The sequence below is a fragment of the Mitsuaria sp. 7 genome, from assembly GCF_001653795.1.
Classification (GTDB): Bacteria; Pseudomonadota; Gammaproteobacteria; order Burkholderiales; family Burkholderiaceae_C; genus Roseateles.
Window position 1 is genome coordinate 4934954 of the sequence record NZ_CP011514.1, and the last position, 55558, is coordinate 4990511.

The window sequence follows — 55558 nt, forward strand, 5'->3', positions numbered from 1 at the left end:
CGCCGGTGCCGGACGCCGTCTGGTTCCAGAAGCGCCTCGCTCAGGTCGGGTACCAGACGCCGCAGACCGGCCAGCTGGACACGGCCACGCGCGAGGTGATCAGCACCTTCCAGATGAAGTACCGGCCCGCCGACTTCTCCGGGAACATGGACGCCGAGACCGCCGCGCTGCTGGAGGTCGTCACGACGCCCGGCGGCATGCTCATGAAGAAGCCGCTCCCGGCGGACAGCCGGCCGCGTTCAGAGTATTGATCGCGTCGGACCGCCCCCTACACCCGCCACCGCCACGCCCGCCCGCTGTCGCCCGCCTTGCTGAACTTCCTGCTCCGCCGCCTGGCCTCGTTGCTGCCGACCTTGATCGGCGTGACGCTGGTCGCCTTCGGCCTGATCCGGCTGGTGCCGGGCGACCCCATCGCGATCATGATGGGCGAGCGCGCGCTCGACGACGCCACCCACGCGCGGCTGATGCACGAACTCGGACTCGACCAGCCGCTGTGGCGCCAGTACGCGGACTACGTCGGCGGTCTGCTGCACGGGGACCTGGGGCGCTCGCTGGTCTCGCACGAGCCGGTGTCGCACGAGTTCCTCGCGCTCTTCCCGGCGACGGCGGAACTGGCGCTCTTCGCGCTGCTGCTGGCGATCGTGCTCGGCATGGCGCTGGGCACCGGTGCGGCGCTGCGGCGCGGCTCGCTGCTGGACCAGGGCGTGATGGGCGTGGCGACGGTCGGCTACTCGATGCCGGTGTTCTGGTGGGGGCTGATCCTCATCATGTTCTTCTCGGTGGGCCTGGGCTGGACGCCGGTGTCGGGCCGCATCGCGGTCGAGTACGACGTCCAGCGCGTCACCGGCTTCATGCTGATCGACGCGGCGCTGCACGATGAATCAGGCGCGTGGCGCTCGGCACTGCGCCACCTGCTGCTGCCGGCGCTGGTGCTGGGCACCAGCACGACCGCGGTAATCGCGCGGATGACGCGCTCCAGCCTGCTCGAAGTGCTGCGCGAGGACTACATGCGCAGCGCCCGCGCGCGCGGCCTGTCGCCGGCGCGGGTGGTGCTGGTGCACGGCCTGCGCAACGCGCTGATCCCGGTGATCACGGTGATCGGATTGAAGGTCGGCAGCCTGCTGGCCGGCGCGGTGCTGACGGAAACCATCTTCAGCTGGCCCGGCATCGGCAAGTGGCTGATCGACGCGATCGCGCGGCGCGACTATCCGGTGGTGCAGGCGGGGATCCTGATCTCGGCCTGCACCTTCATCGCGGTCAACCTGCTGGTGGACCTGCTGTACGGCGTGGTGAACCCGCGCATCCGCAAGCAGGGATGAAGCGACCATGAGTCAACCCAGCGACATGCGCGCACCGCCCTCCCCGTCGTCCACGACGATGACGACGCCCGCGATCGCGCCGCCCGGTCCGTTCGCCGAGTTCTGGCGCGGCTTCTCCGCCAACCGAGGTGCGCTGGTGGCGCTGATCGTCTTCACGCTGCTGGCGCTGGCGGCGCTGCTCGCTCCCTGGATTGCGCCGCACGATCCCGTCCGGCAATACCGCGAGCACATGCTGACGCCGCCGATCTGGATGGACGGCGGACAGATGCGTTTCTTCCTGGGCACCGACGAGCTCGGCCGCGACCTGCTCTCGCGATTGCTGCACGGCGCACGCGTGTCGCTGGGCATCGGCCTGGCCTCGGTGGTGATGTCGCTGATCCCCGGCGTGCTGCTGGGACTGCTGGCGGCCTTCCATCAACGGCTGCTCGCGCCCGTGGTCATGCGCGTGATGGACGTGATGCTGGCGCTGCCGGGCCTGCTGCTGGCGATCTGCGTCATCACCGTGCTCGGCCCGGGCCTGATGAACACGGTCATCGCGATCGCCGTCGGCAGCCTGCCGGAGTACGTCCGGCTCACGCGCGCCGCGGCGCTGGCGGAGCTCGGCAAGGACTACGTCACCGCCAGCCGCGTGGCCGGCGCGTCGACCTGGCGGCTGATGTTCTCGGCGGTGCTGCCGAACTGCCTCGCGCCGCTGATCGTCAATGCCTCGCTGAGCTTCTCCGCCGCGATCCTCGAGGCGGCAGGTCTCGGCTTCCTCGGCCTGGGCGTGCAGGCGCCCATGGCCGAATGGGGCACGATGCTCTCGTCCGCGCGCGACTACATCGTCCGCGCGCCGTGGGTGGTCACGCTGCCGGGTCTGGCGATCCTGCTGTCGGTGCTCAGCGTCAACCTGATGGGCGACGGGCTGCGCGACGCGCTCGACCCTCGACTGAAGCGGGTGTCGTGATGCTGGAGATGCGCGATCTGCGCGTGCGCTTCGGCGCCTTCCCGGCGGTGGACGGCGTCGACCTCGACGTCGCGCCCGGCGAGGTGCTGGGCATCGTCGGCGAATCGGGCTCCGGCAAGTCCGTGAGCATGATGGCGCTGATGGGCCTGATCGATCCGCCGGGACAGGTGAGCGCCGCGGCGCTGCGCTTCCAGGGTCAGGACTTGCTCGGCATGAGCGCCTCGCAACGGCGCCGGCTGATCGGCAAGGACATCGCGATGGTGTTCCAGGATGCGCTGGCCAGTCTCAACCCGAGCTACACCGTCGGTCACCAGCTCGAGGAAGTGCTGCGCGCCCACCTCGGACTGCGAGGCGCCGCAGCACGCCAGCGTGCGACGGAACTGCTGGAGCAGGTCGAGATCCCCGACGCCGTGAGCCGGCTGAAGGCCTATCCGCACGAGCTCTCCGGCGGCATGAACCAGCGCGTGATGATCGCGCTGGCGATCGCGTGTTCGCCGAAGCTGCTGATCGCCGACGAGCCGACGACCGCGCTCGACGTGACGATCCAGGCGCAGATCATGGACCTGCTGCTGCGACTGCAGCGGGAACAGGGCATGGCGCTGGTGATGATCACGCACGACCTGGCCGTGGTGGCGGAAATGGCGCAGCGCGTCGCCGTCATGTACGCGGGCCAGGTGGTGGAGACAGGGGATCTGCCCGAGGTCTTCGAATCGCCGAAGCATCCGTACACCGCCGCGCTGATGGCGGCGATCCCCGAACACAACCGCGGGGCGCGCCGGCTGCAGGCGCTGCCGGGCATCGTGCCCGGCGCGCTGGACCGGCCGACGGGATGCCTGTTCTCGCCGCGCTGCGCGCGCGTGCAAGCGCACTGTCGCGCCGAGCGCCCGGACGTCGTCGACGGCGTGCGCTGCTTCTACCCGCTGATCGAGGAGTCCGTCGCATGAGCGCCGTGCCAGACAAGTCTGTCGCTGCGGGCGCTGGCGCCGGTGCGGCGCCGCTGCTGGTGGCGCGCGACCTCGCCCGGCATTACCGCGTGAGCCGCGGCTGGTTCGCGCCGAAGGCAACCGTGCGGGCGCTCGACGGCGTCAGCTTCTCGCTGGCTCCGGGCAAGACGCTGGCGGTGGTCGGCGAATCGGGCTGCGGCAAATCGACGCTGGCGCGAGCGCTGACGCTCATCGAAGCACCGACCTCCGGCGACCTGCGCATCCATGGCCGCGACGCCGCCGACGCCGCCGCGCGCAAGGCCTTGCGACGCGACGTGCAGATGGTGTTCCAGAACCCGTATGCGGCGCTGAACCCGCGCAAGACGATCGCATCGACGCTGGCCGAGCCGCTGGTGATCAACACGCCGCTGGACCGCGCCGAGCGCCAGGAGCGCATCGAGGCTCTGGCCGCGAAGGTCGGCCTGCGCCAGGAGCACCTGCAGCGCTACCCGCACATGTTCTCGGGCGGTCAACGCCAGCGCATCGCGATCGCGCGGGCGATGGTGATGCAGCCGGGGATCGTCGTCGCGGACGAGCCGACCTCCGCGCTGGACCTGTCGATCCAGGCGCAGATCCTGAATCTCTTCATGGACCTGCAGGAGGAGTTCGGGACGGGCTACGTGTTCATCTCGCACAACCTCGCGGTGGTGGAGCACGTGGCGGACGAGGTGATGGTGATGTACCTGGGCCGCGTGGTCGAGCACGGCGACAAGCGCCGCCTCTTCGCCAGGCCGCTGCATCCGTACACGCAGGCGCTGATCAGCGCCACGCCGGCGCTGCGCCCGGCCGACCGCCGCGAGCGCATCCGCATCCACGGCGAGCTGCCCAGCCCGCTGAAGCCGCCGACGGGATGCGCGTTCCATCAACGCTGCCCGATGGCCGTCGCGCGCTGCGCGGAAGTGCGGCCGGAGTTGCGGGAGGTCGATGGGCGGCTCGTGGCCTGCGATGTGATTTGAACAACTATTCGAAGCAATTGCGGTCTGCGTGCTTCGCCCCTCCAATGACAGGTCACTAGCGCACCGCGCGCGCCGTTCAAAGGAGGTCCCATGGAAGTCGAGTCTCCGTCTCAAACGATTCCCCTCTTCAAATTTGCTCGAGATCCAGCAGCGGCCATGAAAGCGGCTGACCATGGTCTCCTGCTTGTCCACCGAGTGGGTCAACCGCTCTTCTATGCGCTGAGCCCGGAGCTGCACGACGCTCTGATGGCCGAGATCGAAGAGTTGATCGACGATCGCGCCGTGCTGCTCGCGACGCTCAAGGGCGCCGAAACCATCGAAGTCGATATCGACGATCTCTAATCCGAGGGCGCGCACCTCACCCGCATAACCCAGTGTTATGGTCCAACCCGCCCATTTCAGTTGTGACCTGGGAAGCGGCGTTTCGACAATGCGCGGCTTGCCCTCCTCCCGATGCGCTCAGTCCTCCCCCTCTCGCTGGCTCTGCTCATGTCCGCCTTGCTTCCCGCCGCTCACGCGGCCGGCGCCGCCGCGGTCAAGCCGCTCGTGTACTGCACCGACGCCAGCCCCGAGGGCTTCGACCCGGGGTTATGGGATTCGGCCAGCACGAACAACGTCAACAACCAGATGTTCCAGGGCCTGGTGCGCTTCGAGCGCGGCGGGACCGCGCTGCAACCGGCCCTCGCGACGAGCTGGACCATCAGCCCCGACGCCCGCGAGTTCACCTTCACGCTGCGCGAGAACGTCCGTTTCCACACCCGCCCGTGGTTCACGCCGACGCGCGCGTTGAACGCCGATGACGTGCTCTTCACCTTCGGCCGTTTCCTCGACCGCGAGCACCCGTTCAACAAGGCCTTCCCGGCCAACTTCATCTATCCGCAGAACCTCGGCCTGGCCAAGGCGATCGCGAAGATGGAGAAGCTCGACGACCGCACCGTCCGCTTCACGCTGACGCAGCCCAACGTCACCTTCGTCACCTGGTTCGCGATGGCCTTCGCCGGCATCCAGTCGGCGGAGTACGGACAGCAACTGCTGCGCGAAGGCAAGGCGCCGCAGATCAACCGCCTGCCCATCGGCACCGGCCCGTACCGCTTCCGCAGCTATGCCAAGGACGACGTCGTCCGCATGGAAGGCAACCCCGACTACTGGGGCGAGCCGCAGAAGACGCAGAAGCTGATCTTCACCATCAGCCGCGAGGCGCCGGTGCGCGTGCAGAAGCTGCTCGCGGGCGAGTGCCAGATCACCTCGCCGCTGCGCGACATCGACGTCGCCGCGATCGACCGCCATCCGGAGCGCATCAAGCTGGAGAAGATCCAGGCGCTCAACATCTCCTACCTGTCGTTCAACCTGCGCAAGCCGCCGACCGACAACCGGCTCGTGCGCGAGGCGCTGGACATCTCGGTCGACCGCGACGCGATCTTCCGCGCGCTGTTCCCGCGCGGCGACGCGATGCAGGCGGTGAATCCCTTCCCGCCCGCGATCCCCGGCTACAACAAGTCGCTGAAGAACGAGTACAACCCCGACCGCGCCAAGGCACTGCTCAAGCAGGCCGGCTTTCCGGACGGACTGGACCTCGACCTGTGGGCGCTGCCGGTCACACGTCCCACCAACCCGAACGGCCAGCTGATGGCGCAGCTGATCCAGCAGGACTGGGCCCGCATCGGCGTGCGCGCGCAGATCCGCAGCTACGAATGGGGCGAGTACCTCAAGCGCGCCAACGCCGGCGAGCACACGGTCTACATGAGCGGCTGGTCCGGCGAGAGCGGCGACGCCGACGACTTCCTGACGCCCAATCTCAGCTGCGCGACCAACAAGTCCGGCGTGAAGTTCTGCAACCAGGAGTTCGAACGCCTCATCGATGCCGCGCGGGCCACGGCCGATCAGGGCAAGCGCATCGCCCTCTACGAGAAAGCCCAGGAGATCTTCAAGCGGGAACGCCCGTGGATCACGATGGCACACTCGACGGTGTACATCCCCACCAGCAAGGACTTGCGCGGCTTCAAGATGCAGCCGAACGGGGGTGTCGTCTTCGAGAACGTCTATCGTGAATAAGCCTCCCCTCCTCCTTAGCGCGCCGGCCCGAGCGCCGGGCCGCCCCAAGCCGGGCCGGGCCCCCTCGGGGGGTCGGACGACGTACCCGTCGGACGGGGGGCTGACATGAGGCTCCGCCATATAGAAGTCTTCCACGCGATCATGCAGGCCGGCACGATCAGCGGCGCGGCGCAGCTGCTCCACATCTCGCAACCCGCCGTGACCAAGGTGCTGCAGCACTGCGAGCTGCAGCTCGGCATGCCGCTGTTCGACCGCGTCCGCGGCAAGCTCTATCCCACGCCGGAAGCGCAGCGGCTCTTCGTCGAGATCGACAAGCTCAACCGCGACCTGGTCGCGATCCGGCGCCTGGCCGCCAACCTGCGCAGCGGCGAATCCGAATCGCTGCGCCTGATGGCCACGCCGACGCTGGGCGCCTCGGTGATCCCCGCCGCGATGACGCACTGGGCGCAAGCCTTCCCGCGCAGCCGCTGCCAGCTCAGCACGAATCACACCCGCGAGATCGTCTCGGCGTTGCTGCTCGGCGAGGCCGACCTCGCCCTCAGCCTGCAGGACCCGCGCCACCCCGGCATCAAGGCCGAGGTGCTGGCCAGCGGCACGATGATGGCGCTGTGCCCGATGCACAGCCCCGAGGCCCAAGGCACCGGTCCGCTGCCGCTGGAGGAGATCCAGTCCGAGCTGATCGCGATGGCCGAGGACGACCCGCTCGGCCACATGCTGCACAACGCCAGCGAGGCCGAAGGCCGTCACCTCGACAGCCGCATCACCGTGCAGACCTACCAGCTCGCCCGCGCGCTGGTGGAGGCCGGCGTCGGCATGACCGCGGTCGATCCCTTCACCGCCGCGTCGGCCGACCGCACCCGCGTGAAGGTCCGCCCGCTCGCGCCGGCCATGAGCATCCAGCTGTACCTGCTGACCTCCGCCAGCGCACCGCTGGCGCAGGCCGCGCGCCGGCTGGTCACCTACCTGCGCGACGCCGCCCGCGCCAACCTCGAGAGCCTGGAGTGACGCGCCCCCGCGTCTGATCTTCCGGCTCCACGTCGCCCCACCATGACTCCGGACGCCTCTGCCGCCAACGCCCCTCCGCCGCCCATCCCCTGCGAGGAGATCGCCGCGCACGCGGAGTTCCGCGCGCTGCTGACGATCCCCGGCATCGCGGTGGACCTGCGTTATGCGACCCCCGACAACTTCGTCGGCCGCAACGTCTACGGCGGACTGGACTGCGCCTACCTGCGCCGCGAGTCGGCGGACGCCGTGGCGGAGGCGGCCGCCTTCCTCGGCCGCCACTGCCCCGGCGTGACGCTGGTGGTGCTGGACGCGCTGCGGCCGCAACGCGTGCAGGAGGCGCTGTGGGCCGAGCTCGAAGGCACGCCGCTGACGAAGTACCTCGCGCATCCGGCGCGGCGTTCCATCCATTCCTTCGGCATGGCGGTCGACGTCACGCTGCTCGACGCCGAGGGCCGCGAGCTCGACATGGGCACCGGCTTCGACGAGATGACGCCCGCCTCGCACCCCGAGTTCGAAGCCGAGCAGCTCGCCGCCGGCGGCCTGACCGCCGACCAGCTCCGTCACCGCGGCTGGCTGCGGGCGGCGATGCGCCACGCCGGCTTCCAGACCATCAGCACCGAGTGGTGGCACTTCGACTTCGGCGACCGGGAACGCGTCCGCCGCGAGCTGCCGCTGGTGATCTGACCGCTTTCCGGAGATTCCATGACCGCTTCCCGTCGCCAGATCCTGACCGGCGCCGCCACGGCGGCGGCCACCGCGTTCGGCGCGCTACCGGCAGCACACGCCCAGAAGTCCGGGCCCGAGCCGCTGCGCGCGCGTCGGCTGAAGGTCGGCGACACGATCGGCCTCGTCAGCCCCGCCAACGCCACCTACGAGCGCGAGCCGCTGGAGATCGCCGTCGAGTCGCTCGAAGCGCTCGGCTTCAAGGTCAAGCTCGGCGCCAACGTGCGCGGGCGCTACGGCCAGTTCGGCGGCACCGACGTGCAGCGCGCCGCCGACATCAACGACTTCTTCGCCGACGACGAGGTCGCGGGCCTCCTCGCGCTGACCGGCGGCTCCGGCTGCAACCGCATCGTCGACAAGCTGAACTACGCGCTGATCCGCCGCAAGCCGAAGTTCTTCGGCGGCTTCTCGGACCTGACCAGCCTGGTCAACGCGATCCACCGGCAGACGGGGCTGATCACCTTCCACTGCCCGGTCGCGGGCTCGGAGTGGAACGAGTTCTCCCTTCAGCACTTCCGCGCCGTCGCGATGGATGCGCAGGCGGACCTGCTGCAGAACCCGCAGGGCGAGCGCGGCGCCAGCCTGGTCCAGCGCGAGGACCGCATCAGCACGCTGCGTCCGGGCCTGGCGCGCGGGCCGCTGGTCGGCGGCAACCTGGCGGTGCTGAGCTCGCTGGCGGGGTCGCCGTTCTTCCCGGACACGCGCGGCGCGATCCTCTTCCTCGAAGAGATCAACGAATACATCTACCGCGTCGACCGCATGCTCTCGACGCTGCGCCTGTGCGGCGCGCTCGACCAGCTGGCCGGCGTCGTGCTGGGCAAGTTCACGCAGTGCGGACCGGGCGACGGCAACTTCGGCACGCTGACGCTGGACGAGGTCTTCGACGACTACTTCCTCCCGCTGAACGTGCCCGTCTACCGCGGCGCCATGATCGGCCACATCAAGCGCAAGTTCACCGTACCGGTGGGCCAGCCCGCCGAGATGGACGCACGCGCCGGCACGCTGCGGCTGCTGTCGCCGGCGGTGCGCTGAGGGGTGACGGATGACGGGATCGGGAGCCCGCACTCACCGACCCTCTCCACCCTCCGGAAGGCTCTGCCATGGACCCGGCAGCTCCCGCATTCGTTCCCGTGACGCCGGCAGCCGGCATGGAGGCCGCCGCCATCGCCGCGGCCGCTGCTGTCCGTGACGGGAAGTCCTCCGATGAACTGGCGCAGGGCGCGCTCCATTGGGAATGCACCTGGCGCATCGGGCTGATGTGGACGGCGGAGCAGCTGACGACCGCGTATACGCCGCAGGTGCGCGAGGGGCTTCGGGGCTGGGCGCAGTACCTCGAGGCCATGGCGGACGATCTGAAGACGCAGGCGCGCAAGGGCCACGTGACCGGCATCGAGGAACGCCTGCGGCAGTGCGACCGGATCTGGGCCGCCAATCAGCGCATCCTCCAGCGCGTCGTCAACAAGGAAGGCCGGCCGGTCGAACAGCTCGCCGCGGACCCCGAGCAACAGGCGATGAGCATGTTCCTGTTCAACAGGAATGCCTTCTTCAAGATGTGCAAGATGGGCTGGTTCGCGCAGGTCGGACTGCTTCCGCAGCAGGATCGCGCCCGGTTCATCGACCTCATGGACCGGCTGGAGATCTGCAGCGATCCCGCGGCCGGGCACCATCTCCTGCGCCTGCTGAATCACCACGCGCCGCAGGTCAGCCGGGACCCCTTGCGTCGCTTCTGAGCGCGCTCAGCGCCGCGCCACCCAGTCCACCAGCGCGTCGATCGCCGGACGCGCCTTCGCCGCCTGATCGTCGTTGACGATCGCGACGACGATCCAGGTCTTGCCCGTCGAGTCCGGCACGAAGCCGGCCAGCGCCACCACGTCGCGCAGGGTGCCGGTCTTCATCCTCGCCCGGCCCTCGGCGGCCGTGCCCTTGAAGCGGCGGATCAGCGTGCCGTCGACGCCGGCCACCGGCAGGGTGGCCAGCAGTTCGGGGCCGTGCGCGCCGCGCGCCGAAGCCTGCAGCATCGCCGCCATCTGCGCCGCGGACGCGCGCTCGCTGCGCGACAGGCCGGAGCCGTTCTCCAGCGTCAGGCCGGTCGTGGTGATCTTCTGCGCGTCGAACCACTCGCGCACGACGCGTGCGGCCGCCTCGCGGGTGTCCTCGCCGGGCCGGGCCGCCGACGCGCCCAGGCGCAGGAAGAGCATCCGCGCCAGCGCGTTGTCCGAGGACTTCATGACCGGCCGCAGCAGCTCCGCCAGCGGGCGGTCGCGGTGCTGCGCCAGCACGCGGGCGCCTTCGGGCGTCGCCCCCTCGCGGATCTCCCCCGACAGCGTGCCCCCCAGGGAGCCCCACAGCTGCCGCAGCGCCTGCGTCGTCTCCCACTGGCGATCCAGCACGTTCAGCGACTGCAAGACCTGGCACCCGCGCGGGAACCCGCCCGCGAGCACCAGCCGCCCGCCGCCGTCCGGCAAGGCCTCGAAGCGCGACGGCTGCCAGTCGTCGTCCCAGTCCTTGCAGGGCTTGTCGTTCAGCTGGACGGCGCTCGCGTCGACCGCGAGTCCGCCGAACTGCGGGAACGGCCGCACCGTCAGCCCGCGGTCGTCGGACCAGAAGTCGTACTGCAGCAGGTTGCCGTTGAGGTGCAGCGCGTCCGGGATGACGTTGTACGGAAACTCCGCCTGCTCATCGAATCGCGGCGCGCCGATGTCCGGACGCGCGGGGTTGAACAGCCCGCGATCGACGACGATGCCGTCGGCCAGTTCACGCACGCCATGGCGCTCGCGGACCTCGCGCAGCATCGCCCACAACGCGGGCCAGTCGAGGTCGGCATCGGCGCCGCCCTTGAGCACCAGCGGACCGTCGAGGCGGCCGTCGCGGATCTCGCCGGCGGCCAGCAGCTGGGTCTGTCCCCGGCTGTTGGGACCGAGCCGGTCCAGCGCCACCACCGCGGTGATCGTCTTCATCGTCGAGGCCGGCGCCATCGGCCGGTCCGCGTTCAGACGCAGCCCCGTGCCCGGCGCGTCCAGCGGATAGGCCACCACCGCCAGCGACGAGGCCGGCACGCCGGCCTGGCGCAACGCGGACTCGACCGGCGGGGGCGGGGTGTCGACGAAGGTGGCGCAGCCGCTCGTCACGAGCGCGGCGGCGAGAAGCACGAGAGCGGGGATCGATCGCATGAGCAGCGACTGTATATTCCCGGCCCCGCTGCATTCCCGCAGGTTATACGCGCGAGACAAGCATTCATCGGGACGGAAACAACAAATGGGTGACGTTCCTATGACGGTCAAAACCGCTCGTGCTTGAAGATCGTTCACAGCTCGCAACACAGCAACACCCCAGGGTCGCCCCGCATCGGACGGCCCCCGTCGTTGGAGGCGTTCCCAGGACGCCGGACCGGTTAACAAGGAGAAGGTCGTGAAACTGAATCAACTCGCCCGCTGCCTCGTCGTGGTGGGACTGGGCGCCCACGCGGCGGCCTGGTCGCAGGAAGTCCAGAAGATCGAGCGGGTGGAGATCACCGGCTCGAGCATCAAGCGCATCCAGGACGAGGGCGCGCTGCCGGTGCAGACCATCTCGCGCCGCGACCTGGACCGCCAGGGCATCGTGTCGGCCGAGCAGCTGATCGCCACGCTCTCCTCCAACGGCAACGGCCTGGACAACCTGGCCTCCAACGCGGACGTGGTCTCGGGCCAGTCCCGCGGCAACAACGGCGCGACCTCCGCCAACCTGCGCCTGCAAGGCGCCAACGCGACGCTGATCCTGCTGAACGGCCGCCGCATCGCCGCGCACGGCCTGAACGGCGGCGTCGTCGACCTGAACCAGATCCCGATGGCCGCGATCGAGCGCGTCGAGGTGCTGAAGGACGGCGCCTCGTCGACCTACGGCACCGACGCCGTCGGCGGCGTCATCAACTTCATCCTGCGCAAGGACTACACCGGCCTGACCGTCAGCGGCTTCACCGACGTGACGCAGCACGGCGGCGGCAACATCTACCGCGGCTCGGTGACCGGCGGCGTCGGCAACATCGACAAGGACGGCTTCAACGTCATGGCCGTGCTGTCCATGACGGACAACAAGCGCCTGGACGGCTCGCAGCGCGGCTTCGTCAACAGCTTCCAGCCCGAACGCGGCCTGTCCCCGGACACGCGCGGCACGCCGTTCGCGACGGTCTTCTTCTCGCCCACGATCACGCCGCCGGTCTACAACGGCGCGACCCTCACCAGCGCCAACATCCTGGACCTGCCGGGCGGCGCGGGTTGCGCCTCGCAGCCGGGCATGGCCCCGTACGCGGAGAAGCTCTGGAACTCCGCCGCCGCGTCGCCGGCCAACCAGTTTGGTTGCGCGTGGGATTCGGGCAAGGCCGCGGTGATCCAGCAGCCGGTGAAGAACACCAACCTGGTGACGCGCGGCATGCTCAAGCTGGGCGAGCACACGCTGACCGGCGAAGTGCTGCTGGGCAAGTCGGAATCGCAGAAGATCTTCTCCGCCAACCAGATCAGCAGCGGCAGCGCGACCGCGACGATCGGGCTGCCCAACGGCACCAGCGTGCCGAGCCCGTTCCGCAGCCTGGCCTATCCGTCGAGCGGCGCGAGCTACCAGACCGTGTGGAACGCGCTGGTGGGCGCCTTCCCGTCGCTGGCCTCGCAGACCGGCAAGCCGCTGGCCTTCCGCTGGCGCTGCATGGAGTGCGGCCAGCGCGAGTTCGAGACCACCACCGACACCGGCCGCTACCTGCTGAGCATGGACGGCCCGCTGCCCTTCCTCAAGGACTGGGACTACAAGGTCGGCGCGTCGCAGGCCTTCAGCAAGAGCAATTCGGTGCTGGGCTCCGGCTACCAGAACTGGGTGGGCCTGGCCAACCTGATCAACACCGGCGTGCTCAATCCCTTCCTGCTGGCCGGCCAGTCGCAGACGCCGGCGGCGCTGGCGGCGCTGGACGCGATCTCGGCGGAGGGCACCAAGCTCTACGGCGGCAAGTACACGACCGACGAGTACGACGCGACCGCGTCCGGCCCGCTATTCAAGCTGCCCGCCGGTGACGTGATGGGCGCGGTGGGCGTGGACTACCGGATCGAGAAGTACCGCTTCGACGGCAACCAGACGGTCAACACCAACGACATCAACACCTGGATCTTCAACGCCCCGTTCGACAACGTGAACGCGCTGAGCGGCGTGAAGCGCAAGGTGGGCGCGATCTTCGGCGAGACCATCATCCCGATCGTCAAGAACCTGGACCTGAACCTCTCGGTGCGCTACGACAAGTACACCGGCTTCGGCAGCACGACCAACCCCAAGGCCTCGATCCGCTACCAGCCGATCGACAGCCTGGTGTTCCGCGCGTCGTACAGCACCGGCTTCCGCGTGCCGACCTTCAACCAGCTGTTCAACGGCGTCACCGAGTCGCCCTACACCGGCGCGGGCGTGCCGGATCCGTCGACCTGCCCGACCAACGTGGTCAGCAACACGCCGGGCTGCCAGGCGGTCACCTTCAACACGCTGTTCGGCGGCCGCAACGACCTGAAGCCGGAAGAGTCGAAGATGTCCAACATCGGCTTCGTGTGGCAGCCGATGAAGGATTTCAGCGCGTCGGTGGACCTGTGGGACATCCGTCGTGACGGCCAGATCCAGAGCCTGACGCTGACGCAGATCCTGAACAACTACCAGCTGTTCCCGCAGGCCTTCCAGCGCGACGCCAACGGCGTGCTGCAGACGGTGGACACCCGGTGGGTCAACACCGGCGAGACGCAGACGCGCGGCCTGGAACTGTCGATGCGCGGCAGCACGGCGATGAACGGCGGCCGCCTGAGCGCGGGGCTGGACGGCACCTACCTGCTGCGCAAGCGCTCCAAGCTGCTGGACAACGTGGCCTTCGGCCCGAGCGAGATCGGCCAGTTCACGCGGTCGAGCGAGCTGGGCATCCGCTGGAAGCACAGCGCGTACATCACCTACACGTACGGCGACTGGGCCTGGTCGCTGCGCCAGCAATACAGCACGGGCTACTACGGCTACGTCCCGCCGGGCGTGGCCAACGGCAACGCGTCGGCGCCGGCCTTCGAGCCGTGGGTCAAGGCGTACTACCTGCACCATGCGAGCGTGGCCTACAGCGGCGTCAAGAACCTGACGGTCACCGTGGGGGTGAAGAACCTCTTCGACCAGGCGCCGCCGTTCGCCAACAGCTACGACACCAACACCGGTTCGGGCAGCTCGTGGGAACCGCGTGTGGCCGACCCGCGCGGACGCTCGTTCACGCTGGGGCTGGACTACAAGTTCTTCTGATCAGGGTGCGCCTGCCGCCTTGCGCGGCAGACCCACAGACACCAAGCCCGCCGGGAGACCGGCGGGCTTTTTTACGTCTTGGTGTCCGGACCGTGCGGAGTCAATGGAAACACGCGCCCCATGCCCTGTTCCCGGATCGCGTGCAACAGGCGCAGGACCGGCCCGGTGGGGCGAGTGATTCCCTGTTCATACCGGCGCAGCAGGCGTGCCGTCGTGTTGAGCATGTTGGCGAAGGTGTAAATGCTCAGGTCCTCCGCCTCCCGGATGGCTCGAACCTCCTCCGGCGTCAGCGGCGCCGGAGGAGGCATGCCGCACCATGCCAGACGTGTCATTCGTTCGTCGCTCACCCACCCGCGAGCGTGCATGGCACGTCCAGTTTTTACCATTCGGTCAATCGAGTCGCACTTGCGCTTACGCATCACAGATCACCTCCTTCAAGAGTCCTGATTCGACGGCGTTCGCCAATTGGTCGGCACGCATCTCCTTCAGGAGCGCGTTCGTTTGCTTGCAGCTGTCTAGCCTCCATGCTTCGATGTTGGCGACAACGTTCTTCGCATAACCCTCGATGAAGAACCACGGAGCGCCTTGTCGATGGGCGACGATCACGCGATACCCATCGCGTTTGCCGCCCCCGGATCGTCCGATCCGTTTCTTGAAGAGTCCACTACCGAGATTTGCATCGATCAGCCCTCGTTCCATTTCCGCCACTGCGCGGCACAGGTCGCCGTCTCTGCATCGCCTGCTTGCGCATCCAACGTTGAAAGCCCTCGACCAGATAGACAGCATTCGCCACATCGACCTCTTCGCACTGTTGCGAGAGGACTGAGTGACAGGTCATGCCCAGGACTGATTCGTCCTGAAGTCGGCCCCCTGATGGGGGAGGCGCAGCGCTCAGGCCCTGAGCGTTCTCTCGCCCGGATCCAAGGTCACCGCGACGCCGATCGGCAGCGGCAGGTGGGGCGTCGTGTGGCCGCTCGGCCAGCCGGCGAGGACCGGGATGCCGAGGTCGCCGAAGTAGTCGGCGAGCACCTCGTCGGGCGGGTCGGCGTCGGTGAAGCTGCCGAGCAGCAGGCCGGCGATCTCGTCGAGCGCGCCGGCCAGGCGGAGCTGGCACAGCAGGCGGTCGATCTTGTAGGGGTCCTCGCCGATGTCCTCGAGGAACAGGACCGCGCCGCGCAGGTCCGGCATGAACGGCGTGCCGAGCAGCGCGACGAGCACCGCCAGGTTGCCGCCGCTCAGCATGCCGCGCACCGGCGCCGAGCCGCGGTTGAGAGGATGCGGCGCGAGCGCCGGTCCGAGTGAGTCGCCGACGCGCAGGCCGCGGCGCAGTCGATCGGCCAGCGCGACGGCATCGGCCCAGCCGGCATCGCCCTTGTGCCAGTCCGAGGCCGGCATCGGCGCATGCCAGCCGGCAATGCCCAGCTGCTGCCGCAGCGCGTGCAGCGCCGTGAGATCGCTGTAGCCGATCAGCGGCTTCCGCGAGCGACGCAGCAACGCGCGATCGATGCGGTCGAGCAGCCGCAGGCAGCCGTAGCCGCCGCGCAGGCCGATCACCGCATCGACGTGGGGATCGTCCAGCGCCTCGTGCAGGTCGGCGAGACGTCGTCCATCGTCCGCCGCGAGGTGGCCGAGGAAGGCCGGTCCGTGGCAGCCGGGGAAGAGCTTCGCGCGAAAGCCCAGCCGCTCGATCAGCGGCACGACACGGTCGAGCGTGCCGTCCCTCGGCGGACCGGCGGGTGCGATCACGCCGAGGCACGCGCGCTCGGGCAGCGGGGGCAGCAGGAAGGTGTCGTCAGCCATGAGGAGCGGGGCGGGACTCCAGCCACGCCGCCATCCGCGCGTCGATCGCGGCGCCGAGCGCCGGGATGCGCCAGGTCGTGGCGCAGCTGGGGTGCGGAGCGTAACGCGAGCCGAGGTTGCTCAGCAGCGCGATCAGGTAATGCCGGCGTCGGGGCAGGATGCCGCGCACGATGCCGGCGTCGGACGTGTAGTTCTCGGTGTTGCCGGTCTTGTGCGCGAACCAGACCTCGCCGCCCATGGCGAAGCGGCGCAGATCGCCGGGCAAGGACACCTCGCCGGCATGCAGCGCACCGTCCGGCATGAGCCAGCGACCCGGCAGGCGCGCCGGGAGACCCGGCACCCAGCCGGGCACGCCACCGAGCGCGCCGCTCGACAGCACCTGATGCAGCGCCTGGTCCTGCAAGGCATGCATCGCCTGGTTGCGGCTCTCGGGCGAGAGCCGCGGTGCGTCGGCGCGCAGCCACGGCGCGCGCGGCGCCACCGGGTCCAGCCACCACAGCAGACGCACGGTGTCCCACGCGGTCATCTGGATCTGGCCCACGCCCGATCCCGAGCCGTTGCCCCATCCGCCTTCCGCCGTCGTGTTGGCGAAGCGCAGCGTCGTCAGCCCGAGCGAGGCGAACAGCGTGTGCAGTTCGTTGCGCACCTCACGTCCACCATCGCGACGGATCGCGCCGGCGGCGTGCATCAGCGTGACCAGCGCCGAGGTCGCCTCGTTGCTGCTCCACGTGACCATGTCATAGGCCCAGTCGGACACGGCGCGCTCACGGCCGCCGTAGCTCAGCGGCTGCCACCATCCGGCGCGCCCCTGGTCGACCAGACGGCCCACACCCGCCAGCAGCATCAGCTTCAGCAAGGACGCGGGGTAAGGCGCCACCATCCGGCCTCCGCCCTCGCCCACCTCACCGGCCAGCGGCGCCCAGGCCATCGCCGACCAGTCGGACCCCGGACGCCATGCGATCGAGTTGCCTTCGGCGTCGCGTTGATCGGCCAGGTACCGGATATTGCGCACGGGCCCCGCACCGGCCGCGATGTCGGCGATGAGCCCCTGTGGATGCTCGCGCGAGAACAGCACGTTCGCCGCGATCGGCGCGCCGCGTTCCGGGAACGCGACCACGGCGAGGTCGATGCTCGGGAAGTGCCGGATCGGCCGGCCATCATCCTGCGGATCACGCGTGGCGCCGAAGTCCTGCGCGAGCACCTCAGCGCGCAGCGCCTCGGCGAGCGAGGCCGCGTCCAGCGCGACGGGCTTGGCGGCCGTCGTCATCGCGGACCCTCAGGCGGCGCGGAGTTGCAGCCCGTCCAGCGCGATGGGGCTGGGCTTGCCGGAAACGAGGTCGGCCACGATGCGGGCCGAGCCGAACGAGAAGGTGAATCCCAGGGCGCCATGGCCGACATTCAGCCACAGCCCGCGCAACGGCGTCTCGCCGAGCATGGGCGCGCCGCTCGGCGTCGCCGGCCGCAGGCCGGCCCAGGGCACGGCGTGCTCGTAGTCGGCCGCTTTCGGGAAGGTCTCGCGCACGTTGCGCTGCAGCGCCGCCAGACGCTTGGGATCGATGCTCGTGTCGTCGCCGACGAGATCCACCATCGCCGCGACGCGGAGCTGGTCGCCGATGCGCGCATAGAGCGTCTTGCGTTCGAAGTCCGTGACGCTGACCGTCGGCGGGCGGTGCACGCCGTTGATCGGCGCGGACAGGCTGTAGCCCTTCAGCGGATACAGCGGGAGCCGCACGCCGACGAGGTCCGCCAGCGCCGCGCTCTGCAGCCCGGCGGCGAGCACGATGCCGTCCGCGACCAGATCGCCCTGGTCCGTCCTCAGCGCGACGACACGATCGCCCTCGACGGCGAAACCGGTGGCATTGGCCTTCACCCGCCCCCGGAAATTCGGATGCCGCGCGAGCCGCTCGCCCAGCTGCACGCTCAGCGCGTGGCAATCGGCCACGGCCTCGCCGGAGGTGAAGATCCCGCCGGCCAGCCACTGCGCGCCGCCGTCACCGAGCGAGGGCTCGATCGCGAGGCATTCATCGCGGGTCAGCGCCCGTTCCGGCCCACCGGCGGGGGTGCGCGCGGCGACGCGGGCGAATTCTTCCGGCTTGCGATACACGACCAGCTTGCCGGGCGTGCGCAGCGCGATGGCATCGAGCGCCGCGTGCCGCTGCAATTCGCCGAAGCACTGCTGGCTGAAGGCGCCCAGTTCGAGCAGGCGTTCGGTCGTGCGCCGGTTGACCGGTCCGCGGCAATGCGCGAGGAAGGACGCCAGCCAACGCCATTGCGCCGTCGTGCCGTCCGGCTTGAAACGCAGCGGGCCGTCCGGATCGAGCAGCCAGCGCAGCGCCTTCAGCGGCACGCCGGCGTCCGCCAGCGGCGACACGTAGCGATAGCTGAGCTGCCCCCCGTTCGCACGGCTCGCGCCCGTGCCGAGCGTGGCCTCGCGCTCCACGAGCGTCACCCGATGCCCCGCCTCCGCCAGGGCCCAGGCGGTGGTGACGCCCACGACGCCCCCACCGATCACGACTAGCTGCTTCATCCCGGACGAATTCATTCTTGAATGGTCCGGGAGGTTACGGACTCGTGACGGCGTCAGCCAATGAAAGCGGTGCCGCTACCCATAACCTCGCCGAATGCGCGCAAGGGCAATGCCCGTGGCGTCGACGGCGGAACATGTCGGCGATCGTTCCCTGCCTCGGTCATCCGATGCCTCAAGAGGGCATGGTCCACCACCCAGCAGCCTTCATTCGGCCGTCCGCCATGGCGCGGGTGGCAAGCCGGCCATCCGACGGCGTCCATGGATTCCCGGATCGCGTCCATGATCTTGTTCTCGCCGTGACTGCCCACGATGAACAGGGTCCCGGGATTGATCGTTCCCGCATCAAACTGTTGACGGAAGATGACCCGCGCCACGTCGGCACAGATCCCGTTCGTTGCAAGCTTCGCGCCGGTCTCCACGAATTGACGGTGCAGGTTCAGTTCGTTTCGAGTGCCGTGACGCCCCAAGGAGGGCAGGAAGACCTCGCGCTCGACGGCATGGTTCAGATACCTGGTCGCCAGATCATGCTGGCCTGCCCGCTCGTGCGCCGAGATCAGCGCGTTGTAGACGCTCACGTCTGGACGCACGCGCTCGCCGGTCTTCGAATTGACGGCGCGATCCAGTTCATCGAAGCAAGCCCGCGCATCGGCCAACCTGCTGCCGCAATGGGCGATGCCGCTGACGGTCACCCGCAGCACGTCCGACGCCGTGCACCTCCCTTCCACGAAGGCCTGGACCGTCGCCGCATTGCGTGCCAGCGCCTGGCCCGGGCCCTGCTGCCGCCGCAATGCAGAGGCACCGGGGGAGGACGTGGCATGGAACGCCAGATGCCATCGGGGCTTTCTCGTGTCGCGCCGCGGTGCGGCGTCCGCCTCATGCGTCGGGGCTGCGGCGGCCGGCTCGGCGCCCACATCGGGCAAGGGAGCACCCAGGGCGGGGAAATCGCGGGTGAAATCCAAGGTCGTCAACATGGCACTTCCTGTTCGAGGGCTCGACGGAGTGCACATGCAAACCCACCGGGTTCGCTTGACAACGTTCTGGAAACAAGAAGGGCAGCCTCGCGGCTGCCCTCGATCACCACGGAAGACCGGGTCAGGTCATGCCAGGACGGCCGCCATCGCGTTCGCCGTCGCCTCGACGTTGCGCGTGTTCAGGCCCGCGATGCACATGCGGCCGGAGCGCAGGATGTAGACGCCGAATTCCTCGCGCAGGCGGTCCACCTGCTCCGGGGTCAGGCCGGTGTAGCTGAACATGCCGCGCTGCTTCAGGAAGTAGTCGAAGTTGCGACCCGGCACCTTGGCCGAGACCACCTCGAACAGCGCGTTGCGCATCGCCAGGATGCGCTCGCGCATCTCCTCGACCTCGCCTTCCCACAGCGCGCGCAGCGCCGGGTCGCCCAGCACCTTGGCCACGACCTGGCCGCCGTGCATCGGCGGGTTCGAGTAGTTGCGGCGGATCGTGAACTTCAGCTGCCCCAGCACGTTGGCCGCCTGCGCCGCGTCCGGGCACACCACCGACAGGGCGCCGCAGCGCTCACCGTACAGGCTCATGTTCTTGGAGAAGCTGTTCGCGACGAAGAAGCTCAGCCCCGCCGCGGCCAGCGCGCGGATCGCGAAGGTATCTTGCTCCAGCCCGTCGCCGTAGCCCTGGTAGGCCAGGTCCAGGAAGGGGATCAGCTCGCGCTCCTGCAGCACCGGGATCAGCGCGTCCCACTGCGACTGCGACAGGTCCACGCCCGTCGGGTTGTGGCAGCACGCGTGCAGCAGCACGACGCTGCGCGCCGGCATCTCCGACAGCGCCTGCAGCATCGCGTCGAAACGCAGGCCGCCGGTCTTGGGGTCGTAGTACGGGTAGCTGCGGCACTCGATGTACGAGCCCTCGAAGACGGCGCGGTGGTTGTCCCAGGTCGGGTCGCTCAGGTAGATCGCGCTGTCGGGGAAGTAGCGCTTGATGAAGTCCGCGCCGACCTTCAGGCCGCCGGACGAGCCCACGCCCTGGATGGTCGCGACACGCTTGCCCTGCAGCGCTTCGCTGTCGGCGCCGAAGAGCAGCTTCTGCACCTCGGTGCGGAAGTTGGCCGCGCCCTCCATCGGCAGGTAGGGCCGCGCACCGGCCTGTTCCACCACCGCCAGCTCGGCGCGGCGCACGGAGTCCAGCATCGGGATGCGGCCGTCGTCATCGAAGTAGATGCCGATGGACAGGTTGATCTTCTGCGTGCGCGGATCCTTCTGGAACGCCTCGTTCAGGCTCAGGATGGGATCGCCCGCGTAGGCGTCGACGTGCTGGAACATGCTGGAAACTCCACGTTGGACTATCGGCTCGCGTCATTATCCCCAGCCGCGTGCGCCCGCACCGGAACACACCCCCTGCCGATGCGCCGATACAGGGCGACGACAATGCCGGCTTCGCATGACCTGATCCATCCGCTTCACAGAATCACATGATCAACGACTTCAACGCGCGCGGCGCCGCCTGCCTGCCCGGCCACATGGGCATCGAGATCGTCGAGGTCGAAAAAGGCCGCGTCTTCGCGCGGCTGCCGGTCACCCAGCAGGTCATGGCGCCCAACGGCTACCTGCACGCCGGCAGCGTCGTCACGCTGGCCGACACCTGCTGCGGCTACGGCTGCATCTCGTCGCTGCCCGACGGCGCGCAGAACTTCACCACGGTCGAGCTCAAGTCCAACCACCTCGGCACCGCCCGCGACGGCGTCATCGAATGCCTCGCCACCGCAGTCCACATGGGCCGCACGACCCAAGTCTGGGACGCGACCGTCACGCACAACGGCAAGACCATCGCGCTGTTCCGCTGCACGCAGATGGTCCTGTATCCGAAGGCTTGACGCGCTGCGTCCTGCCACCTGCTGCGCGCTTGGCCGCCATGGCATGGGGCCTTGCCGGCAAGCGGCAAAACCCCAAGCCATGCCGTCCCTGAACGACCGGGGACTGCCTTAGAGCGCTTTGCCGCTGCCAATGGCCATCACGAGGCGCGTGACGAGGACCAGTTTCGGCGCGATGGCGTCGACGACGACGTATTCGCTGTCGCTGCTGTGCGCGCCGTAGCCGCGCACGCCCAGACCCTCGATCACCGGCGCCTTGGTCGCCAGCGACGCATAGGCGGCATCGGTGCCGCCGCCGGTCGGACGATCGCGCACGACCAGCTCCAGCTTCTGCTCGTCGGCCAGGGCCTTGACCTTCGCGGCCAGCGCGCGCGACGCGTCGGTCGCCGACAGCGGCGGACGGCCGCGGTTGAAGCTCAAGGTCACTTCCGCATCCGGAACCAGCTTGTTCTGGATGCGCTTGCGCAGCTCGGCTTCCAGGGCGTCGAAGTCGGCGAAGCGGTCCGCCCGTGCATCCGCCTGGGCCTCGGCGCGCTCCGGAATCGCGTTGCGGACCGAGCCCGCCTTGGACATCGTCCAGTTCAGGTGCAGGCCGCGCTTGGGATCTGACAGGTCGCGCGTCTGCAGGATCTGGTGGGACAGCTCGGTCAGGGCGTTGATGCCCTTCTCCGGCGCCGCGCCCGCATGCGACGAGCGCCCCTTGACCTTCAGGTCCACCGAGGCGATGCCGCTGGTGGCCAGGCGCACCGTGTCCGGCGTGGTCGGACCGCCGCCGCCTTCGAAGGACAGCACGGCGTCATGCTCGCCGCCGAGCGCGGTGATCAGCGGGTTCGAGCCGGGGGAACCGATCTCTTCGTCGCCGTTGATCAGCACGGTGATCTCGGCGTAGTCCTTGAAGCCCACCGACTTCAGCAGGGCCAGCGCATGGAGGATGGTGGCGACACCCTGCTTGTCGTCGGCGATGCCCAGCCCGTAGGCGTGGTTGCCGTCGATGCGGAAGGGCTGCTGCTTCAGGCCGCCGCGCTGGTAGACGGTGTCCATGTGCGCGATCAGCATCAGGCGCTTGCCGTTGGCGTTGCCGCCCTTGAACGAGGCCCGCACGACCTGGCCGACCTTCGCCGGACCGTCGCCCGCGTCCGAGGTCGGCGAGGCGATGGTCGTGTCCGGATCGATCAGCTGGACCTGGCCGCCCAGGTCGCGCAGCCGCTGCGCGATGACGCCGGCGATGCGGTCCAGGCCCTGGCGGTCGGAGCTGCCGGACTCGATCTCGACCAGCTGCTGCAGCGTCTTCATCAGCGCGGGCTGCTCCTTGGCGGCGAGGGCGGTGAGCTCGGGCACCGTCTGCGCCTGGGCGCCGAGGGCGCTCATCGCGGCCAGGGCCAGCGCCGCGCGGCGCAGTCGGGGGAAGGAGGAGGAGGCAGACATCGGGGCGGTCATCTTCGGAGTCTCCAGGCGTTCTTGTGGGGGAGCGACGGGCCATCCTAGCCATCAAGGCGGTCCGCTTGAAGGCTCGAAAGCGATGGGGCAAGCTCCCGGCCATGCGACGACCGCCGCCAATCGCCCATCGCCTGTGCGTCTGCGCACGGATCGCGCTGATCCTGCACGCGGTGCTGCCCGCGACCGCCGTCGCGGAGGAAGCGCGCCGCAACGTCTTCGACGATCCCTTCGTGCAGCTGAGCTCGGCGATCCCGACGTCCGAGTGTCCGGGCCCGTCCGGGCCGCTGATGAGCGAGGCCGAAGCCAGGGCACAGGCGCATGGCCGCATCGAGCGCGGCACCAGCTGCTTCCAGAGCGGCCGCTGCCGGCTGCCCAACGCCTATCTCTACGACAAGGAGATCATGCCGCGCGTGCAGAAGGCCGTCGCCGCCGACGGCCGGTTCGATGCGACGACCAGCGTCTGGGCGCTCGGCCAGCGGCGCTGGATCTGGCTGCAGGGCTGCGTGCGCAGCGCCGATGAGGCGTCCGCACTCGAAGCGTTGGTGAAGCAGATCGACGACGTGGAGTTTGTCGTCAACGAGTTGAAGCTCGTCCCTGGCACGTCGGCAAGGCCGGCGTCGGGGGCCTCACGCTAAGCGGGCGTGGCCGGCGTCCAGCCACTCGATCCACCGTCCGTGCGGATGCGACCAGGCCAGCGCGTCGGTGCGGACCTCTCCGCCGTCGCGCCATTGCAGCGTCCACAGCGTGCCGCTGCCGGGCGATTCTCCGGCCGGGCAGTCCGGCGGCGAGGCCATGGGCGCCAGCTTGCCGACCTCGCCGCTGATCCACGCGAGGCCGCGCTCGCGCACCAGGCGCCCGATGCGATCCACGTGGGTCTTGAACGCTTCCGTCTCGAAGTAGGCCAGCACCCAGACGTTGAAGATCACCGGCGTGACACCGGCAGGCAGCTCGTCCATCCAACGCTCGAGCTCCGTCAGTCCGTCTTCCGTCCGCAGCAGCGGCACCGGGTGCCGCCGGGCGTCGTCCAATGCCCGGTCCAGCCGCTGCCGGCGCGCGGCGTCGCCTGGCCAGAGGCAGGCGCGCAACCAGCGGGCGGCCACGTCGTCGGCAGGCGCGATGGGCTGCAGATCGACGCCCATGCGCCGGCCTGCCCGCCAGCGCGGCGCACCGAGCAGCGCGGCCGGACGCTCGCCACGCCAGGTGGTGGAGATCAATGGCGCATCCGGGCGCTCACCGGGCGTTGTCTCGACGCCATCGTCATACGCGTAGCGGTCGACGCCCAGGATCAGACCCGCGCTGCAACCGAACTCGAACAGCGCCAACTCGACCGGCTCGGCCCCGGTGCCGCCCAGGTGCGTGGCAAGCGCCTGCAGCGCGGGTCGGAGCACGGCACAGCGGCCGGTCTCGTTGGTCTGCGTCGTGCGAGTGCGGATCAACGCGCGCAGCGCGGCGTCCTCGCGGCGGATGAAGTCCCGCAGTTGCGGCGCCAACTCGTCGTCCGGCGCCCGTGTGCCGCCGACGCTCGCGTAGTACGCGGCGAGCGGATGCGCGTCGCCGGCCAGGATCCGGTCGTGCAGCGCGGCCAGCAGCAGCACCGGCTTGCGTTGCGTGGGTGGCGCTTCCAACAACAGGGCCATGAGGTCCCGATCGCCGGCGAAGATGCCCGCGAGCGCCACATAGAGCGGGTCGTCCGCGCCGTCGGTCTCGGCGAATCGGGCGAAGTGGTGGGCGATGCGCCCCAGTGCGTCTTCCATGGGCAGCGACTCTAGGCCCGCATCAGCCGCCAGAATGTCGGGTATCCGACAAACTCCCGCCGTCCATCGTGCCGCCAGCGCTGCCGCCCCCCTCCTCCACGTCAAGCGCCGTCCAGGCCCTTTGCGCCAACTTCCCCGACCTGACCCCGCCTTCAGCGCCGGGATTGCGCCTGGAGGCACTGATGCCCATGCGTCGACTCCCGGCGGGTCGGGTGCTCTTCGTCCAAGGGCAGACGCCAACGGCGTTCTACATGGTGGAGGACGGTGAGATCGAAGCCCGCTTCGCCGCGCTCGACGGCCGGATGTCGGTGCTGGAGCACGTGCGCGCGCCGCGCCTGTTCGGGCTTGCGGCCTTCATCAGCGGGAAGCCTTCGCGCTATGAGGCGGCGGCCGTGACGGACAGTCGCGTGCGGGTGATCGGCGAGCCCGCGTACCGCGTGCTGATGGACGACTGGCCCGGTTTCGCCCGGGCCTTGATGCGGGAGTTCGCCGAACGCTTCGAAGGCAATCTGCGCTTGCTGGAGGCAGCCCGGCACCTGAGCGCTGCCGAGCGCTTCGGCGTCGCGTTACGCCAGTTGGCCGATGAGCGAGCCGGCCCCTCGGATGACGAGGGCTGGCGGGCCTTGAAGGCGACCCAGGCGGAACTGGCGCAGCTCGCGCACCTGTCGCGGCAGACGGTCAATCAACTGCTGCGCGCCGCGCAGGCCGAGGGCCGGCTGCGGTTGCGCTATGGCGGGATCGACGTCCGCCAGTGACGTTCACTCCGCCAGCGCGGCCTCGATCTCGCCGCGGATGGCCGCCGGCGCGTCGTTCGGCGCAAAGCGCTTCAGCACCTGGCCGTCGCGGCCGACCAGGAACTTGGTGAAGTTCCACTTGATCGCCTGCGTGCCCAGGATGCCGGGCTTCTCGCCCTTGAGCCATTGCCACAGCGGATGTGCCTCCCCGCCGTTGACCTTGACCTTGGCCATCATCGGGAAACTCACGCCGTAGTTCAGCTGGCAGAACGACGAGATCTCCTCGTTGCTGCCGGGATCCTGGCCGCCGAATTCATTGCTCGGGAATCCGACCACCACCAGCCCGCGCGCCTGGAAGTCGCGCCACAGGTCCTCGAGGCCCTTGAACTGCGGCGTGAAGCCGCACTCGCTGGCGGTATTGACGACCAGCAGCACGCGGCCGCGGTACTCCGACAAGGCGACCGGCTCGCCAGCGATGCTGACGGCGTCGAAGTCGAAGGCAGTCTTGCCATTGGCGCTCATGGGGGGACCCTCCTCGTAACAGCCCGGGTGGACCGGGTGGACCGGGATGCATCCTAGCGCGACGCCGCGGATCAGGCGCGACGCCGCTGCAGCGCCGCCAGCATGGCCGCGGCCAGGATCGCCGCGCCGCCCGCCGCGGTCTTGCCGTCCAGCGAGCCCCCGCCCAGCAGGAGCGCCGAGACCGCCGCCACCGGGACCTCCGTCAGCATGACCACCGCCGTGACGTTGGCCGGCAGCCGCGCCGCCCCGTATTGCAGCGACAGGTTGGAGACGAAGAACAACAGCGCCATCCCCGCCAGCGGCAGCAGCCAGGCCGCGCCCGGCAGCGACGGCCACGGCGCGAGGCCCTGGGCGGCCATGACCGTGGCGGACAGCCCCGCCACCGCCACGCCGCCGACGAACATCGCCAGCGCCCGCGCCCCGGGGCTGCGGGCGGCCTCGCGCCGCAGCATCACGTTGTTGAACGCGAAGGTCAGGCCGCCCAGCAGCCCCAGCACGTCCGGCAGGCTGGACGGCAACGGCCAGCCGCCGTCCGCCGGCGCCAGCACCGCCAGCGCGCCGCCCAGCGCCAGGGCGATGCGCAGACCGGCCGACGCCGTCAGCGGTTCGCCCAGCACCAGGCGCGCCAGCAGCACGGCCCACAGCGGCATCAGGTAGAAGAGCAGCACCACCCGGACCACGTCGCCGGTCGACACGCCCCAGTTGAACGCGGTGTTGGTCATCCCGGCCGCCAGCGTCACGATCCACAGGCCGGGGGATCGCAGCCATTCCGCCATCGCGCCGCGCTGGCTGGCCAGCACCACGACGAGGGACAGGACGTACAGGATCACCGTCGTCCACAAGGGGTGCATGCCGGCCCCCTCGAACTGCCGGAAAGGCCACCAGGACAGCCCCCAGATGGTGGCGTTGAGCATCAGGGCGAGGATCGGCATTCGGGAACGGGGGACAGACGGCGTGACAGAGGAAGGGACAGCGGCGCGACAGACGCGCACAAGGGGTGGGGCTTGTGCAACAGTCCCCCCGACAGGGCTTGGATCCGGCCTGCGGACCGGCCAACAATGCCCAGGGTTTGTAGCATGGCGCAAGGACTGACCCTGACCTCCAATCGGGGCGCCGTGCGCCTGTCATGCACGCGGCCTACCCTGTCGCGTGTGACCCGTCCACCAAAGTAGGGAGAGCTTCTTGGATCACCTGGCCTGTTTCGCCCCCGAGGATTTGCAGTCCAAGCCCGGGCCCGACCTGCAGAGCTATCACTGGCGGCTGCTGGCTCAGGGGGACTCCTGGTTCTCCACCGCCCAGGCCAAGCTCAGCGCGCACGCCAACCTGCTCCAGGAACTGGTGCTGACCAAGGCCACCGTCGCGATCAATTGCGCCGGGCAGCGCGAAAGCCTGTCCAAGGTGGTCGAACTGGCGTCTTCGCCCGACTTCGTCCGCCTGCTCACCGCGCCGGACGCGCCCGTCTGGGACGGCGTCCTGCTGTCGGTGGGCGGCAACGACCTGATCCAGGCGGCGCAGACACCGACCCAGCTCGACGGCGTGGAAGTGCCGCTGCACCAGCGCCTGCTGCGCAACCAGACCGAATGGGGCCCGCCGTCCGCGGGCGTGGGCCGCTACTTCTCGGAACCCGGCTGGGCGACCTATGCCGAATACCTGAAGGCCAACCTGCGCCATCTGCTGACGCTGCGCGACCAGGGGCCGTCGGCGGGCAAGCCGGTGTTCATCCACTGCTACGCGGTGCCGATGCCGCGCCCGGCCGGCGCGGAGGACGCGGGTCACGGCCCGTGGCTGTATCCGGCGCTCAAGGCCTACGCGATCCCGTCCGCCGACTGGGCCGCCGTCAGCCGCCTGATGGTGATGCACCTGGCGCTGCTGCTGAAGACGCTGATGGCGGACAAGGAACAGTTCCCCGGGCTGTTCGTGTTCGACTCGACCGCCGTCCCGCTGGCCGCGGCCACGCCGGGCGCCAGCGGCATCAGCGGCGACTGGCACAACGAGATCCACCTCAACCACAGCGGCTGCCTGAAGATCGGGCGGGCGTGGTCGGAGCACATCGATCAGGTGCTGACCACCGGGGGCGTCGTCGTGGCGGCGCCACCGACCGGCCGCGGGCGCGCGAGGCGCTGAGGAAGTAGGAGCGCCCCAAACGACGACGGCCCCGCGAGGGGCCGTCGTCGTTTCAGCGGAAGCCTCCGTTCAGCGCCGCGCTCAGTGCTTGTCGCTGCGCGCGATGGCCAGCAGGCGGTTGAGCTCTTCGGCGTGCTCGACCTTGTTGTGCGCGTGCCAGCGGCCGACCACCCACATGATCCCCGCCACCAGCAGGCCGAAGATCGTGATCGATCCGAAGGCCGAGGTGCCGAAGCGCGTCAGCATCGTGTACAGCGCGCCCAGGCCCAGGATGCAGGCCTGCTCGTTGAAGTTCTGCACGGCGATGGAGCGGCCGGCGCCCATCAGGTTGTGGCCGCGATGCTGGAGCAGCGCGTTCATCGGCACGACCAGGTAGCCGCCGATGCCGCCCAGGAGGATGAGGAAGGGGATCGCCACCCACAGGTTGTTGATGAAGTTCAGCACCAGCATCAGCAGTCCCATGCCGATGCCCAGCGGGATGACGCTCGTGGCCTTGTCCAGGCGCACGACCGCGGAGGCCACGATCGCACCGACCGCGGTGCCGATCGCCACCACGCCGGCCAGCGCCGACGCCTGCGTCGTGCCGTAGCCCAGCGCCGCGGCGGCCCAGGCGAAGACGATGTAGCGCATGTTCCCGGACACGCCCCAGAACAGCGTCGTCATGCCCAGCGAGATCTGGCCCAGCTTGTCCTGCCACAGCCGCGAATTGCAGGCGGCGAACTCGCGCACCAGGTCGGTCGCGTTGTGCGAGATCGGCTGCAGCGGCGATTCCGTGCGCGGGATGCGCAGGTTGAAGAGCGCGGCGATGAAGTACAGCACCACCATGAAGGCGATGGCCGCCTCGGGCGGCGTGTCGATGCCGGTGTCGATGTACGGGATGTCGATGGCCAGCAGCCAGGCCGAGGCCTTGTCGCCGATCAGCTGTCCGCCGAAGACGGCGCCCAGGATGATGGAGGCGATGGTGAGGCCCTCGATCCAGCCGTTGGCCTTCACCAGCTGCGACGGCGGCAGGAGCTCGGTCAGGATGCCGTACTTGGCCGGCGAGTAGGCGGCGGCGCCCAGGCCGACGATCGCATAGGCGATCAGCGGATGCACGCCCACCAGCATGCTCAGGCATCCCAGCACCTTGATGGTGTTGGAGATGAACATGACCTTGCCTTTGGGTACCGCGTCCGCGAACGCCCCCACGAAGGGCGCGAGCACCACGTAGAAGAGCGCGAACATGGGCACCAGCGCGGCGCGCTGCCACTCGGCGGCACCGCTGGTGCGGAGCAGTTCAACGGCGGCCACGAACAGCGCGTTATCAGCCAGCGAGCTGAAGAACTGCGCTGACATGATGGTGTAGAAGCCTTTTTTCATCGACCCGGCATACCTGGAACTGCGGTGATCACGCTGGGTCCACGGGGTGGGGAAAGGGCAGCGCTGCGGCGGGTTTATAGCATGCGCTCGTTTTCGTAACAGCGCTTCACGGGACAGTGTCTCTGTGCTATCCGGCACCGGTTTTCCGCCGTTCCGCGCGCCTTCCCCTCACGGCACGCGCAGGCAGGGACCGGTCCCCGGCGCGGCACAATGGGCGACCATGCCGCGTCCGATCGAAGCCCTCATCCACCAGCCCGCGCTGGCCCACAACATCGCCCGCGCCCGCGCCTGCGCGCCCGACGCGCAGGTGTTCGCGGTGGTCAAGGCCAACGCCTACGGCCACGGCATCGAGCGGGCCTTCGACGCGCTGCGCAGCGCCGACGGCTTCGCGATGCTGGACCTGGACGAGGCCCAGCGCGTGCGCGACCTGGGCTGGCGCGGCCCGATCCTGCTGCTGGAAGGCTGCTTCGAGTCGCGCGACCTGGAACTCTGCTCGCGGCTCAAGCTCTGGCACGCGGTGCACCACGAGCAGCAGGTCGACTGGCTGGCCATGCACAAGACCCACGAGCCGCACCGCGTGTTCCTCAAGCTCAACAGCGGCATGAACCGCCTGGGCTTCACGCCGAGCGCCTTCCGCGGCGCCTGGACGCGGCTGAACGCGCTGCCGCAGGTGGACGAGATCTCGCTGATGACGCACTTCTCGGACGCCGACGGCCCGCGCGGCATCGCGCACCAGACCGCCGTCTTCGCGGAGGCGACGGCCGATCTGCCGGGCGCGCGCACGCTGAGCAACAGCGCCGCGATCCTGCGCCACAGCCAGGATCCGACGGTGCGCGCCGACTGGGTGCGCTCGGGGATCATGACCTACGGCAGCGCGCCGGACTTCCCGGAGCACGACATCACCCACTGGGACCTGAAGCCCACGATGACGCTGCGGGCCAAGGTGCTGGCGGTACAGCAGCTGAAGGAAGGCGACAGCGTCGGCTACGGCAGCAGCTTCGTGGCGCAGCGCGCGATGCGCATCGGCACGGTGGCCTGCGGGTACGCGGACGGTTATCCGCGCCACGCCGCGCACGGCACGCCGGTGCTGGTCGGCGGCAAGCGCAGCGCGACGATCGGCCGCGTGTCGATGGACATGCTGGCGGTCGACCTGACCGATCTGCCCAACGAGGGCATCGGCAGCGAAGTCACGCTCTGGGGCCAGGGCCCGCACGGCGCGGTGCTGCCGATCGACGAGGTGGCGCGCTCGGCCGGCACGATCGGCTACGAGCTGATGTGCGCGGTGACCCGGCGCGTGCCGGTGCACGTGGAGACGCTGGGCTGAGGCCCGGCGATCGTCCGGCGGCATCGGCAGCATCGGCGACATCGGCCTCATGCACCTGGACTGGACGCCGGCCGACTGGGAGCTGGAGATCTCCGCGATCCGCGCCAGCGGCCCCGGGGGCCAGAACGTCAACAAGGTGAGCAGCGCGGTGCACCTGCGCTTCGACATCCGGCGCTCGACGCTGCCGGCGCTGATCAAGGAGCGCCTGCTGGCGCTCAGCGACCAGCGGATCACGGCCGAGGGCGTGGTGGTGATCAAGGCCCAGGAATCGCGCAGCCAGGAGCAGAACCGTGCCGATGCGATCGCGCGGCTGATCGCGCTGGCGCAGAGCGTGGCGCACACGCCGAAGGCGCGCCGGGCGACCAGGCCGACCTACGGATCGCAGAAGCGCCGGCTGGAGGCCAAGAGCCAGCGCGGCGACATCAAGGCCGGACGCGGCAAGGTCCGCGGCGACTGAGCCGTCGCGGGTCCGACGAACGACGAGGGAGAGGACATGTTCAAGGCATTGCGGATCCTGATCCTGCTCGGGATCCTGTTGGCGGTGGCGATGACCACGCTGGTGGGCCGCTGGCAGGCGCAATCCTGGAAGCGCCCGCAGGTCGTGACGCTGTATCCGATCAACGCGTCGGGCGACGCGGCGACGGACTTCTATCTGGAGCGACTGGACGCCGCCGCCTTCGCGGGACTGGCGCCCTACTTCCAGCACGAGGCGGCGCGGTACGGCGTGTCCTTGTCCGAGCCGATGCGGATCGTGCTGGGCAGCCGGGTCCGCGTGGCTCCGCCGGCGGTGCCGCGCGATGCGGGACCGCTGTCGGCGATCTCGTGGAGCCTGCGGATGCGCTGGTGGGCGTGGCGTCAGACGCCGCCGAGCTCGCCGGTGCCCGACGTGAAGCTCTTCCTCATGTATCACCCGCCGGACTTCGCCGGCGCGCTGCCGCATTCGATCGGGCTGGAGAAGGGCCGGCTCGGACTGGTGCACCTGTTCGCGTCCAAGGCGCAGCAGGCGCAGAACGAGGTGGTCATCGCGCACGAGGCGCTGCACACCTTCGGCGCGACCGACAAGTACGACCCGTCGACGCTGGCGCCGCTGTTCCCCGAAGGCTTCGCGGAGCCGCGACAGGAACCTCGTTACCCGCAGACGGCGGCCGAGCTGATGGCCGGCCGCATCCCGGTTCGGGAGGGCGAGCTGCGGATCCCGTCGGCGCTCGGAGAGACGGTCGTCGGTCCGGCGACGGCGGTGGAGATCGGCTGGGTGAAGTAACCGGGCGTTGCGCCCCCTTCATTCGAGGGGGAGCGCCACCGCTTTGCAAAGCTGACATGGAGAGAATCCGGCCCGAGAGGGAAGGAACTCCATGAACAAGAAGATCGGCGGGCTGACGCTCGCCCTGGCGGCCATCGCGAGCATGGCCGCATCGCCGGCGCGCGCGGAACGCATCGAAGTGACCTTCACAGGCACGCTCACGACCGCCACGCGCGACTTCTACTGCGGTGCCTGCACGACCGGCGACACGTCCGTGACGCCGCTGGGCCCGCTGACGCTGTCCTCCTCCTGGATCTTCGACATCGGCGAGGCCAGCGGGCTCGGACCCACGAGCGTCTCAAGCCTTGAATCAACGGATGCCGACGGACGCCCGACCCATGTCGACCTGGCGTTCCAACTGATCGGCAACGGGTCGCTCCCGGTGTCCTCGACAGGCGGAAACGTCCCGGCGAGCCAGCTGGCGTGGGCGAACGTGGTTGCTCCCGCGGGCCCGGCCAGCGAGTTGATGGACGTGGCCCGCTACCGGATGCTCACGACGGATCTCGGCGGCGCCGGCGCCCCGGCCGGCAACGAGATCTGGGGCTTGAGCCGTCAACAGGTCTGGACGTCGACCGAGGGCTTGTCGATCTACACGCTTGCGCAGGTGTCCCAATGGGCCCCCTTCGCTGTGACGGCCGCCAATCTCGGCGAATCGTTCACCGCCGATCAGTTCATCGACCGCCTCCGCCACGATTTCTGGTGCCAGGGCTGCAGCAACGTGCTGTCCTACGGCGTGTCGGCGGCCAACAGCGCCGGGGTCACCACCTACACCTATTCGGGACCGGTGACGTCCTTCAGCGTGCGCGTGTTGGCGGCCTCGGCCGTGCCGGAGCCGGCGACCTATGCGCTGATGCTGGCCGGCGTGGCGGTGATCGGTCTGGCCGCTCGACGTCGCAAGACCGTCTGAGCGCCGGGTCGCAACGATTCACGACAGTTCGAGGGAGAGGGAAACAATGACGAAGCGCTGGATGGCCGCCCTCGTGGGCGCGATGTTGAGCCCGGTCGCGATGGCGACGGTGACGGTGACGGTGGAGGGGAGCTACACCCACCAGGCCCAGGTGGTCGACTGCCCGTTGGAGGCGGCCGATTGCTCGGCGTACACGACCTACTCGGACTTCAGTTCGCCGATCACGCTCACCCACACCTTCACGTTCGAATACGGCCTCTCGCCGAAGGCCGTGGAGTTCACCTCGAGCAGGTCGACGACCCTGGACCCATTGACGGGCCGCGAACGGGAGCGACTCAGTTTCCGACAGCTGTACACGAGCACGAGCATCCCGGGCCTGTCGACCTCGTTCGTGCCGGCGGCGCCGACGTCGGTGGTCAATCCCATCGAGGCCGATCCTGACGCGACGGCCCATGTGAACAACATCGCCTGGCGTTCGCGATCCGTCACCCGCTGGAGCGACACCGGCGAGATCGCCAACGCCACTGAAGGATTCGGCCTCTACAGCGGAGCGATCTGGTCCAACCCCGACGGCAGCGGCTTCGTCAACGAGATGAACCTGGGGCTGAACCTGCGCTTCCCCGCGCTGGCGGCGTCGGACTACAACCGGCCCGAATCCACGAGCTACTTCTTCGAACAGCTGTCCAGCCTGGGGACTTGCGCGGACTGCCTCAGCCTGACTTTCCGGAACGCCTACTGGCGGGCGGACGGCACGTATGGCGAAGCCCAGGTGCTGGGTCGTGCCCGCATCATTTCCATGGTGGAGAGCGCCTCGGCCGTGCCGGAGCCGTCGACCTATGCGCTGATGCTGGCGGGGGTGGCGGTGATCGGCTTCGCAGCTCGACGTCGCAAGACCGTCTGAACGCCCGGTCGCAACGATTCACGACAGTTCGAGGGAGAGGGAAACAATGACGAAGCGCTGGATGGCCGCCCTTGTGGGCGCAATGTTGAGCCCGGTCGCGATGGCGACGGTCACCGTGACCTTCGAGGGGTTCTACACCTCGCAGAGCCAGGCGATCGATTGCGCGCCGATGGACTGGTCCTGCGTCGGCACGACGACGACGCTGGGCACCCCGATCGCGTTCTCGCAGTCGTTCTCGTTCGAATACGGCGTGTCGCCGGGCCGGCTGCCTTTCGTCACCAGCTCGTCGCAAGGGAAGGACGGCACCGGACGTACCTACGACTGGATGACGGCATCGCAGCGTTATGCCAACTTCCTGACCCACGATCCGGCGGACGCTCAAGTCCCGGCGCTTCCCGTCGCCACATCCGATCCGGTGGATCGGACGGGCGCGCAGCTCGACGTCAACACCGTCGCGCGCCGCCTCCGCTCCGTGCACGCATGGACGGACACCGGCGAGACCCTCCGGAGCGACGAAAGCTTTTCGTTGAACCACGCGGTGATCTGGACCAACGCCGACGGGTCCTACTCCCAGGACAGCTTCAGCATCAGCCCGGCCAAGTCCCCGTCCTTCGCGGGCACCGTGGCCAACGCCTATGACGTCACGTCGGACGCCTACTTCCTGGCCTTGATGGATCGGCTCGGTGGCTGCGCAAGCTGTCTTACCGTGAACCTGTCGAACAGATACGCCCGTGCCGACGGCGTGACCGGCAGCACATCGCTGACGGGCTTCGGCCGCATCGTCTCGATCACCGAGACCGCCTCGGCCGTGCCAGAGCCGTCGACCTACGCGCTGATGCTGGCGGGCGTGGCCGCGATCGGCGTTGCCGCCCGTCGGCGTCGCGCCGCTGCGGCGAACGGGTGACTTCGCTCACCGCTGCGGCCGCGTCGCCACGTAGATGCTGCTCAAGCACAGCACCATGCCGGCGAGCGCGAGGGCCGTCGGCCGCCAGCCTTCGAAGATCGCCGAGATCACCAGCGCGATCACCGGGATCACCACGCCGGTCAGCGCAGCGCGCGCCGTGCCCTGGCGCTGCGCGAGCTTGAAGTACAGGACGAACGCAAACACCGAGCCGAAGACCGCCAGGTACAGCAGGCTGAAGACGTATTCCGGCGTCCATGCGAAGTTCAGGCCCTGCCCTGTCGTCACCGACGCCAGCAGCAGGAACACCGCGCCGTAGCCCATGCTCCACGCCAGCACCGGCACCAGCGCCAGGCCGCGGCGGGTCAAGGTCAGCGTCAGGACGTTGCCGATGACGGCGGCCAGCACCGCCACCAGGCCGATCGCCAGGCCGTAGGCCGCCGTCGGGCGGGCGCCGGTCGAAGCGATCTCCGGCCAGAAGATCATCACCACCCCCGCCACGGCGCCCGCCGACGCCGCCAGGAAGCGACCCGTCACGCGCTGCGCGAAGAAGATCCGCCCCGTCAGCGCGTTGCCGAACACCATCAGGCAGAACAGCACCGCCACCAGCCCGCTGGGGATGTGGCGCTCGGCCTCGTAGACGGAGAAGTAGTTGCCGCTGTACTGCACGATCCCCGTCGCCAGCATCAGCCCGTGCGCCGACAGCGGCAGCTTCAGCGACTGCTTCTGCCAGCGCGCGAAGCCCGCCAGCATCAGCGCCGCCAGACCGAAGCGCCAGCCCACCGAATTGAGGATCGGCACGCCCGAGGCGAGCTGATACAGGATCACGTGCCACGTGCTGGCCCAGATCAGCGTCGGGCCCCAGAACAACCAGCGATCGGAAACGGTGGACATGATGTGCGGCAGCGATCTGTACCGGCCGCCCGTGCGCGTAGGCATTCAGCGGGCCGGTGGAAACGACGAGGCCGCCCTGTGGGGGCGGCCTTCGGTGGGAGGCGACACCCTTGTGGGGGTCACCTGATGATTGGGATGTCGCGCCTCAGTCGGCGGCCTTCTTGAAGGTCGCCAGCAACGCGCCGGCACCGACGAACAGCGATCCGAAGATCCGGTTCATCGCCTTCAGATGCGATTCCGACTTCAGCGCCCGCAGCACGCGCGCGGCCAGCAGCGTGTAGCCGGCCATCACCACGGCGTCGGTGAAGGCCAGCGTCGCGCCGATCACCGCGTACTGCTGTGTCAGGCTGTGATGCAGGTTCAGGAACTGCGGCACCACGGCCAGCAGGAAGACCGTGCCCTTGGGGTTCACCGCGTTGATGCCCCAGCCGCGCAGGATCAGGTCGCGACGCGAGACCTGCCGGCCCTCGGCCTGTTCGGCGACCAGCGGCTTGGCCGGCGAGCGCCATTGCTGGATGCCCAGGTACACGAGGTAGGCCACGCCGGCCCACTTGACCACCGCGAAGGCCTGTTCGGACGCCGCGATCAGCGCGCCCAGTCCGGCGCCGACCACCACGATCTGGGTCAGGATGCCCAGGATCAGGCCCATGGTCATGAAGTAGCCGCGCTGGAAGCCGTGATTCAGCCCGGCGCTCATCGCCGCGATGGCACCGGCGCCCGGGGACAGGCTGATGGCCCAGGAGGCCGCGAAGAACCCCAGCCAGACTGACAACTCCATGATCGACTCCTTCAAACGAGCCGACGTTGTAGCACGCCCCCTTCCGGCCGACGAAGGTCAGGGAATAGGCGGAGTTATGCCTGCTGCCACATTCGGAATGCCGCCCCCGCGGCGGTGCTCCAATAATCCCGCGCCATGTCCGCCACCGTCCTGCTCGTCGTCGTCGTCGCCTACTTCTCGCTGCTGCTGGCGGTGGCCTGGTGGACGTCCCGCCGCGCGGACAACGACAGCTTCTTCATCGGCAACCGCAACAGCCACTGGGGGCTGGTCGCCTTCGGGATGATCGGCACCTCGCTCTCCGGGGTGACCTTCATCAGCGTGCCGGGCTCCGTCGGCGCCGGCGCGTTCAGCTACTTCCAGATCATGCTGGGCCAGTTCGCCGGCTACGCGGTCGTCGCCTTCGTGCTGCTGCCGCTCTATTACCGGCTCCACCTGAGCTCCATCTACCGCTACCTCGGCACGCGCCTGGGCGTCGCCGCGCACCGCACCGGCGCCGGCTTCTTCATCCTGTCCCGCACGCTCGGTGCGACCGCCCGGCTCTACCTGGTCGTGCGTATCCTGCAGGACCTGGTGCTCGCCCAGTTCGGCATGCCGTTCTGGCTCAGCGCGCTGCTGGTGCTCGTGATGATCCTGCTCTACACGCTCGAGGGCGGCGTCAAGACCATCGTCTGGACCGACACGCTGCAGACTACCGGCATGCTCGGCGGCCTCGTCATCTGCGTCGTCTTCCTGCTCCATGCGCTGGGCCTGGACCTGGCGTCGGGCTGGCAGGCGATGCGCGCGGCCGGCCTCGCCGAGGTGTTCGTCACCGATCCGATGAGCGCCTCGCACTGGGCCAAGCAGCTGCTCGCCGGCGCGGCAATCGCCGTCGCGATGACGGGACTCGACCAGGAGATGATGCAGAAGAACATCTCGGTCAAGCGCCTGGCCGACGCGCAGAAGAACATGATGGTGATGGCGGCCATCATGACCGTCGTGGTGCTGCTGTTCCTGTTCCTCGGCGGCCTGCTGACGATGTATGCGCAGCAGCAGGACATCGCCGCCCACGGCGACCGGTTGTTCCCCGCCGTCGTCATGGGCCACCTGCCGGCCTGGGTGCAGTTGATCTTCGTGGTCGCGCTGATCTCGGCGCTGTTCCCGAGCGCCGACGGCGCCATCACCGCGCTCACGTCCAGCACCTGCATCGACCTCATCGGCCTGCAGGAGCGCCGCGACTGGGACGAGGCCCGCCAGCGCCGCGTCCGCAAGGCGGTGCACCTCGGCTACGCGCTGCTGTTCCTGCTGCTGACGCTGGGCTTCCGCTGGCTGGACGATCCCAGCATGGTCTCCGTCATCCTCAAGCTGGCGGGCTACACCTACGGGCCGCTGCTGGGGCTGTTCGCCTTCGGCATCCTGACCACGCGGACCTTGCGCGGCGGCGTTCTCCCATGGGTCGCGCTGGCCGCGCCGGCCCTGTGCTGGGTCGTCGACGCCCACCAGTCCACCCTCTTCGGGGACTACCGGATGGGGTTGGAGTTGCTGCTGGTGAATGCCGGGCTGACCTTCGGGGGACTCTGGGTGGGCTCCCGGCCCGCCGCTTATCCCCAGCCGAAGGCCGCTTGAGCACAGCCTGACCCCAGGCTGTCCACAGGCCATCCCCAGCGAAAGGCGGGGTTTCCCACCGGGCGCCCCCAACTCATCCCCCGTCGCCCCACAGCGGACGCACTGCAAATCCACAGGCTTCTCAACAGGGTTGTCCACAGCGCGGGCGGCGACAATCCCGTCCCATGGCTGCTCAGAAATCCCATTACGTCTGCTCCGAATGTGGCGCCACCAGCGCCAAATGGCTGGGCCGCTGCCCGTCCTGCAGTGCCTGGAACACCCTGGTCGAAACCGCCGCCGAGCCCGCCGCCGGCAAGAACCGCTTCCAGGCGCTGGCCCGCAGCCAGCCCGTCGCGACGCTGTCCGAGATCGAGGCCCGCGACTTCGAACGCACGCCCACTTCGCTGGAGGAACTGGACCGCGTGCTGGGCGGCGGCATCGTCACCGGCGGCGTGGTGCTGATCGGCGGCGACCCGGGCATCGGCAAGTCGACGCTGCTGCTGCAGGCCGTCGACGCGCTGTCCCGCCAGATGAAGGTGCTCTACGTCACCGGCGAGGAATCCGGCGCGCAGGTCGCGATGCGTTCCCGTCGCCTGGGCCTGGACGGCTCCCAGGTGCGCGTGCTGGCCGAGATCGGCCTGGAGAAGATCCTGGCCACCATCGAGGTGGAGCAGCCCGATTTCTGCGTCATCGACTCCATCCAGACGATGTACTCCGAGCAGCTGTCCTCGGCGCCCGGGTCGGTCGCGCAGGTTCGCGAATGCGCCGCGCAGCTGACCCGCACCGCCAAGTCCGGCGGCTGCGCGATGGTGCTGGTCGGCCACGTGACCAAGGAAGGCGCGCTGGCCGGCCCGCGCGTGCTGGAACACATCGTCGACACCGTCCTCTACTTCGAGGGCGACACCCACAGCAGTTACCGGCTGGTGCGCGCGATCAAGAACCGCTTCGGCGCGGTCAACGAGATCGGCGTCTTCGCCATGACCGAGAAGGGCCTGAAGGGCGTCTCCAATCCGAGCGCCATCTTCCTGTCCACGCACGGCGAGCCGGTGCCCGGCTCCTGCGTGCTGGTCACGCTGGAGGGCACGCGGCCGCTGCTGGTGGAACTGCAGGCGCTGGTGGACGGCGGCGGACCCAGCCCGCGCCGGCTGTCCGTGGGCCTGGACCGGGACCGGCTCGCGATGCTGCTGGCGGTGCTGCACCGCCACGCGGGCGTGGCGACGATGGACCAGGACGTCTTCGTCAACGCCGTCGGCGGCGTGCGCATCAGCGAGCCGGCGGCCGACCTGGCCGTGCTGCTCGCCATCCAGAGCTCGCTGCGCGGCAAGCCGCTGCCCAAGGGCTTCTTCGCCTTCGGCGAGGTCGGCCTGGCCGGCGAGGTCCGTCCCGCGCCGCGCGGCCAGGAGCGGCTGAAGGAAGCGGCCAAGCTGGGCTTCTCGATCGCGGTCGTGCCGCAGGCCAACGCGCCGAAGAAACCGATCGACGGGCTGACGGTCCACCCGGTCGCCCGCATCGAGGACGCCATCGAGATCCTGCGCGCGATGTGAGGTCGACGACGGGGAAGCCGGCGGCGGCATCCGCAATCGCCACACCCGTCGCCGCAGCGGCGCGACGACAATCCCGGGTTCCGCCCTTCCCCGCCCCCTTCGGAGTTCCCCCGCATGAACCGCCTCGTCGGCATCCTCCTCGTCATTGCCGCCATCGTCGCCGGCACCTATTTCTTCGGCTGGAAGGGCGCCGTCCTGGGGACGTCCTGCGTCATCTTCTATCTGCTCATCCAGTTCTCGCAGCTGATGCGCGTCATGCGCACGGCGCAGAACTCGCCGCTGGGGCATGTCTCCAGCGCGATCATGCTGAACTCGAAGCTGCACGCCGGGATGAAGCTGATCGACCTGATCCGGATGTGCAAGTCGCTGGGCATCAAGGTCGAGGAGAACACCTACCGCTGGACCGACACCGGCGGCGACGCGGTGGACGTGGTCATGGAACGCGGCGCGGTCGCGCGATGGACGCTGATCCGCGCCCAGGAGCCGGAATCGGCGTCCCCCGACGACACACCGGCCGCATAAAATCCCCGACTTCGCAGCACCCGGCCCATTCGCGGCCGACAAAGGAAGACTCATGTCTCTGGACGATCGCGACGGCAAGATCTGGATGGACGGCGAGCTGGTGGACTGGCGCGACGCCAAGATCCATGTGCTGACCCACACGCTGCATTACGGCTGCGGCGCCTTCGAAGGCGTGCGCGCGTACCAGACGCCCAAGGGCACCGCCATCTTCCGGCTGCGCGAGCACACCGAGCGCCTGTTCAACAGCGCCAAGATCCTGCGCATGAAGATCCCGTTCTCGATCGAACAGGTCGAGGAAGCGCAGAAGGCCGTCGTGCGCGAGAACAACCTGGCCAGCTGCTACCTGCGTCCGCTGACCTGGATCGGCAGCGAGAAGCTGGGCGTGAGCCCCAAGGGCAACAAGATCCACCTGATGGTCGCCGCCTGGGCCTGGGGCGCCTACCTGGGCGAGGAAGGCCTCAAGCGTGGCATCCGCGTCAAGACCAGCAGCTACACCCGCCACCACGTCAACATCACGATGACGCAGGCCAAGACGGTGTCGAACTACACCAACTCGATCCTGGCCAACATGGAAGCGACCGAGGACGGCTACGACGAGGCGCTGCTGCTGGACGCCTCGGGCTTCGTCTCCGAAGGCGCGGGCGAGAACCTCTTCATCATCAAGAACGGCGTCGTCTACACGCCGGACCTGTCGGCGGGCGCGCTCAACGGCATCACCCGCAACACCATCTTCGCGATCTGCGAGGACCTGGGCCTGAAGCTGGTCGAGAAGCGCATCACCCGCGACGAGGTCTACATTTCCGACGAGGCCTTCTTCACCGGCACCGCCGCCGAAGTCACGCCCATCCGCGAGCTGGACCGCATCGAGCTGGGCAGCGGCAGCCGCGGCCCGATCACCGAGAAGATCCAGTCGGCCTTCTTCGACATCGTCAACGGCCGCAATCCCAAGTACGCCCACTGGCTGAGCGTGGTCTGAGCGGGGCCCGCCCTGCCCCGTCCACCACCGGATCGCCAGCCCCAGCAAGCCTTCAAGAACAAGATCATGAGCGCCAACACCACCACGCCCAAGGCCACCGTCGAAGTCACCGCGCAGGACCTGCAAGGTCCGGGCGTCGTCTTCTGCCCGAATCCCAAGATGCCGCTGTGGAGCAACCACCCGCGCGTCTTCATCGACCTGAGCCACACCGGCGAAGGCGCCTGCCCGTACTGCGGCACGCTGTACAAGCTGAAGGCCGGCGAGCACCTGCCCTCCGGTCACTGAGCCACGACGGCCGACGCCTGGACGCCGGCCCTCGCCCGCTCCCTTGAACAAGGAACGAGACCCATGGTGCGCAAGCCTCAGACCGCCCTGCTGCTGGCCTCTCCGGAGGACACCGAAGCGCAGTTCTACGAGGCCCTGCAGGCCGGCGACCTGGAACGCCTGATGGCCGTCTGGGGCGACGAGGACGAGGTCTGCTGCGTGCATCCCGGCGGGCCGCGCGTCGTCGGCGCGGCGGCGATCCGGGCCAGCTTCGAGCAGATCTTCGCCAGAGGTTCCATCCCGGTTCATCCGGAGTGCCAGCGCAAGCTGGTCAACGGCGAGACGGCGATCCACCAGGTGCTGGAGCGCGTCGAGATCACTGACGAGGACGGCGTGCAGAGCGCCTGGGTCGTCGCCACGAATGTCTACCTGAAGACGGCGCTGGGCTGGCGCATGGTCGCACACCATGCGAGCCCGGGGACGTCGCAGGACGTGAAGCAGGAGCTGGCCATCGTGTCCGCCGGCGCGCCCACGACGCTGCATTGAGAGGGTTGTCCATGCAGTACCAGGCACCTCCCTGGTTGCCCGGAGGTCACGCGCAGACGATCTGGCCCGCGCTCTTCGCGCGGCGCTACGAAGGTTCCCCGCCGCAGTTCCGTCGAGAACGCTGGCAGACGCCGGACGGCGATTTCGTCGACGTCGAGCACCTGATCGATCCCGCGACGACTCCCGCAACGACTCCCACCGCGGCGCCCTCGACGGGTCCTGCGGCGACGCCGGCCGAACGTCCCCTGCTCGTGCTCTTCCACGGGCTGGAAGGCTCGGTCGAGAGCCAGTACGTGCAGGCCTTCGCCGCGGTCGCGCAGCAGCGCGGCTGGGCCTTTGCGATGCCGTACTTCCGGGGCTGCTCGGGCGAACTCAACCTCGCGCCGCGGGCGTACCACTCGGGCGACTACACCGAGATCGGCTGGATGCTGGAGCAGCTGCGCGCCTCGCATCGCGGCCCGATCATCGCCGTCGGCATCTCGCTGGGCGGCAACGCGCTGCTGCGCTGGGCGCAGGAAGCCGGTGACAGCGCCGCCCAGACGGTGAAGGCCGTGTGCTCGGTCTGCTCGCCGGTGGACCTCACGGCCGCCGGCCATGCGATCGGCAAGGGCTTCAACGGGCTGGTCTACACGCGCATGTTCCTGCGGACGATGATGCCCAAGGCCATGAGCAAGCTGAAGCAGCACCCGGGCCTGTTCGACGCCGAGCGGATGCGGCGCGTGCGCAACCTCTACGAGTTCGACAACATCTTCACCGGGCCGGTGCACGGCTTCCGCGACGTCGACGACTACTGGCTGCGCGCCTCGGCCAAGCCGCACCTGGCGCGTATCCGCATCCCGGCGCTGGTGCTGAACGCGCGCAACGATCCGTTCGTGCCGGCACACAGCCTGCCGGAGCAGAGCCATGTCGGCGCGCACGTGACGCTGTGGCAGCCGCGCGAAGGCGGGCATGTCGGCTTCCCGTCGGGCCGGCCGCCCGGGCACGTGCGCACGATGCCGCAGCGCGTGACCGACTGGCTCGCGACGCGGCTCTGAGCCGCCAACGCCAACCACGACGGCCCGCCTCGCGGGCCGCGACCGGAAAGGAACGCTCATGGACGCGATCGTCGAAGCCGCGCTGAAGAAGTGGCCCAACGTCCCGCACTGCTACGGCTGGCTGGCGCTGGACGCGCGCGGCGACTGGTACATGCGCGACGAGCGCATCCAGGCCGCGGGTCCGTTCCCCACGGTGAAGGGCAGCCGCATCGTGCACGACAAGCTGATCGGCTTCATCGACCGCAACTACGCCTCGGATGACCAGGGCGCCTGGTTCTTCCAGAACGGGCCGCAGCGGGTCTACCTTCAGCTGGAGGTCGCGCCCTGGATCTGGCGCCTGCAGCCGGACGGCCGCGTGCTGACCCACACCGGACGCGAGGCGCAGGTCGCCGGCGCGGTGCTGGACGAACAGGACCGGCTGTTCCTCGAGACCGATCTGGGCCTGGGGCTGGTCCACACGCAGGACATGGGCCTGGCGGCGGACGCGATCGAGGCGGGGCGCTGGTCGATGTCGAACGCCACGCATGCCGAGCTGATCGCCCGCCATGGGGTGTTGCTGGCGCCGGTCGACCCCAAGGGGGAGTCGGGCAAAGCCTGACCCTTCCAAGGAGCGGGTCGACCCGACGATCGCCCATGAAAAAGCCGACCCTCGGGTCGGCTTTCGCGCTTCCGGTGAGCGAGGTTTACTGCGACGCGGCGGAGGCCGGAGCGGCAGGTGCCGAGGCACCGGCATCGGCACCGGAGGCGGCTGCGGCGGGCAGCTTGGGCTCGTCGAACTTGGCGCCGCCCTGGTTGGCCATGTAGACGACGGCGCGGGAGATCTCGAAGTCGCTGAAGTCGCCGCCGCCCTGCGGGCCCATGTTGCCCTTGCCCTTGAGGGCGGAGTGCACCAGGGTGTCGAAGCCGGTCTTCACGCGGGGGCCCCAGGCGTCGTGGTCGCCGAGCTTGGGCGCGCCGGCCGCGCCGGTGGCGTGGCAGGCGGCGCACTGGCCCTGGAAGACCTGTTCGCCGGTCTTCATCGCGGCGGCGTTGGTCAGGTCCTTGAGCTCGATCGAGCCCACGGGCTGGATGCGGGCGGCGACGGCCTCACCCTCGAGGCCGGTGCCGCCGGCGCCGGGCTTGATCTCGCTGGACACGTAGTTCGCGAGCATCACGATGATCACGATGGGAATGACGAAGGCGAAGAAGACGGCGACGATCAATTGCTTGGGGGTCTTGATCGGGCCCTCATGGGCGTCGTGTCCTTCGGCGTGCGTGTCCTGGGCGTTGGCGTGGTCCTGGGTTCCGCTCATGAATTCCTCGTGGATCGAATCGAATCGAATACGGCAGACGCGAGTCCGGGTTTGCGAGGGGGTGTCGGATGACGGATCGCCCTGGGGAAACCGGACCGTGGAACAGCAAATCGGCGCAGTATAGCCAGCCCCCTGTCGCCCCACCCTGGGGCTTTCGTCAAGGTCGGCACGTTGGTGGGGCAGGTGTTGCGCGAGGGTCGCGCAGGTGTGCGCCCAAGTGTTCGCGATGGTGCCGTTTTGACGGGACTGGCGTAGTCGGGTCGAGGAGGCTCAGAAGAAGGCTAGAATGCGCGCTTCCCGCGGCGACCGTGGTGAAGTGGATATCATTGGGCCCTCCGAAGGCTTAGTCGCAAGTTCGATTCTTGCCGGTCGCACCAGAATTCCCAGAAGCCGGTTGTCACGAGAGTGGCAACCGGCTTTCTGCTTTCTGTCGCTGCTTCTGTCGTTGCATGGCGCCGATCCCCCATCGGCGGGCCAACCAACACGCAAATTCGCTCATACGGGTGCCGCCATTTGTGCGATTGCTCCGCGAACGGATTTGCCTAGAGTTCCTCACCTCTGCTTCAGCGCGACCGACCAGTCAGTGCCCCGCTGGAGCTGGCTTCACGCCCGCGAAGAGGTCTTCGGATGGAACTGCTCAAAGAGAACTGGATCAGGCTCGCTTACGGCGCGGCCAGCGTCGGCATCGTGTGGGCCGCGTATCACTTCCGCGTCGAGGTCCTGTCGGACAAGGACACCTTCGACCGCTTCAGCTACATCGGCGGTGTCGCGACCTTCATCGGTTTGCTGATCACGGTGTCTGAAGTGCTGCAGGCGATCAGCATCTCCAAAGGCATCCGCGCCGAGGCGCGGGCGCTGCTGGCCGAGGCACAAAAGGTGGATCGGGCGGCCCTGTTCAGCGAGTGCCTGCTGATGATCGATCGCATCAACGACGACGTCATCGACAAGCGATTCGCAACCGCTCTGCAAGGCCTCCAACAGGTCCGACGCTCTTTCCTTCGCGCGGCTACGCCCAGCACCAGCCCGGAGGCGCTGTCTGGAAAGCTGGCTGAGGTTGAAGAACTCTTGCAAGAGTCGGTTCGAGCGGCTGCCACGGCGTCCCGCTACAAGCGCGGCTCAGTCGAGATCCAACAAGCGCTTCTGGCGGCCAAAGAGATTCTTGAACAACTCATTTCTGGAAGGACTGCGAACCATGTTCCCTGACAAGATCCGACGCTTCATCTCCAAGCTCGTTCAACGGACCGAGGCCGGCGAGATCCCGTGGGAATACGACCTGTTCGAAGCGGTCGCCTGGAAGGAAAAGGACTTCGCGGTCTCCCTCGATTACTCGTTCAATGGCAGGGAGGATTGCGGCGTCTTCCGTTTCGTCTATCGAGATGCGCAAGGGAGCGAATTCGAGTTCTACACGAACAGCGACAGTGCCGACTATCCGCTGACGAAGCACCTCTTCGACAGTGCGCAGGCGACCAAGATGGAACTTCCGTTTTGAGGATCGGCGAGGCGGATACTGGGCTTTCCACAGGTCCACCGAAGCCCCGTCATGCGCCTCCTCATCCTCGGCGGCACCGTCTTCCTCGGTCGCCACGTCATCGCCGCCGCGCTGGCGCGCGGTCACACGGTCTCGATGCTGAATCGCGGCCGGCACGGCCCGGGTTTGTTCCCCGAGGTCGAGCGCCTCATCGGCGATCGCGACAGCGACATGAGCGCGCTGCGCGGTCGCGAGTTCGATGCGGTCATCGACTGCACCGCGTTCAACCCCGTGCAGGTCGAGCGCACCGTGGCCGCGCTCGACACAGGCGCGCCGCATGTGGTGCTTGTGTCCTCGATCTCGGCATACGGCGTGTTCCCGCCGCATCGCGTCTTCGACGAATCGACGCCGCTCGCTGAAGGCAATGAAGGCTACGGACCGTTGAAGGCCCGGGCCGAAGAGGCGCTCGCGAGCGCCCTGCCCGACCGGCACGCGATCGTGCGGCCGGGACTGATCGTAGGCCCGCATGACCCGACCGGTCGATTCACGTATTGGCCGGCGCGCGTGGCTCGCGGCGGCGAGGTGCTCGCGCCTGGGCGGCCCGATCGGCCCGTGCAAGTCATCGATGTCCGCGACCTCGCCGCGTTCTGCGTGGCACTCGCGGAGTCACGGACCACCGGCGCGTTCAACGCGGTCGGGCCGCAACTGTCGATGAAGGCGTTGCTCGACGCCTGCCTCCAAGCCGTGCCAGGCAGCGATGCCCGCTTCACCTGGAAGCCGGACGCCATGCTGTTGGTACTCGGCGTGGCGCCGTGGACGGGGCTGCCGCTCTGGCTGCCCGAGGAGGATCCGACTCACGGCGGCATGCTGCTCGGCGACGCATCGCGCGCCGTTGCCGCAGGTCTCACGACCCGCTCGATCCAGGAGACGGCAGCGGACACCCTCGCCTGGGCGAGAGCGCCGCTCGAGCCAGGCTGGGATGCCAGCAAGCTCGTCACGACGCTGGCCCCGGAGCGCGAGGCGGAGATCCTCGCCGGCCACTCCGCCACGGACCGCCCGAGCGGCCCGGGCGGCGCAGGCCATCTCAGGTCAACCTGAACACCGCAATCGCCGTCGACAGGCGCGTCGATTGGTCCTTGAGGCTTTCCGCCGCCGAAGCGGCCTCCTCGACCAGCGCCGCGTTCTGCTGCGTCATCTGATCGAGCTGACCCACCGCGGCGTTCACCTGGTTGATGCCGTCGCTCTGTTCCTGCGACGCCGCGCGGATCTCGGCAATGATGTCCGTCACCCGCTGCACGCTGGTCACGATGTCGGTCATGGTGGTGCCGGCATCGCTGACCAGGCGCGAACCCGATTCCACGCGCTCCACGCTCGTGGCGATCAGCGTCTTGATCTCCTTGGCCGCCTGCGCGCTGCGCTGCGCCAGCGAGCGCACCTCGCTCGCCACCACCGCGAAGCCGCGGCCCTGCTCGCCCGCGCGTGCCGCTTCCACCGCCGCGTTCAGCGCCAGGATGTTGGTCTGGAACGCGATGCCGTCGATCGTGCCGATGATGTCGGCGATGCGCCGCGAGCTGTCGCTGATCTCGCCCATCGTCGCCACGACCTGGCCCATCACCGCGCCGCCACGCTGCGCGGTCTCCGCCGCGGAGCCCGCCAGCTGGTTGGCCGTCGTCGCCGCATCCGCGGTCTGCCGCACCGTGCCCGTCAGCTGCGTCAGCGACGCCGCCGCCTGCTGCAGGTTGGACGCCGTCTGCTCCGTGCGCGCCGACAGGTCCATGTTGCCCGTCGCGATCTCCGCACTCGCCGTGCTGATGCTGTCCGTCGAACCGCGCACCTCGCCGATCAGGCGCACCAGCGCGCCTTGCATCTCGCTGAGCGAGCGCAGCAACTGGCCCGTCTCGTCGCCACCCGCCGTCTCGATGCGTCCGGTCAGGTCGAAGCGCGCGATCGCGTCGGCCACCAGGGCCGCCTGGGCGAGCGGCCGCGTGATCGACCGCGTCAGCCACACCGCCAAGGCCCCGCCCGCCGCGAGCGCGACCAGCCCGAACAGCACCAAGGCGGTCCGCGCCCGCGCGTTGGTCTCCGCCAGCACCTTCAGCGCCGTGTCGAGCTGATCCCGCTGCTGCTGCGCGATCACGCGGATGCTCTCCAGATACGAGGCCGCGGCCGGCTTGAACTGTTCGTCGAAGAGCTGCTTCGCCTTGGCCGGATCGCCCTGCTTCTTCGCCTCGGTGATCGTGTCGCGCACCTTGATGTAGGCCTTGCGCAGCTCGATCACGCGGTCGAACGCGGCGCGTTCCTCCGGCGAGTTCAGCAGCTTGTCCATCCGGTTCTGCAGCTCCGTCGACGACTTCGTCGACTCCGCCGCCTGCTCGGCGAAGAAGGTCGCCAGCGCCGGGTCCGCGCTCACGGCGATGGCCGTCGTGCGCGTGCCGCCGTTGAAGACGTTGCGGTACCAGTCGGAGGCCACCCGCTCGGTGACGATGGTCTCCTGGTACATGGCTTCCGTCTGCGCCGCCACGCGGCTCAGCCCCAGATAACCCATCGCCGATCCGATCAGCGCAATCACCAGTACCAGGGCCTGGACCAGCCCCAACCGCCGACCGATGGATCCCCGGACGTTCGTGTTGGACATCATGTTCGTTCTCCTCGACACCGGCCCGAAGGGAGATCGGACCGCCATGCGGCGCGATGTTGGCACCGGTACCGTACACCGATATCAAGTCGCCGTTAAGACGTCTCTGACCTGTGGAAAGCTTGGCAGAGGCGTGGGCGATCCTCAGATGCGCGGCGTCAGGCGCACTTGAGGGATGGGCTTGAGCGAGCCTACATCCAGCGTGCGCGGCTGTCCCGAGAACTTGCGCGGCGTGGCGGCGCCGAGGCCGTCCAGGCCGGTGAGGAAACGCGCCGCCTCGGCCCGCAACGCCGACGAGCGCTTGTATCGCGCATCCGTGTCCAGGAGCACCAGCCAGTCCGCTGCCGTGCCGTCGCGCTCCTCGGCTGCCGTGCCGACGCCGGTGCCAGGTCTTGCGCCCATCGCCGACGTCAGCCCGACGGTCGCCGGCTGCATCACCCCGAGGAAGGTCGTCAGCCGCGCGCGCCGGTGGCTGTCCCAGCCCGCGCCGCCTTCGACCCCCAACGGATGGAAGCGCGCGACCAGGCGTTGCGCCGCCATGCCGCCCGCCTCTGCCAACGCGACGATCGTTCCGGCGGGCATGGCGAGGTTGAGTCCACCCTCGTCGGCCCTTTGACTGATCTGGACGATGCGGTCGCGGAAGCCCGGCGTCGGGAACAGGATCTCGTCGCGCCAGTTCTGCATCGTGCCGACGATGCTCCACAGGAAGCCGGCCAGTCCCGCCAGCGGCGCCTTCTCTCTCGCCTCCGCCGGGCGATGCTCCCAACCGTCGACCAGGTCCGGTTCCGGCCAGTAGCGCAGGCGGCCGCCGCGATCGTCTTCCGGCAGGTAGATCCGCCCACCGTCATTGCCCGGGTCCTCGGGCCGGATCACGTGGTCCGGATGCGGCGCCTTCAGGTTGACCGCGAAGGTCGGGTGCCGCGGCAGCATCGCGTCGAACAGGTGCAGCGGCATGTTGCTGCCGATGCCGCCGTCGGAGAACCAGATGCGCGTCGCCCGCAGTCTCAGGCGGCGGCGCTCCGCGGCCGTCGCCGCGGCGCGCGCCTCGGCCTGCGTGCGCTGGTTGGCCGTGCGCGACCAGTCCACCGCGTACAGCGGCACCGCCGACAGCAGCAACGGGAAGCTCAGGCTCATCCGGATCGCCACCACCACGGGCAGGTCGCCATGCCGCGGCAGCGAGCGCAGCGCGCGGCCCTGGGCGCTCTCGATCACCGGGCCGTCGTAGCTGCCGTCGAACGGCGCCGCCAGCGCCGCCATCACCGCCGGCGGAAACAGCAGTGACCACTCCGTCGGGTCGTAATAGAACATCGGCGTCCCGGGCCGGAACGGGATGCTGTAGACCATCTGCTGGCTGACCGCGCTGGTGATCACCTCGAGGTTGATGCGGCGCGTCGCCGGGTCCGGTCCCCACAGGTCGCCGAAGCTCAGCGGCGGTCCGTCGAAGCTCTTGCCGGCCAGCTCATTGAAGTAGACATGGAGCCAGTCGGTGAGCGCGGTCTGGCCGCCCACCTCACCCGACCCGCCGCGCTCACCACGCGCGCCCTGGTCCGGTTGCGTCAGACCGCTGCACAGCCCGTAGCCGTTGTCCTTCAGCCCGCGGAGCAGGCTCCTGGCGAAGAGCGCCAGCACCGTGCCGAGCATCGCAGCGCTCACGAGCGCGACGATCATCGCCAGCCCCACGACCGCGAGCAGCTTCTGCCAGGGGCCGGCGCTCCCGTCGGATGCGAGGAATTGGAGATACGGCACCAGCAGCGCCGCACCGACGGCGGCCATCGCCAGAACGGCGACGCCGTGCATCGCCACCATTCCGACGAGGACGGAGATCGCCGCCGCGCCCGCAGGCTTGCCGAGCGCCCGCGTCAGCACGTCGAAGTGGCGGCGCAGCGCGGGCACCGGTTGGAAGAGCGTGAACAGCCGGCTGCGACCGGGGCCAGGTCTTGCGCCAGGGAGCACGGCGCCGAGTTCTTCCGGCAGTCGGGCCAGGCGCTCGAAGGCGCCGGCATGACCGCGCTGGCGGCCGAGCTCCGCCGCGGCGCTCGCCCCCGCCGCGATCGCGCCGGCCGACGTGCCGCCGATGTTCTTGAACCGGTACCGATCGGAAAGACCGGCCACCAGCCGCGGATAGATCACGCCGCTGGTGACGCCGCCCTTCATGACGAGATCGCAATGACTGACCCCGTCCGCCTCTGACTGCCGCATGTCGTCGCTTCCCAAATCACCCCATGACACCTGATTCTCCGGGTCCGGGCGACAGGCGCTGTCAGGATCGTCCGGACTCGACGGTCTGCACCCGGCCGTCGCGCAGCATCACGCGGTGATCGCCGAAGCGCGCGAGATCCTCGGGATCGTGCGTGATCATCAGCATCGGCACGCCGACGCGCTCGAGCAGCGTGTCGAGCTCCGCCCGCATGCGGCCTCGCAACTCCGGATCGAGCGCGGAGAACGGCTCGTCCAGCAGCAGCGCGCGCGGCTCGTTCACCAGCGCGCGGGCCAGCGCGGTGCGCTGGCGCTGTCCGCCGGACAGCTGGTGCGGTCGCTGCTGCGCGACGCGTTCCAGCTCGAAGGACTGGATCCAGCGGTCGACCGCCTCGCCGCCGTCGTGACGCGAGGGGTTGCGCCAACCGCGCTTCAGCGCGAAGGCGATGTTCTGCCGCACCGTGAGTTGCGGGAACAGCGCGTAGTCCTGGAAGAGATAACCCAGCCGCCGCTCGCGGGCCGGCACGTCGATGCGCGACGCGCTGTCGAAGACCGGACGGCCGTCGATGTAGAGGGTGCCCTCGTCCGGCTTCAGCAGACCGGCGATGGCCTGCAGTGTCAGGCTCTTCCCCGCTCCCGACGGTCCGTAGATGACCGTCCGCCGTGCGTCGGTGCTGAAGGCGACGTCCAGCTCGAAGCGGCGACCGCCGCCCTCGACGTGCTTGCGGATGCGGACCTCGAAGCTCATGCCGCGCTCCTCGGCCCGGCCAGCTTGCCGGCGGCCAGCAGCACCACGATGCAGGTCAGCGACACGATCAGCACCAGCAGGTTGGCGGTGTCGTCCTGCCCGGCCTGCACCGCTTCATAGACGGCGACGGACAAAGTCTGCGTCTTGCCCGGAATGCTGCCCGCGACCATCAGCGTCGCGCCGAACTCGCCCAGCGCACGCGCGAAGGCCAGCAGCACGCCGGCGAGCACGCCGCGCCACGCCATCGGCAGCGTCACGCGGAAGAACAGCGACCATTCGTTGAGCCCGAGCACGCGGCCCGCGCGCTCCAGCTGCGGATCGACGCCTTCAAACGCGGCCCGCGCGGACTTCATGACCAGCGGGAAAGCGACGATGGTCGCCGCGATCACCGCGCCCTGCCAGGTGAAGATCAGGTTGATGCCGAAGGTGTCCCACAGCCAGGCGCCGAGCCAGCCGCGCTTGCCGATGACGACCAGCAGGTAGTAGCCGAGCACGGTCGGCGGCAGCACCATCGGCAGGGTCAGCACGGCGTCCAGCAGCTCACGGCCCGGGAAGCGCAGCCGCGCGAGCGCGAAGCCCGCGGCCACGCCGAGGACCAGATTGAGCGCGGTCGCCCAGCCGGCGACCTTCAGCGACAGCGCGAGCGCGATCCAGGCGGATTCCACGGGGGACGGCGCTCCTCAGCCGGACGTCGACAGCCGGTCAGCCGGTCCGCGGCTCAGGGCTTCTGGAAGCCGTACTTGGCCAGCACCGCCTGGCCCGGGGCCGAGGCGACGAAGTCCAGGAACTGCTTGCCGCCGTCGGCGTTCGAGCCGCCGTTGGTGACGGCGATCGGATAGGAGATCGGCGTCTCGGTCGGCACGCTGAACAGGATGCGGACCTTGTCCTTCAGCACGAAGGCGTCGGTCGCGTAGACGAAACCGGCCTCGGTCTCGCCGCGCGAGACGTAGTCCAGCGCCTGGCGCACGTTCTGCGCGTAGACGGCCTTGGGCTCGAGGGCCGCCCACAGGTTGGCCTTCTCCAGCGCGGCCTTCGTGTAGCGGCCGGCGGGCACGCCCTCGGGCTTGCCGATGGCGATGCGCTTGACGGTGGGCTGCTGCAGCTCGGCCAGCGACTTCAGCGTCACGCCGTTCTCCACCGGCGTGATCACGACCAGCGAGTTGCTGACGAAGTTGCGACGCGAGCCGTCGACCAGCAGCTTCTGCTGCTGGGCCTTGTCCATCGTCTCCTGGTCGGCCGACGCGAAGACGTCGACCGGTGCGCCCTTGGCGATCTGTGCGAGCAGCGCGTCCGACGCGGCGAAGTTGAACTGGACCTTGGTGCCCGGATGCGCGGCCTCGAAGGCGGGCGCCAATTCCTTGAACGCGTTGGTCAGGCTGGCGGCGGCGGACACGGTGACGTCGGCGGCATGCGCGAGGCCGGCGGCCATCAGCGCGAGGGTCAGCACCGCGGCGCGGCGAGCGATCTGGACGGGGCGAATCGAGCGCATGGCGAGTCCCTCGAAGGGTGGACACAAAGGAGGCTCGCAATATATCCCAGGATATTGCGCAGCACGGCGCTCGAACAAGGGCCACCTCGCAGCGCGCACGGCCAAGGCGAAAGCCATGGCCCGAGGCGCTCGGTGACTCGACGCCGGCGGCGTCGGAGCCCCTTGGAGCGAATTCCGAGCGGCGAGGAGGAGATTGAGCGGAAAGGGGCTCCGACGCTGCCGGCGTGCGCGCCGATCTCAGGACGCGAGCAGCTTCAGCAGCCGCTTGATGTCCGTCTTGCAGGCCGCGAGTGCGCTGTCCTCGATCTGCCGATAGAGCGCGACCAGCGCGCGCCCGGAGTCGGTGAGCGCGCTCCCGCCGCCCTTGGCGCCGCCGGCTGCGGTGGCGACGGCGGGCTCCTTGAGCGCTTTGTTGGTTTCGTCGATCAGGAGCCAGGCGCGGCGGTAGGACATGTCGAGCGACTTGGCGGCCGCGGTGATCGATCCGGTGGCGTCGAGGGCTTCCAGCAGGGCGATCTTGCCGGGACCGATGGCGATGACATCGCCGACGGTCACGCGCATGCGCAGCTTGAGTTGGGGAGCCTGGGGATCGATCGGGCGGGACATGCCGCGATTAGAGCCGATCCGACGCGTCCCGCATCGTCGCCGCGGATCGATCAGCAGCGGCCGTGGGACGTCGACAGGGAGGTGCCCCAGACCTTGAAGCAGGCGTCGCCGCCGACCTCCTGCCGGAAGATGTCGTGCCACGGCGCCCAGACCAGGCCGGTCATGACTTCGGCTGAGGCGGTGGCCTTCGATGCGTGGATCCCGCGGAAGCGGACGGTCCAGGTCTGTCCCAGCGACAGCGAGCCCGAGGCGTGCCTCTGTTCCCGCCCGCTGCTGTCGACGTAGGTGACATGGAAGCGCGCCACATAGCCGCCGTTGTTGACGAACCGGATCTCCTGCATGCCCTCCCTCAGATCCCGCGCGATGTCGGCGACAGGCGTCGGCAGCGTGATGGACGCCTCCGAGGGATCGCTTTTGACCTCGTCATTCCACTGCACCCGCTCGACCTTCATCGAGGTGCCTGATCCAGGCCGGGTGGTGAACGCGACGTACAGGTGCGTTTGCGGGCTGTCGGCGCTGGAGAAGAAGGTCCGGATCTTCCCCGGCGGCGGCGGGCTGCCGCCTTCAGGCGCATGGCCGCCCATGAAGAGCGCTCCGACCTCGTATTGTTCGAGCAGGCTCATGAACGTCAGGAACGACGGGTCCGAGGCGTTGTCCATTCCCCCCGGGTAGAGCACCACGATCGGCAGGCCGGCGGCCCGGGCCTTGCGGAGGTCCTGAGCCAACCACGGCAATGGCGATATCAGTTCGACGATCTCCGTGCGCGCCTTCTGCCAGATGTAGCGGCTGCTTCGCGCCGCATGCCTCGGCGCGAGGTTCACCGTCACGAAGTGCACGCCGTTGCGCCGGACGGACCACCCCAGGCTGCCTCGCTGCTCCCGGACGTTCGTGCCGTTGAGGTACTCCCGCACATCGAGGTCCAGGTTCGCATCGGCCGGCAGATGGCGTTGCAGCACGTCCACGTTGCGATGCAGGCATTCATAGGGACCACAGCCATCGACCTGGTTCTGGTAGTCGCGATCGCCCAGCGCCAGCAGCGCCGGCATCTCCAGCCGCTTCAGCTCGCCCTCGATGAACGTCCACTGGTCGTCCCGGCCGGATGCCGTGAGGTTGCCGTTCAAGAACGTCGCGAGCAAGGGTTGATCGCGAGAGCGGCGGTTGATGGCGCCGACCCGCTGACTGATGAAGTGCTCCGCGTCGGCCTTCGGATCGCCCGTCCGGGACCAGGGACCCCGCGCGGGCTCCGGATAGGCCAGGTTCGACAGGATCGCCACGCTGAAGCGGGTGTCGACGGCCTGCGCCCAGGCGCCGGACGCCGTGCAGGCCAAGGTGGCGACGATCGCCTGCGCGACGCGGCGCAAACGCCCACGCGCACGCCCGAGGCGGCCGGCGCGTGGGGTCGGGTCTTGTCTGTAGGAATTCATCGGTTCATCTCCGGAAGTCAACGAGGAGATGTCCATGCTCCCGCGCCCGGCGCAGGGGGTCGATGACACAGACCACCCTCCCTGCACAGCCGACAACCTGTCGTCTTGCGTCCGACCGACTGATATCGGTCAGGTCCTGCCGAGGATCGGATCAGGACTACGCCATCCGCCAGCAGCCGCGCCCGGCCGCCTTGGCCGCGTAGAGCGCGTCGTCCGCGCGGCCCAGCAGCGCCACGTCGTCCTCCGCCCCGCCGTCGTGGCAGGCGATGCCGATGCTGGTCGACAGCTGCAACACCTGACCCTGCAAGGTCAGCGGCGCCTTCACCACCTCCAGCAGCTTGTCCGCCACAAGCGTCGCCTCCTGCGGCGCGTGCAGGTTCTCGAGGATCAGCACGAACTCGTCGCCGGCCAGCCGGCAGAACTGGTCCGTCTCGCGGATCGCACCGCGCACCCGGTCGGCGAAAGCCCTCAGCACCACGTCACCGGCTGCGTGCCCCAGCGAATCGTTGATCTGCTTGAAGTGGTCCATGTCCATGAACATCAGCGCCATCGTCCGTTCGTTGCGGCGTGTGCGGGCGATCGATTCCGACAGGCGGGACTCGAACTGCCGCCGGTTCGGCAAGCCCGTGAGCGGGTCCACGCGGCTGAGCTGGTCCAGCTCCCGCTCGACCTGCTTGAACGGCGTGATGTCGGTCGCCAGCGTGTAGACGCCCGCGACGCTGCCGTCCGGGCGCAGGTCGGGCACGTACTCGGCGAGCATGTCCCGCACCACGCCGTTGCTTTCCGAGCGCGTCTCGAAGCGTTGCCGGACGCCCGCCAGCGCGGCCTTCAGGAAGGGCTGCCGCTGCGCGTGCAGCACCGGTCCGATGACCTCCAGC

Annotated in this window: 57 protein-coding genes and 1 tRNA gene (2 of these 58 cut by a window edge); 34 read left to right on the forward strand and 24 right to left on the reverse strand. The window is 69.0% G+C overall.

What is annotated here, in order from left to right; all coding sequences use genetic code 11:
• From ABE85_RS21690 to ABE85_RS21735, 11 genes are all read left to right on the forward strand, one after another.
• Positions 1-251, forward strand: partial view of an N-acetylmuramoyl-L-alanine amidase gene (locus tag ABE85_RS21690; protein WP_067279555.1) — the end only. Its footprint begins 592 nt before the window's first position; 251 of the gene's 843 nt are visible here — the last part of the coding sequence; its start codon lies off the left edge, out of view; it ends in the stop codon at positions 249-251.
• 57 nt (positions 252-308) lie between these two features.
• Entirely contained in the window at positions 309-1319 is a 1011-nt protein-coding gene (locus tag ABE85_RS21695) for an ABC transporter permease (protein ID WP_067279558.1), read from the forward strand.
• Between the two features lie 58 nt (positions 1320-1377).
• Positions 1378-2265 (forward strand): ABC transporter permease subunit, encoded by an 888-nt coding sequence (locus ABE85_RS21700; RefSeq protein ID WP_157523137.1) that lies wholly within the window; start codon positions 1378-1380, stop codon positions 2263-2265.
• Positions 2265-3209, forward strand: coding sequence for an ABC transporter ATP-binding protein (locus ABE85_RS21705; protein WP_067279563.1), 945 nt, complete (start codon positions 2265-2267; stop codon positions 3207-3209). The genes ABE85_RS21700 and ABE85_RS21705 overlap by 1 nt, the downstream gene beginning before the upstream one ends.
• The gene (locus ABE85_RS21710; RefSeq protein ID WP_067279566.1) at positions 3206-4204 is read left to right on the forward strand and encodes a dipeptide ABC transporter ATP-binding protein; all 999 of its coding nucleotides are present in this window, start codon (positions 3206-3208) and stop codon (positions 4202-4204) included. The genes ABE85_RS21705 and ABE85_RS21710 overlap by 4 nt, the downstream gene beginning before the upstream one ends.
• Before the next feature lie 90 nt (positions 4205-4294).
• The gene (locus ABE85_RS27760; protein WP_157522750.1) at positions 4295-4546 is read left to right on the forward strand and encodes a hypothetical protein; all 252 of its coding nucleotides are present in this window, start codon (positions 4295-4297) and stop codon (positions 4544-4546) included.
• A gap of 147 nt (positions 4547-4693) precedes the next feature.
• Positions 4694-6256, forward strand: coding sequence for an ABC transporter substrate-binding protein (locus tag ABE85_RS21715; protein WP_231993156.1), 1563 nt, complete (start codon positions 4694-4696; stop codon positions 6254-6256).
• 105 nt (positions 6257-6361) lie between these two features.
• On the forward strand, positions 6362-7261 hold the full coding sequence (locus tag ABE85_RS21720) for a LysR family transcriptional regulator (protein WP_067279572.1): 900 nt from the start codon (positions 6362-6364) through the stop codon (positions 7259-7261).
• Positions 7262-7303: 42 nt separating this feature from the next.
• A complete protein-coding gene (locus ABE85_RS21725) occupies positions 7304-7945 on the forward strand; it encodes a M15 family metallopeptidase (protein ID WP_067279574.1) in 642 nt (213 codons plus the stop codon).
• Positions 7946-7963: 18 nt separating this feature from the next.
• Entirely contained in the window at positions 7964-9016 is a 1053-nt protein-coding gene (locus tag ABE85_RS21730; RefSeq protein ID WP_067279577.1) for an LD-carboxypeptidase, read from the forward strand.
• 68 nt (positions 9017-9084) lie between these two features.
• The gene (locus tag ABE85_RS21735; protein ID WP_157522753.1) at positions 9085-9714 is read left to right on the forward strand and encodes a hypothetical protein; all 630 of its coding nucleotides are present in this window, start codon (positions 9085-9087) and stop codon (positions 9712-9714) included.
• A 6-nt stretch (positions 9715-9720) separates the two neighbouring features.
• Here ABE85_RS21735 and dacB read toward each other — a convergent pair whose 3' ends face one another.
• The gene (gene dacB / locus ABE85_RS21740) at positions 9721-11133 is read right to left on the reverse strand and encodes a D-alanyl-D-alanine carboxypeptidase/D-alanyl-D-alanine-endopeptidase (protein ID WP_197507110.1); all 1413 of its coding nucleotides are present in this window, start codon (positions 11131-11133) and stop codon (positions 9721-9723) included.
• A gap of 259 nt (positions 11134-11392) precedes the next feature.
• Here dacB and ABE85_RS21745 point away from each other — a divergent pair, with 259 nt between their 5' ends.
• Entirely contained in the window at positions 11393-14254 is a 2862-nt protein-coding gene (locus tag ABE85_RS21745) for a TonB-dependent receptor domain-containing protein (protein WP_067279585.1), read from the forward strand.
• Between the two features lie 71 nt (positions 14255-14325).
• Here ABE85_RS21745 and ABE85_RS21750 read toward each other — a convergent pair whose 3' ends face one another.
• The 7 genes from ABE85_RS21750 to ABE85_RS21780 form a co-directional block, all read right to left on the reverse strand.
• Complete coding sequence (locus ABE85_RS21750; RefSeq protein WP_197507111.1) at positions 14326-14601, reverse strand: DNA-binding transcriptional regulator; 276 nt, start codon at positions 14599-14601, stop codon at positions 14326-14328.
• A 64-nt stretch (positions 14602-14665) separates the two neighbouring features.
• Complete coding sequence (locus tag ABE85_RS27140) at positions 14666-14953, reverse strand: type II toxin-antitoxin system RelE/ParE family toxin (RefSeq protein WP_409072557.1); 288 nt, start codon at positions 14951-14953, stop codon at positions 14666-14668.
• A gap of 192 nt (positions 14954-15145) precedes the next feature.
• Positions 15146-16054, reverse strand: coding sequence for an LD-carboxypeptidase (locus tag ABE85_RS21760; RefSeq protein ID WP_067279596.1), 909 nt, complete (start codon positions 16052-16054; stop codon positions 15146-15148).
• The gene (locus ABE85_RS21765) at positions 16047-17321 is read right to left on the reverse strand and encodes a serine hydrolase (RefSeq protein ID WP_067279599.1); all 1275 of its coding nucleotides are present in this window, start codon (positions 17319-17321) and stop codon (positions 16047-16049) included. Before ABE85_RS21765 ends, ABE85_RS21760 begins: the two co-directional genes overlap by 8 nt.
• A 9-nt stretch (positions 17322-17330) precedes the next feature.
• Entirely contained in the window at positions 17331-18638 is a 1308-nt protein-coding gene (locus ABE85_RS21770) for a D-amino acid dehydrogenase (RefSeq protein ID WP_255362654.1), read from the reverse strand.
• Positions 18635-19552 carry a hypothetical protein gene (locus tag ABE85_RS21775; RefSeq protein WP_067279606.1) on the reverse strand — a complete coding sequence of 306 codons (918 nt, stop codon included), beginning with the start codon at positions 19550-19552 and terminating at the stop codon, positions 18635-18637. Before ABE85_RS21775 ends, ABE85_RS21770 begins: the two co-directional genes overlap by 4 nt.
• A gap of 126 nt (positions 19553-19678) precedes the next feature.
• On the reverse strand, positions 19679-20872 hold the full coding sequence (locus tag ABE85_RS21780; RefSeq protein WP_067279610.1) for an amino acid aminotransferase: 1194 nt from the start codon (positions 20870-20872) through the stop codon (positions 19679-19681).
• A gap of 149 nt (positions 20873-21021) precedes the next feature.
• On the opposite strand from ABE85_RS21780, the gene ABE85_RS21785 reads away from it, so the two are divergent.
• Positions 21022-21423, forward strand: coding sequence for a PaaI family thioesterase (locus tag ABE85_RS21785; protein WP_067279614.1), 402 nt, complete (start codon positions 21022-21024; stop codon positions 21421-21423).
• A gap of 108 nt (positions 21424-21531) precedes the next feature.
• Here ABE85_RS21785 and ABE85_RS21790 read toward each other — a convergent pair whose 3' ends face one another.
• Positions 21532-22845 (reverse strand): glutamate carboxypeptidase, encoded by a 1314-nt coding sequence (locus ABE85_RS21790; protein WP_067283313.1) that lies wholly within the window; start codon positions 22843-22845, stop codon positions 21532-21534.
• A 113-nt stretch (positions 22846-22958) separates the two neighbouring features.
• Between ABE85_RS21790 and ABE85_RS21795 the strand changes: the two genes are divergently transcribed.
• Complete coding sequence (locus ABE85_RS21795; RefSeq protein WP_067279618.1) at positions 22959-23492, forward strand: BON domain-containing protein; 534 nt, start codon at positions 22959-22961, stop codon at positions 23490-23492.
• Here ABE85_RS21795 and ABE85_RS21800 read toward each other — a convergent pair.
• Positions 23484-24611 (reverse strand): DUF2332 domain-containing protein, encoded by a 1128-nt coding sequence (locus tag ABE85_RS21800; protein WP_067279621.1) that lies wholly within the window; start codon positions 24609-24611, stop codon positions 23484-23486. The two genes, ABE85_RS21795 and ABE85_RS21800, sit on opposite strands and share 9 nt — an antisense overlap.
• 188 nt (positions 24612-24799) lie before the next feature.
• Here ABE85_RS21800 and ABE85_RS21805 point away from each other — a divergent pair, with 188 nt between their 5' ends.
• A complete protein-coding gene (locus tag ABE85_RS21805) occupies positions 24800-25366 on the forward strand; it encodes a Crp/Fnr family transcriptional regulator (RefSeq protein WP_255362655.1) in 567 nt (188 codons plus the stop codon).
• A gap of 3 nt (positions 25367-25369) precedes the next feature.
• On the opposite strand, the gene ABE85_RS21810 is transcribed toward ABE85_RS21805, so the two are convergent.
• Positions 25370-25867: a glutathione peroxidase gene (locus ABE85_RS21810; RefSeq protein WP_067279626.1), complete on the reverse strand. Its 498-nt coding sequence runs from the start codon at positions 25865-25867 to the stop codon at positions 25370-25372.
• 71 nt (positions 25868-25938) lie between these two features.
• Complete coding sequence (locus tag ABE85_RS21815; RefSeq protein ID WP_067279630.1) at positions 25939-26799, reverse strand: EamA family transporter; 861 nt, start codon at positions 26797-26799, stop codon at positions 25939-25941.
• Positions 26800-27049: 250 nt separating this feature from the next.
• On the opposite strand from ABE85_RS21815, the gene ABE85_RS21820 reads away from it, so the two are divergent.
• On the forward strand, positions 27050-27991 hold the full coding sequence (locus tag ABE85_RS21820) for a hypothetical protein (RefSeq protein WP_157522763.1): 942 nt from the start codon (positions 27050-27052) through the stop codon (positions 27989-27991).
• Positions 27992-28072: 81 nt separating this feature from the next.
• Here ABE85_RS21820 and lplT read toward each other — a convergent pair whose 3' ends face one another.
• Complete coding sequence (gene lplT, locus ABE85_RS21825) at positions 28073-29350, reverse strand: lysophospholipid transporter LplT (protein WP_067279636.1); 1278 nt, start codon at positions 29348-29350, stop codon at positions 28073-28075.
• Between the two features lie 220 nt (positions 29351-29570).
• Here lplT and alr point away from each other — a divergent pair, with 220 nt between their 5' ends.
• The 6 genes from alr to ABE85_RS21855 all read left to right on the forward strand — a co-directional run bounded on the left by alr (position 29571) and on the right by ABE85_RS21855 (position 34686).
• Positions 29571-30674, forward strand: a complete 1104-nt coding sequence (gene alr / locus ABE85_RS21830) for an alanine racemase (protein ID WP_067279639.1) — start codon at positions 29571-29573, stop codon at positions 30672-30674.
• Positions 30675-30723: 49 nt separating this feature from the next.
• On the forward strand, positions 30724-31131 hold the full coding sequence (gene arfB, locus ABE85_RS21835) for an alternative ribosome rescue aminoacyl-tRNA hydrolase ArfB (RefSeq protein WP_067279643.1): 408 nt from the start codon (positions 30724-30726) through the stop codon (positions 31129-31131).
• 36 nt (positions 31132-31167) lie between these two features.
• Positions 31168-31935, forward strand: a complete 768-nt coding sequence (locus ABE85_RS21840; RefSeq protein WP_067279647.1) for a hypothetical protein — start codon at positions 31168-31170, stop codon at positions 31933-31935.
• A gap of 91 nt (positions 31936-32026) precedes the next feature.
• Complete coding sequence (locus ABE85_RS28560) at positions 32027-32881, forward strand: PEPxxWA-CTERM sorting domain-containing protein (RefSeq protein ID WP_067279650.1); 855 nt, start codon at positions 32027-32029, stop codon at positions 32879-32881.
• A gap of 46 nt (positions 32882-32927) precedes the next feature.
• A complete protein-coding gene (locus ABE85_RS28565) occupies positions 32928-33782 on the forward strand; it encodes a PEP-CTERM sorting domain-containing protein (protein ID WP_067279654.1) in 855 nt (284 codons plus the stop codon).
• 46 nt (positions 33783-33828) lie between these two features.
• Positions 33829-34686 carry a PEP-CTERM sorting domain-containing protein gene (locus ABE85_RS21855; protein WP_082938837.1) on the forward strand — a complete coding sequence of 286 codons (858 nt, stop codon included), beginning with the start codon at positions 33829-33831 and terminating at the stop codon, positions 34684-34686.
• A 6-nt stretch (positions 34687-34692) separates the two neighbouring features.
• On the opposite strand, the gene ABE85_RS21860 is transcribed toward ABE85_RS21855, so the two are convergent.
• On the reverse strand, positions 34693-35577 hold the full coding sequence (locus ABE85_RS21860) for a DMT family transporter (RefSeq protein WP_197507113.1): 885 nt from the start codon (positions 35575-35577) through the stop codon (positions 34693-34695).
• Between the two features lie 145 nt (positions 35578-35722).
• A complete protein-coding gene (locus ABE85_RS21865; protein WP_067279663.1) occupies positions 35723-36355 on the reverse strand; it encodes a LysE family transporter in 633 nt (210 codons plus the stop codon).
• Between the two features lie 135 nt (positions 36356-36490).
• Here ABE85_RS21865 and ABE85_RS21870 point away from each other — a divergent pair, with 135 nt between their 5' ends.
• The 8 genes from ABE85_RS21870 to ABE85_RS21905 all read left to right on the forward strand — a co-directional run bounded on the left by ABE85_RS21870 (position 36491) and on the right by ABE85_RS21905 (position 43420).
• Positions 36491-37957, forward strand: a complete 1467-nt coding sequence (locus tag ABE85_RS21870) for a sodium:solute symporter (protein WP_067279666.1) — start codon at positions 36491-36493, stop codon at positions 37955-37957.
• A 164-nt stretch (positions 37958-38121) separates the two neighbouring features.
• Positions 38122-39480, forward strand: a complete 1359-nt coding sequence (gene radA / locus ABE85_RS21875; protein ID WP_067279669.1) for a DNA repair protein RadA — start codon at positions 38122-38124, stop codon at positions 39478-39480.
• A gap of 114 nt (positions 39481-39594) precedes the next feature.
• Positions 39595-40002: a hypothetical protein gene (locus ABE85_RS21880; protein ID WP_067279671.1), complete on the forward strand. Its 408-nt coding sequence runs from the start codon at positions 39595-39597 to the stop codon at positions 40000-40002.
• 52 nt (positions 40003-40054) lie between these two features.
• Complete coding sequence (locus ABE85_RS21885; protein WP_067279673.1) at positions 40055-40978, forward strand: branched-chain amino acid transaminase; 924 nt, start codon at positions 40055-40057, stop codon at positions 40976-40978.
• A gap of 66 nt (positions 40979-41044) precedes the next feature.
• Complete coding sequence (locus tag ABE85_RS21890; RefSeq protein WP_067279675.1) at positions 41045-41263, forward strand: zinc-finger domain-containing protein; 219 nt, start codon at positions 41045-41047, stop codon at positions 41261-41263.
• A gap of 63 nt (positions 41264-41326) precedes the next feature.
• Positions 41327-41788: a nuclear transport factor 2 family protein gene (locus tag ABE85_RS21895; protein WP_067279692.1), complete on the forward strand. Its 462-nt coding sequence runs from the start codon at positions 41327-41329 to the stop codon at positions 41786-41788.
• An 11-nt stretch (positions 41789-41799) separates the two neighbouring features.
• Complete coding sequence (locus ABE85_RS21900) at positions 41800-42822, forward strand: YheT family hydrolase (RefSeq protein ID WP_067279694.1); 1023 nt, start codon at positions 41800-41802, stop codon at positions 42820-42822.
• 58 nt (positions 42823-42880) lie between these two features.
• Complete coding sequence (locus ABE85_RS21905) at positions 42881-43420, forward strand: DUF2946 family protein (RefSeq protein WP_067279703.1); 540 nt, start codon at positions 42881-42883, stop codon at positions 43418-43420.
• 85 nt (positions 43421-43505) lie between these two features.
• Here ABE85_RS21905 and ABE85_RS21910 read toward each other — a convergent pair whose 3' ends face one another.
• A complete protein-coding gene (locus ABE85_RS21910) occupies positions 43506-44114 on the reverse strand; it encodes a cytochrome c5 family protein (protein ID WP_067279707.1) in 609 nt (202 codons plus the stop codon).
• Positions 44115-44416: 302 nt separating this feature from the next.
• On the opposite strand from ABE85_RS21910, the gene ABE85_RS21915 reads away from it, so the two are divergent.
• From ABE85_RS21915 to ABE85_RS21930, 4 genes are all read left to right on the forward strand, one after another.
• A tRNA-Arg gene (locus ABE85_RS21915) sits at positions 44417-44491 on the forward strand.
• 250 nt (positions 44492-44741) lie between these two features.
• The gene (locus ABE85_RS21920) at positions 44742-45317 is read left to right on the forward strand and encodes a hypothetical protein (protein WP_067279710.1); all 576 of its coding nucleotides are present in this window, start codon (positions 44742-44744) and stop codon (positions 45315-45317) included.
• Positions 45307-45603 carry a hypothetical protein gene (locus ABE85_RS21925; RefSeq protein ID WP_067279714.1) on the forward strand — a complete coding sequence of 99 codons (297 nt, stop codon included), beginning with the start codon at positions 45307-45309 and terminating at the stop codon, positions 45601-45603. Before ABE85_RS21920 ends, ABE85_RS21925 begins: the two co-directional genes overlap by 11 nt.
• A gap of 51 nt (positions 45604-45654) precedes the next feature.
• Positions 45655-46680 (forward strand): NAD-dependent epimerase/dehydratase family protein, encoded by a 1026-nt coding sequence (locus ABE85_RS21930; RefSeq protein WP_067279717.1) that lies wholly within the window; start codon positions 45655-45657, stop codon positions 46678-46680.
• On the opposite strand, the gene ABE85_RS21935 is transcribed toward ABE85_RS21930, so the two are convergent.
• The 8 genes from ABE85_RS21935 to ABE85_RS21970 form a co-directional block, all read right to left on the reverse strand.
• Positions 46667-48220, reverse strand: a complete 1554-nt coding sequence (locus ABE85_RS21935) for a methyl-accepting chemotaxis protein (protein ID WP_067279719.1) — start codon at positions 48218-48220, stop codon at positions 46667-46669. The genes ABE85_RS21930 and ABE85_RS21935 overlap by 14 nt on opposite strands.
• Positions 48221-48361: 141 nt before the next feature.
• Positions 48362-50416, reverse strand: a complete 2055-nt coding sequence (locus ABE85_RS21940) for a patatin-like phospholipase family protein (protein ID WP_082938839.1) — start codon at positions 50414-50416, stop codon at positions 48362-48364.
• A 61-nt stretch (positions 50417-50477) separates the two neighbouring features.
• The gene (locus tag ABE85_RS21945; RefSeq protein WP_067279729.1) at positions 50478-51161 is read right to left on the reverse strand and encodes a sulfate/molybdate ABC transporter ATP-binding protein; all 684 of its coding nucleotides are present in this window, start codon (positions 51159-51161) and stop codon (positions 50478-50480) included.
• Positions 51158-51826, reverse strand: a complete 669-nt coding sequence (gene modB / locus ABE85_RS21950; RefSeq protein WP_067279732.1) for a molybdate ABC transporter permease subunit — start codon at positions 51824-51826, stop codon at positions 51158-51160. The genes ABE85_RS21945 and modB overlap by 4 nt, the downstream gene beginning before the upstream one ends.
• Positions 51827-51879: 53 nt before the next feature.
• Positions 51880-52650 (reverse strand): molybdate ABC transporter substrate-binding protein, encoded by a 771-nt coding sequence (gene modA / locus ABE85_RS21955; RefSeq protein ID WP_197507114.1) that lies wholly within the window; start codon positions 52648-52650, stop codon positions 51880-51882.
• Positions 52651-52887: 237 nt separating this feature from the next.
• Entirely contained in the window at positions 52888-53211 is a 324-nt protein-coding gene (locus ABE85_RS21960) for a winged helix-turn-helix domain-containing protein (RefSeq protein ID WP_067283319.1), read from the reverse strand.
• Positions 53212-53306: 95 nt separating this feature from the next.
• Entirely contained in the window at positions 53307-54680 is a 1374-nt protein-coding gene (locus ABE85_RS21965; RefSeq protein ID WP_157522766.1) for a hypothetical protein, read from the reverse strand.
• Positions 54681-54837: 157 nt separating this feature from the next.
• Positions 54838-55558: the final stretch of a diguanylate cyclase domain-containing protein gene (locus tag ABE85_RS21970; protein ID WP_067279739.1), read on the reverse strand. 1406 nt of this gene lie beyond the right edge of the window; 721 of the gene's 2127 nt are visible here — the last part of the coding sequence; the start codon falls outside the window, past its right edge; it ends in the stop codon at positions 54838-54840.

Bases quoted from the DNA above. Each gene is read 5' to 3' on its own strand.
- ABE85_RS21885 (WP_067279673.1), top strand. From the start codon at position 40,055: ATGTCTCTGGACGATCGCGACGGCAAGATCTGGATGGACGGCGAGCTG.
- ABE85_RS21895 (WP_067279692.1), top strand. From the start codon at position 41,327: ATGGTGCGCAAGCCTCAGACCGCCCTGCTGCTGGCCTCTCCGGAGGAC.
- ABE85_RS21870 (WP_067279666.1), top strand. From the start codon at position 36,491: ATGTCCGCCACCGTCCTGCTCGTCGTCGTCGTCGCCTACTTCTCGCTG.
- ABE85_RS21860 (WP_197507113.1), bottom strand. From the start codon at position 35,577: ATGTCCACCGTTTCCGATCGCTGGTTGTTCTGGGGCCCGACGCTGATC.
- ABE85_RS21815 (WP_067279630.1), bottom strand. From the start codon at position 26,799: ATGCCGATCCTCGCCCTGATGCTCAACGCCACCATCTGGGGGCTGTCC.
- ABE85_RS21930 (WP_067279717.1), top strand. From the start codon at position 45,655: ATGCGCCTCCTCATCCTCGGCGGCACCGTCTTCCTCGGTCGCCACGTC.
- ABE85_RS21890 (WP_067279675.1), top strand. From the start codon at position 41,045: ATGAGCGCCAACACCACCACGCCCAAGGCCACCGTCGAAGTCACCGCG.
- ABE85_RS21710 (WP_067279566.1), top strand. From the start codon at position 3,206: ATGAGCGCCGTGCCAGACAAGTCTGTCGCTGCGGGCGCTGGCGCCGGT.
- ABE85_RS28565 (WP_067279654.1), top strand. From the start codon at position 32,928: ATGACGAAGCGCTGGATGGCCGCCCTCGTGGGCGCGATGTTGAGCCCG.
- ABE85_RS21715 (WP_231993156.1), top strand. From the start codon at position 4,694: ATGTCCGCCTTGCTTCCCGCCGCTCACGCGGCCGGCGCCGCCGCGGTC.
- ABE85_RS21945 (WP_067279729.1), bottom strand. From the start codon at position 51,161: ATGAGCTTCGAGGTCCGCATCCGCAAGCACGTCGAGGGCGGCGGTCGC.
- arfB (WP_067279643.1), top strand. From the start codon at position 30,724: ATGCACCTGGACTGGACGCCGGCCGACTGGGAGCTGGAGATCTCCGCG.
- ABE85_RS21775 (WP_067279606.1), bottom strand. From the start codon at position 19,552: ATGTTGACGACCTTGGATTTCACCCGCGATTTCCCCGCCCTGGGTGCT.
- ABE85_RS21960 (WP_067283319.1), bottom strand. From the start codon at position 53,211: ATGCGCGTGACCGTCGGCGATGTCATCGCCATCGGTCCCGGCAAGATC.
- ABE85_RS21765 (WP_067279599.1), bottom strand. From the start codon at position 17,321: ATGACGACGGCCGCCAAGCCCGTCGCGCTGGACGCGGCCTCGCTCGCC.
- ABE85_RS21905 (WP_067279703.1), top strand. From the start codon at position 42,881: ATGGACGCGATCGTCGAAGCCGCGCTGAAGAAGTGGCCCAACGTCCCG.
- radA (WP_067279669.1), top strand. From the start codon at position 38,122: ATGGCTGCTCAGAAATCCCATTACGTCTGCTCCGAATGTGGCGCCACC.
- ABE85_RS21725 (WP_067279574.1), top strand. From the start codon at position 7,304: ATGACTCCGGACGCCTCTGCCGCCAACGCCCCTCCGCCGCCCATCCCC.
- ABE85_RS21795 (WP_067279618.1), top strand. From the start codon at position 22,959: ATGCGACGACCGCCGCCAATCGCCCATCGCCTGTGCGTCTGCGCACGG.
- ABE85_RS27140 (WP_409072557.1), bottom strand. From the start codon at position 14,953: ATGGAACGAGGGCTGATCGATGCAAATCTCGGTAGTGGACTCTTCAAG.
- ABE85_RS21965 (WP_157522766.1), bottom strand. From the start codon at position 54,680: ATGAATTCCTACAGACAAGACCCGACCCCACGCGCCGGCCGCCTCGGG.
- ABE85_RS21910 (WP_067279707.1), bottom strand. From the start codon at position 44,114: ATGAGCGGAACCCAGGACCACGCCAACGCCCAGGACACGCACGCCGAA.
- ABE85_RS21900 (WP_067279694.1), top strand. From the start codon at position 41,800: ATGCAGTACCAGGCACCTCCCTGGTTGCCCGGAGGTCACGCGCAGACG.
- alr (WP_067279639.1), top strand. From the start codon at position 29,571: ATGCCGCGTCCGATCGAAGCCCTCATCCACCAGCCCGCGCTGGCCCAC.
- ABE85_RS21780 (WP_067279610.1), bottom strand. From the start codon at position 20,872: ATGTTCCAGCACGTCGACGCCTACGCGGGCGATCCCATCCTGAGCCTG.
- ABE85_RS21855 (WP_082938837.1), top strand. From the start codon at position 33,829: ATGACGAAGCGCTGGATGGCCGCCCTTGTGGGCGCAATGTTGAGCCCG.
- lplT (WP_067279636.1), bottom strand. From the start codon at position 29,350: ATGAAAAAAGGCTTCTACACCATCATGTCAGCGCAGTTCTTCAGCTCG.
- ABE85_RS21920 (WP_067279710.1), top strand. From the start codon at position 44,742: ATGGAACTGCTCAAAGAGAACTGGATCAGGCTCGCTTACGGCGCGGCC.
- ABE85_RS21805 (WP_255362655.1), top strand. From the start codon at position 24,800: ATGCGTCGACTCCCGGCGGGTCGGGTGCTCTTCGTCCAAGGGCAGACG.
- ABE85_RS21735 (WP_157522753.1), top strand. From the start codon at position 9,085: ATGGACCCGGCAGCTCCCGCATTCGTTCCCGTGACGCCGGCAGCCGGC.
- ABE85_RS21720 (WP_067279572.1), top strand. From the start codon at position 6,362: ATGAGGCTCCGCCATATAGAAGTCTTCCACGCGATCATGCAGGCCGGC.
- ABE85_RS27760 (WP_157522750.1), top strand. From the start codon at position 4,295: ATGGAAGTCGAGTCTCCGTCTCAAACGATTCCCCTCTTCAAATTTGCT.
- ABE85_RS21760 (WP_067279596.1), bottom strand. From the start codon at position 16,054: ATGGCTGACGACACCTTCCTGCTGCCCCCGCTGCCCGAGCGCGCGTGC.
- ABE85_RS21790 (WP_067283313.1), bottom strand. From the start codon at position 22,845: ATGTCTGCCTCCTCCTCCTTCCCCCGACTGCGCCGCGCGGCGCTGGCC.
- ABE85_RS21705 (WP_067279563.1), top strand. From the start codon at position 2,265: ATGCTGGAGATGCGCGATCTGCGCGTGCGCTTCGGCGCCTTCCCGGCG.
- ABE85_RS21935 (WP_067279719.1), bottom strand. From the start codon at position 48,220: ATGATGTCCAACACGAACGTCCGGGGATCCATCGGTCGGCGGTTGGGG.
- ABE85_RS21880 (WP_067279671.1), top strand. From the start codon at position 39,595: ATGAACCGCCTCGTCGGCATCCTCCTCGTCATTGCCGCCATCGTCGCC.
- ABE85_RS21785 (WP_067279614.1), top strand. From the start codon at position 21,022: ATGATCAACGACTTCAACGCGCGCGGCGCCGCCTGCCTGCCCGGCCAC.
- ABE85_RS21940 (WP_082938839.1), bottom strand. From the start codon at position 50,416: ATGCGGCAGTCAGAGGCGGACGGGGTCAGTCATTGCGATCTCGTCATG.
- ABE85_RS21700 (WP_157523137.1), top strand. From the start codon at position 1,378: ATGACGACGCCCGCGATCGCGCCGCCCGGTCCGTTCGCCGAGTTCTGG.
- ABE85_RS21865 (WP_067279663.1), bottom strand. From the start codon at position 36,355: ATGGAGTTGTCAGTCTGGCTGGGGTTCTTCGCGGCCTCCTGGGCCATC.
- ABE85_RS21810 (WP_067279626.1), bottom strand. From the start codon at position 25,867: ATGAGCGCCAATGGCAAGACTGCCTTCGACTTCGACGCCGTCAGCATC.
- ABE85_RS21730 (WP_067279577.1), top strand. From the start codon at position 7,964: ATGACCGCTTCCCGTCGCCAGATCCTGACCGGCGCCGCCACGGCGGCG.
- modA (WP_197507114.1), bottom strand. From the start codon at position 52,650: ATGCGCTCGATTCGCCCCGTCCAGATCGCTCGCCGCGCCGCGGTGCTG.
- ABE85_RS21840 (WP_067279647.1), top strand. From the start codon at position 31,168: ATGTTCAAGGCATTGCGGATCCTGATCCTGCTCGGGATCCTGTTGGCG.
- ABE85_RS21800 (WP_067279621.1), bottom strand. From the start codon at position 24,611: ATGGAAGACGCACTGGGGCGCATCGCCCACCACTTCGCCCGATTCGCC.
- ABE85_RS21925 (WP_067279714.1), top strand. From the start codon at position 45,307: ATGTTCCCTGACAAGATCCGACGCTTCATCTCCAAGCTCGTTCAACGG.
- ABE85_RS28560 (WP_067279650.1), top strand. From the start codon at position 32,027: ATGAACAAGAAGATCGGCGGGCTGACGCTCGCCCTGGCGGCCATCGCG.